At 42.3% G+C, this 57,671-nt stretch carries 48 protein-coding genes (1 of these 48 cut by a window edge); 43 read left to right on the forward strand and 5 right to left on the reverse strand.

Features of this window, described 5'->3' with window-relative positions; translation table 11 throughout:
- The 3 genes from ACUN27_RS04430 to ACUN27_RS04440 all read left to right on the forward strand — a co-directional run.
- Positions 1–1,496 carry the 3' portion of a 2-isopropylmalate synthase gene (locus tag ACUN27_RS04430; RefSeq protein WP_157317788.1) on the forward strand. The gene continues 73 nt to the left of window position 1, outside the view, so the window shows 1,496 of its 1,569 coding nt (coding positions 74–1,569); its start codon lies beyond the left edge, outside the window; it ends in the stop codon at positions 1,494–1,496.
- Positions 1,497–1,658: 162 nt separating this feature from the next.
- A complete protein-coding gene (locus ACUN27_RS04435; protein ID WP_445558442.1) occupies positions 1,659–1,901 on the forward strand; it encodes a hypothetical protein in 243 nt (80 codons plus the stop codon).
- Positions 1,862–4,234 (forward strand): hypothetical protein, encoded by a 2,373-nt coding sequence (locus ACUN27_RS04440; RefSeq protein WP_445558443.1) that lies wholly within the window; start codon positions 1,862–1,864, stop codon positions 4,232–4,234. Before ACUN27_RS04435 ends, ACUN27_RS04440 begins: the two co-directional genes overlap by 40 nt.
- A 27-nt stretch (positions 4,235–4,261) precedes the next feature.
- Here the strand turns inward: ACUN27_RS04440 and ACUN27_RS04445 are convergent, their stop codons facing one another.
- Complete coding sequence (locus tag ACUN27_RS04445; RefSeq protein WP_315953772.1) at positions 4,262–6,205, reverse strand: ABC-F family ATP-binding cassette domain-containing protein; 1,944 nt, start codon at positions 6,203–6,205, stop codon at positions 4,262–4,264.
- Between the two features lie 145 nt (positions 6,206–6,350).
- Between ACUN27_RS04445 and ACUN27_RS04450 the strand changes: the two genes are divergently transcribed.
- The 9 genes from ACUN27_RS04450 (at position 6,351) to groL (ending at position 13,627) form a co-directional block, all read left to right on the forward strand.
- Positions 6,351–7,184 carry an endonuclease/exonuclease/phosphatase family protein gene (locus tag ACUN27_RS04450; RefSeq protein ID WP_445558444.1) on the forward strand — a complete coding sequence of 278 codons (834 nt, stop codon included), beginning with the start codon at positions 6,351–6,353 and terminating at the stop codon, positions 7,182–7,184.
- 63 nt (positions 7,185–7,247) lie between these two features.
- On the forward strand, positions 7,248–7,877 hold the full coding sequence (locus ACUN27_RS04455) for a 5-formyltetrahydrofolate cyclo-ligase (RefSeq protein ID WP_315953774.1): 630 nt from the start codon (positions 7,248–7,250) through the stop codon (positions 7,875–7,877).
- 16 nt (positions 7,878–7,893) lie between these two features.
- On the forward strand, positions 7,894–8,382 hold the full coding sequence (gene moaC, locus ACUN27_RS04460; RefSeq protein WP_258567637.1) for a cyclic pyranopterin monophosphate synthase MoaC: 489 nt from the start codon (positions 7,894–7,896) through the stop codon (positions 8,380–8,382).
- A 104-nt stretch (positions 8,383–8,486) separates the two neighbouring features.
- Positions 8,487–8,978, forward strand: a complete 492-nt coding sequence (locus ACUN27_RS04465; RefSeq protein WP_029197035.1) for a MogA/MoaB family molybdenum cofactor biosynthesis protein — start codon at positions 8,487–8,489, stop codon at positions 8,976–8,978.
- Between the two features lie 14 nt (positions 8,979–8,992).
- Positions 8,993–9,988, forward strand: coding sequence for a molybdopterin-binding protein (locus tag ACUN27_RS04470; protein WP_445558445.1), 996 nt, complete (start codon positions 8,993–8,995; stop codon positions 9,986–9,988).
- 12 nt (positions 9,989–10,000) lie between these two features.
- Positions 10,001–10,561, forward strand: coding sequence for a twin-arginine translocase TatA/TatE family subunit (locus ACUN27_RS04475; protein ID WP_445558446.1), 561 nt, complete (start codon positions 10,001–10,003; stop codon positions 10,559–10,561).
- A gap of 72 nt (positions 10,562–10,633) precedes the next feature.
- On the forward strand, positions 10,634–11,392 hold the full coding sequence (gene tatC, locus ACUN27_RS04480; protein WP_157317797.1) for a twin-arginine translocase subunit TatC: 759 nt from the start codon (positions 10,634–10,636) through the stop codon (positions 11,390–11,392).
- Between the two features lie 231 nt (positions 11,393–11,623).
- Entirely contained in the window at positions 11,624–11,905 is a 282-nt protein-coding gene (groES, locus tag ACUN27_RS04485) for a co-chaperone GroES (RefSeq protein ID WP_028553854.1), read from the forward strand.
- A gap of 93 nt (positions 11,906–11,998) precedes the next feature.
- Entirely contained in the window at positions 11,999–13,627 is a 1,629-nt protein-coding gene (gene groL / locus ACUN27_RS04490; protein WP_127457281.1) for a chaperonin GroEL, read from the forward strand.
- A gap of 269 nt (positions 13,628–13,896) precedes the next feature.
- Here the strand turns inward: groL and ACUN27_RS04495 are convergent, their stop codons facing one another.
- Together ACUN27_RS04495 and ACUN27_RS04500 are read right to left on the reverse strand one after the other, a co-directional pair.
- Complete coding sequence (locus ACUN27_RS04495; RefSeq protein ID WP_445558447.1) at positions 13,897–14,058, reverse strand: hypothetical protein; 162 nt, start codon at positions 14,056–14,058, stop codon at positions 13,897–13,899.
- Between the two features lie 37 nt (positions 14,059–14,095).
- Positions 14,096–18,253, reverse strand: coding sequence for a diguanylate cyclase (locus ACUN27_RS04500; RefSeq protein WP_445558448.1), 4,158 nt, complete (start codon positions 18,251–18,253; stop codon positions 14,096–14,098).
- 358 nt (positions 18,254–18,611) lie between these two features.
- On the opposite strand from ACUN27_RS04500, the gene ACUN27_RS04505 reads away from it, so the two are divergent.
- The 3 genes from ACUN27_RS04505 to ACUN27_RS04515 all read left to right on the forward strand — a co-directional run bounded on the left by ACUN27_RS04505 (position 18,612) and on the right by ACUN27_RS04515 (position 23,191).
- Positions 18,612–18,866, forward strand: a complete 255-nt coding sequence (locus tag ACUN27_RS04505; RefSeq protein WP_127457279.1) for a hypothetical protein — start codon at positions 18,612–18,614, stop codon at positions 18,864–18,866.
- 111 nt (positions 18,867–18,977) lie between these two features.
- A complete protein-coding gene (locus ACUN27_RS04510; protein ID WP_445558449.1) occupies positions 18,978–20,240 on the forward strand; it encodes a hypothetical protein in 1,263 nt (420 codons plus the stop codon).
- Positions 20,237–23,191, forward strand: coding sequence for a DEAD/DEAH box helicase (locus tag ACUN27_RS04515; protein WP_445558450.1), 2,955 nt, complete (start codon positions 20,237–20,239; stop codon positions 23,189–23,191). The genes ACUN27_RS04510 and ACUN27_RS04515 overlap by 4 nt, the downstream gene beginning before the upstream one ends.
- 66 nt (positions 23,192–23,257) lie before the next feature.
- On the opposite strand, the gene ACUN27_RS04520 is transcribed toward ACUN27_RS04515, so the two are convergent.
- Positions 23,258–25,768 (reverse strand): O-antigen ligase family protein, encoded by a 2,511-nt coding sequence (locus ACUN27_RS04520; RefSeq protein WP_445558451.1) that lies wholly within the window; start codon positions 25,766–25,768, stop codon positions 23,258–23,260.
- 152 nt (positions 25,769–25,920) lie between these two features.
- Here ACUN27_RS04520 and ACUN27_RS04525 point away from each other — a divergent pair, with 152 nt between their 5' ends.
- The 22 genes from ACUN27_RS04525 (at position 25,921) to ACUN27_RS04630 (ending at position 49,773) form a co-directional block, all read left to right on the forward strand.
- Positions 25,921–26,745, forward strand: a complete 825-nt coding sequence (locus ACUN27_RS04525; RefSeq protein WP_445558452.1) for an ABC transporter permease — start codon at positions 25,921–25,923, stop codon at positions 26,743–26,745.
- On the forward strand, positions 26,735–27,976 hold the full coding sequence (locus ACUN27_RS04530; RefSeq protein ID WP_445558453.1) for an ABC transporter ATP-binding protein: 1,242 nt from the start codon (positions 26,735–26,737) through the stop codon (positions 27,974–27,976). The genes ACUN27_RS04525 and ACUN27_RS04530 overlap by 11 nt, the downstream gene beginning before the upstream one ends.
- A 5-nt stretch (positions 27,977–27,981) precedes the next feature.
- A complete protein-coding gene (locus ACUN27_RS04535) occupies positions 27,982–28,677 on the forward strand; it encodes a hypothetical protein (protein ID WP_445558454.1) in 696 nt (231 codons plus the stop codon).
- Positions 28,678–28,719: 42 nt separating this feature from the next.
- Positions 28,720–30,072: a protein kinase gene (locus ACUN27_RS04540; RefSeq protein ID WP_445558455.1), complete on the forward strand. Its 1,353-nt coding sequence runs from the start codon at positions 28,720–28,722 to the stop codon at positions 30,070–30,072.
- A 202-nt stretch (positions 30,073–30,274) separates the two neighbouring features.
- Positions 30,275–32,680, forward strand: coding sequence for a glycosyltransferase (locus ACUN27_RS04545; protein ID WP_445558456.1), 2,406 nt, complete (start codon positions 30,275–30,277; stop codon positions 32,678–32,680).
- Between the two features lie 17 nt (positions 32,681–32,697).
- A complete protein-coding gene (gmd, locus tag ACUN27_RS04550) occupies positions 32,698–33,669 on the forward strand; it encodes a GDP-mannose 4,6-dehydratase (protein ID WP_445560595.1) in 972 nt (323 codons plus the stop codon).
- Between the two features lie 10 nt (positions 33,670–33,679).
- A complete protein-coding gene (locus tag ACUN27_RS04555; protein WP_445558457.1) occupies positions 33,680–34,636 on the forward strand; it encodes a GDP-mannose 4,6-dehydratase in 957 nt (318 codons plus the stop codon).
- Between the two features lie 5 nt (positions 34,637–34,641).
- A complete protein-coding gene (locus ACUN27_RS04560) occupies positions 34,642–36,012 on the forward strand; it encodes a sugar phosphate nucleotidyltransferase (RefSeq protein WP_445560596.1) in 1,371 nt (456 codons plus the stop codon).
- 51 nt (positions 36,013–36,063) lie between these two features.
- Positions 36,064–37,491, forward strand: coding sequence for an MBOAT family O-acyltransferase (locus tag ACUN27_RS04565; RefSeq protein WP_157318059.1), 1,428 nt, complete (start codon positions 36,064–36,066; stop codon positions 37,489–37,491).
- 100 nt (positions 37,492–37,591) lie between these two features.
- A complete protein-coding gene (locus tag ACUN27_RS04570; protein WP_445558458.1) occupies positions 37,592–39,313 on the forward strand; it encodes a DHHW family protein in 1,722 nt (573 codons plus the stop codon).
- A 55-nt stretch (positions 39,314–39,368) separates the two neighbouring features.
- The gene (locus ACUN27_RS04575; RefSeq protein WP_445558459.1) at positions 39,369–41,549 is read left to right on the forward strand and encodes a hypothetical protein; all 2,181 of its coding nucleotides are present in this window, start codon (positions 39,369–39,371) and stop codon (positions 41,547–41,549) included.
- Between the two features lie 42 nt (positions 41,550–41,591).
- Positions 41,592–42,302 (forward strand): glycosyltransferase family 2 protein, encoded by a 711-nt coding sequence (locus tag ACUN27_RS04580; protein ID WP_445558460.1) that lies wholly within the window; start codon positions 41,592–41,594, stop codon positions 42,300–42,302.
- A gap of 3 nt (positions 42,303–42,305) precedes the next feature.
- Positions 42,306–42,710: a DUF2304 domain-containing protein gene (locus ACUN27_RS04585; protein WP_157317870.1), complete on the forward strand. Its 405-nt coding sequence runs from the start codon at positions 42,306–42,308 to the stop codon at positions 42,708–42,710.
- Entirely contained in the window at positions 42,703–43,035 is a 333-nt protein-coding gene (locus tag ACUN27_RS04590; protein WP_445558461.1) for a hypothetical protein, read from the forward strand. Before ACUN27_RS04585 ends, ACUN27_RS04590 begins: the two co-directional genes overlap by 8 nt.
- Positions 43,036–43,053: 18 nt before the next feature.
- Positions 43,054–43,797, forward strand: a complete 744-nt coding sequence (locus ACUN27_RS04595; RefSeq protein WP_445558462.1) for a sugar phosphate nucleotidyltransferase — start codon at positions 43,054–43,056, stop codon at positions 43,795–43,797.
- A gap of 14 nt (positions 43,798–43,811) precedes the next feature.
- A complete protein-coding gene (gene rfbC, locus ACUN27_RS04600; RefSeq protein ID WP_445558463.1) occupies positions 43,812–44,357 on the forward strand; it encodes a dTDP-4-dehydrorhamnose 3,5-epimerase in 546 nt (181 codons plus the stop codon).
- 18 nt (positions 44,358–44,375) lie between these two features.
- On the forward strand, positions 44,376–45,392 hold the full coding sequence (gene rfbB, locus ACUN27_RS04605; protein WP_445558464.1) for a dTDP-glucose 4,6-dehydratase: 1,017 nt from the start codon (positions 44,376–44,378) through the stop codon (positions 45,390–45,392).
- Positions 45,393–45,394: 2 nt separating this feature from the next.
- Positions 45,395–46,252: a dTDP-4-dehydrorhamnose reductase gene (rfbD, locus tag ACUN27_RS04610; RefSeq protein ID WP_445558465.1), complete on the forward strand. Its 858-nt coding sequence runs from the start codon at positions 45,395–45,397 to the stop codon at positions 46,250–46,252.
- Complete coding sequence (locus ACUN27_RS04615) at positions 46,239–47,189, forward strand: glycosyltransferase family 2 protein (protein ID WP_445558466.1); 951 nt, start codon at positions 46,239–46,241, stop codon at positions 47,187–47,189. The genes rfbD and ACUN27_RS04615 overlap by 14 nt, the downstream gene beginning before the upstream one ends.
- A gap of 93 nt (positions 47,190–47,282) precedes the next feature.
- Positions 47,283–48,149, forward strand: a complete 867-nt coding sequence (locus ACUN27_RS04620; RefSeq protein WP_445558467.1) for a glycosyltransferase family 2 protein — start codon at positions 47,283–47,285, stop codon at positions 48,147–48,149.
- A gap of 6 nt (positions 48,150–48,155) precedes the next feature.
- On the forward strand, positions 48,156–49,562 hold the full coding sequence (locus ACUN27_RS04625; protein ID WP_326059151.1) for an undecaprenyl-phosphate glucose phosphotransferase: 1,407 nt from the start codon (positions 48,156–48,158) through the stop codon (positions 49,560–49,562).
- Between the two features lie 85 nt (positions 49,563–49,647).
- The gene (locus tag ACUN27_RS04630) at positions 49,648–49,773 is read left to right on the forward strand and encodes a hypothetical protein (RefSeq protein WP_258567639.1); all 126 of its coding nucleotides are present in this window, start codon (positions 49,648–49,650) and stop codon (positions 49,771–49,773) included.
- 55 nt (positions 49,774–49,828) lie between these two features.
- Here the strand turns inward: ACUN27_RS04630 and ACUN27_RS04635 are convergent, their stop codons facing one another.
- Positions 49,829–50,908 carry an acyltransferase family protein gene (locus ACUN27_RS04635; protein ID WP_315953803.1) on the reverse strand — a complete coding sequence of 360 codons (1,080 nt, stop codon included), beginning with the start codon at positions 50,906–50,908 and terminating at the stop codon, positions 49,829–49,831.
- A 200-nt stretch (positions 50,909–51,108) separates the two neighbouring features.
- On the opposite strand from ACUN27_RS04635, the gene ACUN27_RS04640 reads away from it, so the two are divergent.
- The 6 genes from ACUN27_RS04640 (at position 51,109) to ACUN27_RS04665 (ending at position 57,607) form a co-directional block, all read left to right on the forward strand.
- Positions 51,109–51,456 (forward strand): hypothetical protein, encoded by a 348-nt coding sequence (locus ACUN27_RS04640; RefSeq protein ID WP_326059154.1) that lies wholly within the window; start codon positions 51,109–51,111, stop codon positions 51,454–51,456.
- A 144-nt stretch (positions 51,457–51,600) separates the two neighbouring features.
- Positions 51,601–52,758: an outer membrane lipoprotein-sorting protein gene (locus ACUN27_RS04645; protein WP_315953805.1), complete on the forward strand. Its 1,158-nt coding sequence runs from the start codon at positions 51,601–51,603 to the stop codon at positions 52,756–52,758.
- 404 nt (positions 52,759–53,162) lie between these two features.
- Positions 53,163–54,335: an alanine racemase gene (gene alr / locus ACUN27_RS04650; protein WP_445558468.1), complete on the forward strand. Its 1,173-nt coding sequence runs from the start codon at positions 53,163–53,165 to the stop codon at positions 54,333–54,335.
- 216 nt (positions 54,336–54,551) lie between these two features.
- Positions 54,552–54,833: a CopG family ribbon-helix-helix protein gene (locus tag ACUN27_RS04655; RefSeq protein WP_028553892.1), complete on the forward strand. Its 282-nt coding sequence runs from the start codon at positions 54,552–54,554 to the stop codon at positions 54,831–54,833.
- A gap of 3 nt (positions 54,834–54,836) precedes the next feature.
- The gene (locus tag ACUN27_RS04660; protein WP_028553893.1) at positions 54,837–55,187 is read left to right on the forward strand and encodes a type II toxin-antitoxin system PemK/MazF family toxin; all 351 of its coding nucleotides are present in this window, start codon (positions 54,837–54,839) and stop codon (positions 55,185–55,187) included.
- 83 nt (positions 55,188–55,270) lie between these two features.
- On the forward strand, positions 55,271–57,607 hold the full coding sequence (locus ACUN27_RS04665) for a Tex family protein (RefSeq protein ID WP_445558469.1): 2,337 nt from the start codon (positions 55,271–55,273) through the stop codon (positions 57,605–57,607).
- The last annotated feature ends 64 nt before the right edge of the window (positions 57,608–57,671 follow it).

Genomic DNA, 57,671 nt, shown 5'->3' on the forward strand with positions numbered 1-57,671 from the left:
CTTCACTGTATCCGGAAGAAAAAATTCGCATCGCAAGACAGCTGGCGAAAATGGGAGTTGATACAATCGAGCCCGGCTTCCCTATATCGAGCCCTGGTGACTTTCATGCGGTGCAGCAAATTTCGCGCGAACTGCAAGGTGTGGAAATTTGCGGATTTGCCCGTGCGATGAAGGCCGATATTGATTCGGCAATCAAAGCTACTCAAGACGCGGCTTCGCGCCGTATCCACATGTTCTTGTCCTCCTCGGACATCCACCTGGATTTCCAGCTTCGCAAATCCCGTCAGCAGGTCGTCGAGATGGCTCGATCCATGGTCGCATACGCGAAGCAGTTCGTGAACAACATTGAATTCTCGCCGATGGATGCTACACGGACCGGGGACGAATTCCTGTTTGAAGTGCTGGAGGCGGTCATTGCAGAGGGCGCTACGATACTCAACATTCCGGACACAGTCGGCTATGCGCTGCCGGAAGAATACGGGGCAATGTTCCGCAGAGTGCGCCAAAGTGTAAGAGGCGGCGATACGGTCGAGTACAGTGCACATTGCCATAACGATCTTGGGCTTGCTGTAGCGAATAGCCTTGCGGCAATTGCGGCTGGGGTCACACACGTTGAGGTAACGGTGAACGGAGTAGGAGAGCGCGCAGGAAACTGTTCCCTCGAAGAACTCGTGATGGCGATAGAGACGCGCAAGCAAACGATGGGTGTGGAAACTGGGATTGTGTCCAGCGAGATTTTCAACACATCCAAAATGGTCAGCCGCATCATGGGCTTCCCGATTGCTTACAACAAGCCGATTGTTGGAAGAAATGCCTTCCAGCACGAAGCGGGCATTCATCAGGACGGTTTGCTGAAAAACCGCAATACTTACGAAATTATGGACCCGGAAAAGCTGGGTATTCCACGCTCCATGATCATTCTTGGCAAGCATTCCGGAAGACACGCGCTGAAGCATCGCGTAGGCCAATTTGGCATTGAGCTTTCAGGAGAAGAACTGGATACACTGTACACCAAGTTCAAAGAAAAAGCCGATGAACAGAAAATGGTAACCGACGATCAGCTTCTGGAGCTTGTTGGTTCAACGGTCGATGGACAAATGGAGCCATTCACGCTGACGCACATGCAGGTCGTTTCCAGCAGTGATCGCAATCGTGTGGCTTCCGTCTCAGTTCGAAACAATCAGACAGGTGTTGAAAGTGTCTACTCAGGCACTGGCGAAGGCCCAATCGAAGCAATCGTGCAAAGCCTGCGTCAAGCGATTCCGATGGATGTGGACTTCTCCGATCTGGAGCTGCATTCCTTGTCCACAGGTGAAAAAGCAACCGGAGAAGCGGAGGTCACGATCACGGTAGAAGGTCAAACCTATAAGAATACAGGTATCGACCAGGATGTGCTGGTAGCAGTGGCAAAAGCATTTATCTCCGCGTGTAACCAAGCGATTCGCATGCAAGGTCATCCTGCGGCAGATTCCACGGAAGTGACGACAGCTTCTTAATGGGTTCCGGCTACTCGAATTGTGAGAAAACTTAGTTATATACACGACTTGTGAACAAAGTTATGCACATGGCTTGTGGATAATGTGTATAACTTCAAAATTTCCCCATAGATCAAGGATGATAAAGGCGGAATTTGTCGAATAACTTTTTAACAAGTTTTTGTGGATAATGTGGATAAGATTGTGGAAAACAGTAGAAAACCTTTAGGAGGGGCGGATTTCGCCCTTCTTTTTTTTGTGGATAACGCTGTGTATGCAGAAAATAGACGTTTTGAGCCTCATTTTAAATTTTCGGAACAATCAAGCAGTGGATACTTTCGCCTATGGATGAAAATGCTAAATGCTAAAACAGCAGGAGAATGTCCATGGAATTTAGAAAAATGGTCCGAATTGTGGGTATCTTAGGTTTTGTTTTTCAGTTGTCCACAATTTTGGGGACGGTAGAGGCTCGTGAAGACACAACCATCCACAATAGTGCTGACCGAAATGAAAGGGCCGACAGAGCAGAAAGAGCTAAACAAGTGACCGTGGTTTCGATACCGGGCCTTTCTTTTCAGGAGCTTCGACCCGACCAGCTGTCGGACTTGCCTTATTTTAAGAAAATGACAGAGTTAGGCGCAGTAGGCGCTATGAATATTCGCACGGCAAATCGCTCAATGCGGGATGTGTATACCTCTTTGGGAGCAGGTGAACCCGCTGCAGGCCATGTGGAGGCGCTCGCTTTTGAAACGAAAGAGTCCAGACATGGTGTTCGTGTATCAGACCTTATGAACCGGTATACAGGTCAATTGGAAGGTAATCAAGCCAGTCTTCTAAAGGAAGACTCCCTGATCGTTCCTGAGCTGGCCACGCTCAAGCGGCTTAACAATGAGCAAGCCTATGGCGTAGGCGCATTGGGAGATTTGCTGAAAACGTATGGTGTTCATCGTTCTGTACTAGGAAGCAGTGATTTGGGAAGAGGGTTGCACCTGGAACAAAAGCAATTACGTCGTTTTGCTCCTCTTATGCTTATGAATTCTAATGGAATTGTGGATAAGGGGACACTTGGTGAGGATGCGGCGATAGCTTCTGTGGATAGAGCAAGCGGTGTGAGTACCAATTATGCACATCTGTTTTCGTTGTGGAAAAATAGGCAGCAGCCAAGCATTACGCTAATTGAATTAGGTGATTTGTACAGATTGTATAATGAGAAAACGCATTACGATCAGGATCGGTTTAATGAGCTCAAAAAATGGGTGCTGCGTGACATGGACCAATGGTTGGGGCAATTGATGGAGGCGATGCAGCCTGGCATAGACAGCCTATGGTTGTTCTCGCCAGAGGTTAATGCGGAAGCAGCCAAAAGTAAACTGTACTTATCTCCAATTCTTCAATACACAACAGACGGTGTAGCAGGGATGTTTATTTCGGAATCTACCCGTAGGCAGGGGGTTGTTACTTCACAGGATTTCACAAGTACGCTGCTGAGCGAGTTCAAAATCCCGGTTCCTATTGGGTTAATGGGGATCCCTTTGGCTTCCACTGGCGTGAGCCATGCACTAGATCAGCTTGTGAAGGATCAAAGCAGCATGCAGATGGTTTATCGCAGCAGACCCTCGCTGCTGTATCCTTTTGCCACTTTTGAGATGATTGTCCTCTTGATCAGTTTGATCTATATTGTGTGGATAAAAAGGGGAGGAAGAAAAGAGGCCGTTCCTGCTCATGACGTTCTGCGGACGGTGCTGCTGTCACTTTTGACTGCACCTGCCGTTATGTTGTTACTAGGATGGATCGCTGTGCCAGCAGTAACGCAACTCGGGATCGATGGAGCAATCATCGTCCTTGTTTTTAGCTTTATCGTGGTGAGTTTGCTACTGGCCATGATTCTGTCAGCATACAGCGAAATAACAACGATGATTTGGCTAGGTGTAGGAACCGCGTCACTCATCGTGCTGGACGCCTGTACAGGGGCGCACGCGATGAAATATTCCGTGCTCGGCTATGATCCGATGATCGGCGCACGTTACTACGGCATCGGCAACGAGTACATGGGCGTCCTGATCGGCGCCCTCGTTCTCGGCGTAACGGCGGCCTTGCAGCGCCGTTATGCCGCTCGCGGCACGCGAGCTTCGCGCGCGGCGGCGCTCGCCGCATACGCTGCGTTCTTGCTCGTGACGGTGTGCCTGACGGCACCGTCACTTGGCGCGAACGCGGGCGGCGCTCTAAGCGCCGCGGTCGCCTTCGGCGTAGCCGGCGCGCAGTGCTTCGCCGGCGAACGCTGGCGCGAGCTGCGTCTAGGCAGGGCTTCGGCCCTGCTGGCGGCGCTGCTCGCGCTGGGGGTTGGGGCGCTGTGGCTGCTCAACAGCGCCGATTCTCCCGCGGCGTTCGCGCGGGAGAGCCATGTCGGGCGCGCGTTTCACGCGCTGCGCGCCGGGCAGTTCGATCAGATCGGACATCTGATCGTGCGGAAGCTGCGGATGAACGTGCATTTGCTTCGTGCATCCGTCTGGAGCAAAGTGCTCATCACGAGCCTTTTCGTGATGGCTGTGTTGGTGCTTCGCCCCCGCGGCCGCCTGCGCGTGTGGCAGCACAAAAACCCGTACTGGATGTACGGGTTCTCGGCCAATATGATCGGAGCCATCGCAGCGCTGCTGCTGAATGACTCCGGCATTGTTGCTGCCGCGACGATGATCGTTTTCGTCGCCGTTCCTTTGCTGCTGCTTCGCCTGCGGGAGCTTGCGGCTCAGCCGGACGCTTAACGTGCAGCGGATGTCATCCAGCAACAATTAAGCGAGCAAAGTCTCCCACTCTTCATAACAAGCCGCAAGCGCGCTCTTCCGCTTGTCCACCTCAGCCGTCTTCTCCTGAACGAGGACGTAATTGTTGTACACGTCCGGATCGGCGAGCTCAGCCTCCAGGGCCGAGACTTCGTCCTCCAAGCGCGCGATGTCGAGCTCAAGCTGCTCCAGCTTACGCTGGCGGCTGCGTTCTTCACGTTTAGCCAGCTTGTCCGCTTCATACCCGCCGCCGCTGACGGCGGGTTCATTTTTACCTACGCTGCTAGCGGATTTCTTCTCCGCTTCCTTGGCAATTCGCTTCGCTTCCATTTCGGCGAGCTCCGCTTTTTTCTCCAAATAATCGTCGTAGTTGCCAAGATAAGTTGTGAGCCCGTCCTTTTGCAGATCGAGCATGCTCTCGGCCATTTTATTCAGGAAGTAGCGGTCGTGAGAGATGAAAAGGAGGGTACCCTCATAATCCATCAACGCGGATTCCAGCACTTCTTTACTGTATAGATCCAAATGGTTGGTAGGCTCATCGAGGATGAGCACATTTGCTTTTTGCAGCATGAGCTTGGCCAAAGCTACACGGGCTTTTTCGCCGCCGCTTAAGGCAGAGACTTTCTTGAAGACTTCTTCTCCGCTGAACAAGAAATTGCCGAGTACAGTGCGAATCCGGGCTTCCTCCAGATGCGGATAGGTGTTCCACACTTCCTCGAGCACGCTGTTGGAGGGAGTTAGGCCCGTCTGCTCTTGATCGTAATAGCCAATTGTGACGCCCGTTCCCCATTTGAAAGTGCCGGCGTCTTGTTTGTGCTGACCGATTAATGTCTTGAGCAGCGTCGATTTGCCGACCCCGTTGGGGCCGATGAGAGCAGCCGTTTCCGAGCGGCGCAGCTGGAAGGAGACACCGTCGAGCAGACGGTTTTTCCCGTCATAGGAAAGCGCCAAACGATCGACCTGAAGGACTTCTTTACCGGATGTCTGCTCGATTTCAAATGAAAACGAAGCGCGCTTCAAATCGCCCAAAGGCTTATCCAGACGATCCATTTTCTCGAGCTGCTTGCGACGGCTTTGCGCTCTTTTGGTCGTAGAAGCACGCACGATGTTGCGCTGTACAAAGTCCTCCAGCTTAGCAATCTCCTCCTGCTGCTTCTCAAATTGCTTCATTTCAATTTCGTAGTTGGCTTCTTTGATCTCGATAAAACGGGAATAGTTGCCCGTGTACCGCTTGGAAGCATGGCGTTCAATTTCATAAATGGACGTGGCTAAAGCATCCAGGAAAAAGCGGTCATGGGATACGACCAGAATCGCACCCGGATAACCCCGCAGATATCCTTCCAGCCAAGTGAGCGTCTGAATATCCAAATGGTTCGTAGGCTCATCGAGCATGAGCAGATCGGGTTCTTCGAGCAGCATTTTCGCCAATGCCAATCTTGTTTTCTGGCCGCCGCTTAGCGTTTGAACAAGGGTGTCGGGAGAAAACTGGCCGAAGCCCATCCCGTGAAGAATCCCGCGAATTTTGGCTTCGATTTCGTATCCGCCTTGCTCACGAAAATATTCGGAGCGCCCCGCGTAACGATTCATCGTCGTTTCGTACTTTTTCTCATCTTCAATGAGGGAGGGGTCAGCCATCTGGGCTTCCAGCTCGCGCAGCTCTCTCTCTGTTTCCAGCAAGGAGCTGAAAACGCTGAGCAGCTCATTCCAAATGGACTTGTCCGTTTGCAGACCGCTGTTTTGTTTTAAATAACCGATTTTCGTTTCTTTCGCTTTGAAAAGATCGCCGCTGTCATAGGACATTTCGCCGGCAATAATCTGGAGCAGGGTTGACTTCCCGGCACCGTTCACACCAACTAGACCAATCCGTTCCTTGTCCTCGATTTGAAGCGTTATATTGGAGAGTACAGAACGTACCCCGTAGCTTTTGGAAATGTTAGAAACCTGTAATAACATCTTCTGCTGCCTCCTGCTTATTAATGAAAGAATCTGTGCAAGTCGTGAACCAAACTGCCTATAATCCCATCAATTCACTAGTATACACCATGCGTGAGTACGTCGTATGCTTAATTTTGCATAGAGGCTGAAGGGGGATAGAGGGATGGCGTACGTGTCTTTGCGGCTTGCCAGGTATATAGGTTTTTTTGCGCTGCTTGTTGTTGTGCTTACGTCGCCAATCCAGAGCTGGGATAAAGGCTTATTATCCAATATTCCCGTTATGCCTGCAGCTAGTATCGAAGCACCTGCTTCCTTCACTGTTATGTCTTTTAATATGCACCACGGAGAAGGCATGGATGGTAAAGTGGATATCATTCGGATTGCCGATCTTCTGCGGCATGGAAATGCCGATATTATCGCTCTCCAAGAAGTAGACCGTTACCGCGTGCGCAGCGGATTCGTGGACCAGGCCCGAGAGCTTTCCGAAATGCTCGGCATGCATATGGTTTATAGTCCTAGTCTAACCTATAAGGTAGGTCAATATGGCATTGCCCTTTTGAGTCGCTATCCGATTGTCGACAGCAGTTGGGCGCTTCTTCCTGGAAATTTGGAAACGAGAAGCCTGCTAATGGCCACTGTACAGATTGGCTCCGAGCCCGTCCATGTTGCCACGACCCATTTGGGACTTTCCGGGGAGGACCGAAGGCTTCAGCTTACACGTATATCGGAGCTTTTGGCAGATAAACAAGAACAGCTTGTCGTTGCCGGCGATTTTAATATGGAAGAGGATGCATTTCCAGTCAAAATGAACAGGATGTCGCTCTTGGACGTCCCATTAAGCAAAAACTCTCAGAGCACTTTTGCAGGTGGCCAAAGGATCGATTATGTTTTCGCGAATGTGAAAAATACCGGTTCAGCATGGACGGTTCCGACGATATTTTCGGACCATTTACCTGTTATAGCACGGTTTAGAGTGGGCTCTGCAGCACGAGTATAGTTTTTTTCTTTGTTTATGTTAAAATGGGGGAAACCACTCCTTGTTAGGAAGGGCTGAGCCAGTATGAACATTCGTGAACGGAAAATTGAACTACGTAAGGATATGGAAGAACTACGCTCATCCATTACAGCGGAAGAACGAGAAGAGAAGCAGCAGCGCATTCATGAGCGAATGACGAAGCTTTGTTCAGATAGACTTCTTGGTGCTGGGCAGCAGGAGGCGTCCGTTCCCCCTACGATAATGACTTATATGCCATTCCGGTCGGAGCTGGATGTTGCTCCACTAATGGAATGGTGTTGGCAGCAGGGAATTCGTGTGCTGGTGCCGAAAGTTGTAGCAGATACGAAAACAATGAATTTGCATATCATACACGCCTACGACGATCTGGAGAGCGGCGCCTGGGGCATTAGAGAGCCTCATAGCAATGTGCCGATCGAGCAAGATTTATCCACCATTTCGATGATCCTGGTGCCAGGGCTTGCCTTTGACATGGATTTCGGAAGGCTGGGGTATGGCGGAGGTTTTTATGACAGATTCATGCAGCTATTTGCTGCGCGAGGTCTGAAGAGACCTTTTGCGGTTGCTGCTGCTTTTGATAAGCAGTTGATTCCTGCAGTGCCCTCCTCCTGGCATGATTTCCGGGTAGATGGCATTGTCACCGAAAGCAAAATGGTCTTTAAAACAGAAACCTAAAAGGGAGGTAAGTAATTTGCCCGATTCCTCTCCATTAACCCATTTTAACGAACAGGGACGAGCTCGCATGGTTGATATTTCGGACAAACCGGAGACGAAGCGAACCGCGACAGCCCGTTCGACTTTGCTTATGAAAAGCGAGACACTTTCCTTAATTAAACAGGGTAAAATGAAAAAAGGCGACGTCCTCGCTGTCGCACAGGTGGCTGGCATCATGGCCGCGAAAAAAACGTCAGATTGGATTCCTATGTGCCACCCGATTGCTTTATCGGGCATAGATATTCAATTTGCCGATAATGGCAGCAACGAACTCTACATAGAAGCAACTGTTCGGACGACGGGACCGACAGGCGTGGAGATGGAGGCTTTAACAGCCGTATCCGCCGCCGCGTTAACCGTCTATGACATGTGCAAAGCCGCAGAGAAAGATATGATTATTAGCTCCACGATGCTAGTCACGAAAACGGGCGGTAAAAATGGGGATTTTCACAGACAAGATAGTTGATTGAGACGCGACTTAGACCACTAGGGTTTGCGCATAGATGAAGTCGACGATCATTCCGTAGTAGGGGTTATCTCATTCAGTTAACAAGGGAGAGGTGACGAAGGATGCACTGGAAAGTTGCGATTTTGACAGCCAGTGACCGCGGTTACCGAGGAGAACGAGAAGACACCAGCGCTCAGGTAATCCGCGAGCTCATTGAAGAGGAAATTCAAGGTGAGATCATCGAGTACCGTGTTGTACCGGACGAGATGGACGAAATTATGGCTTCATTAATAGAAATGACGGACTATTATCAGGCTGATCTGATTTTAACGACAGGCGGAACGGGGCTGGCGCCTCGCGATGTGACGCCGGAAGCAACGCTGAATGTCATTGACCGGGTTGCTCCGGGCTTTGCTGAAGCTATGCGGATGATTTCCATGCAGAAAACGAGGAAAGCGATGCTTTCCAGAGCGGTATCGGGTATTCGCGGCCGCACGTTGATTATTAATTTGCCAGGCAGTCCCAAAGGCGTGCAGGAGAATCTGATGGCGATCATCGATCAGCTGCCGCATGCGTTGGGGATTCTGACGGGCAAAGAAGGTGATCACGGATGAGCAGACAGGAGTCCATGCTGCGCGAAGTGAAGGTGGAGGATGCCGTTGGGATGATCCTGCCCCATGATCTAACGCAGATTTTGCCGGGCGAGTTCAAAGGTCGCCTGTTCCGCAAAGGCCACCAAGTGACGGAGTCCGACATTCCTGCACTGCTCAGCATTGGCAAAGAGCATATTTACGTGATGGAGCTGCAGCCGGGCTATCTGCATGAGGATGAAGCCGCGCAGCGGATGGCGAGAGCGATAGCCGGCGACGAGCTCATTCTCACGGAGCCGCATGAGGGCAAAGTGAATGTGAAATCGCCGATTCGCGGCTTGGTCCGAATCGATAAAGCTTTCGTCGACAGCGTGAACGCGATCGACGAGGTTGTGATGTCGACCATCCGCAGTGGCGTGGTCGTAGAGGCAGGCGCTTCGTTGGTCGGCACGCGGGTGATCCCGCTGATTGTGGACGAAGCGAAGGTCGTGGAGGTCGAGCGGATTGCCGCCGCTCGCCGTGCGGAGGGCTTCACCTTGCTTGAGGTGAAGCCGTTTCGTAAACTGCGCGTTGGCGTCGTGACGACGGGCAGCGAGGTGTTCAAGGGCCGAATCCAGGATAAATTCGGCCCGGTGGTGAAGGAGAAAGTCGCGCAGCTTGGCTCCGAGGTGGTAGACCAACGCTTCGCGCTCGACGATAGCGAAGCGATTGTTGGTGAGATCCACGCGCTGCTTGCGCAGAACGTGGATCTGGTTTTGGTCACGGGCGGCATGTCCGTGGACCCGGACGACCGCACGCCGGGCGCGATCAAGCAAGCCGGCGCCCGCGTGGTCAGCTACGGCACGCCGATGCTGCCGGGCTCGATGCTGATGATCGCCTATCTGGGCGATGTGCCGATCATGGGCTTGCCGGGTTGCGTGATGCATGACCCGTATACGTCCTTTGATGTGCTGCTACCGCGTATTTGCGCAGGCGAGACGATTGTGCGCAGCGACATTACGGAGATGGGGTATGGCGGGTTTTATCAGTGTTAGGAGATGAAAGACATGTTTCAAAACATCGGTTTTACCGAGTTATTATTGATTGCGGTCGTTGCGTTAGTGTTGTTCGGACCTAACAAGCTGCCTGAGATTGGCCGTGTGCTGGGACGTACGCTCAGGGATTTCAAGAAAGGTGCCTATGAGCTCATGAACGATGAGCCGAAAGCGGCGGCACCTGCGCCAGTGGTGGTTCAGCCGGCTCCGCAGGCTAGCTCTGCTGCCGAGGGCCTAGTAGCCGAGGAGCAAGCGCCGGCTGCTGTTGTCGCTTTCGCGAGCGGCTCGGCTTTGGACGAGGCTGATGCCTCGCCTGCGTCTCCAGCGCCAGCTGTTGTCGCGATCGCGACGAGTGCTCCAGCCTTGGATAAGGCTGATGCACCGTCTTCAGTTCAGGCGGCTCCTGCAGCCGCACAGATTGCCGAGAAAGCAGCTGTGGCGTTCATCTCGAGCACGCCCGGGCCTGAGTTGACTGACTTGGCGGAGGATTCCTCCGCACAGCGTGCGACATCTACGGCAGCAACGCCGGCGGCAGCTGTTCAACCAAGTCATTCGCGCCGCTTACCGGACTAGTTTATTTTTCTTTTTAGCATAACAAGTGGTTCAGTCTTTCAGGCTTGATTCACTAGATCAGGTTGGTGAAATATGTCAACGAACGAAGAAATGTCACTCGTGGAGCACCTTGGTGAGCTGCGTAAACGGATCATGTGGATATTGGTTGTGTTGGTCATCGGGATGGTGGCCGGTTTAATTTCCGCCAAACCCGTTATTCGATACCTCAAAAATATTCCACCGGCCGATACGATTAGCTGGAATGTTTTTTCTCCATGGGATGCTTTGCGATTATATATGAATTTTGGCTTAGCCGTAGGGATCCTCATTACCTTGCCGGTTACGCTTTATCATATATGGGCCTTTGTTAAACCGGGGCTGCGCGAGACGGAGCAGAAAGCTTCGATCATTTATATTCCATATGCATTTGTGCTTTTTCTAGCAGGTCTTTCGTTCGGTTATTGGGTTGTTTTTCCAATGGCTTTTTACTTTACTTCTTCCATTAGCAAAAGTCTCGATATCACCGAGATGTATGGTGCGGCTGAATATTTTGCATTTATGTTCAATATTATTTTGCCATTGGCACTTGTGTTTGAGATGCCGATTGTCGTTATGTTTTTGACGAAAATCAGGCTTCTTAACCCGAAACGGTTACATAAATTCAGACGGTATGCCTACATGCTGCTCGTCATTTTAGCTACAGTCATTACGCCGCCGGATGCCATTTCGGCTATCCTCGTAGCTCTGCCGCTTATCGTTTTATATGAGTTTAGCGTATTTATGTCGCGTTTTATTTACCGTAAACAGCTGCTGCAGGATGCAGAATGGGAACGGGAATTCGGTCCCAAATAAGAAAACAGTCTGTCACTTTTGTGCAGGCTGTTTTTCTTTGCGATAGGGAATATTTGTTTTTCATTTGGGTAGAATGAGGGGGGTGTTCGAAAGTACGAAAAATGTGTAAAAGGACTTGCAAATTACTCCCAGAATGAGTATCATAAGAGTTGTTGTTAGCACTAAACACATTCGAGTGCTAATAACCTTGAAACACACCATTACCAATTTTCTAAAGGAGGCTATTTTTCCATGATCAGACCGTTAGGTGATCGAGTTATCATTGAAGCCGTTGCGAAAGAGGAGACTACAGCAAGTGGTATCGTGCTGCCAGATACAGCGAAAGAAAAACCACAAGAAGGTAAAGTTGTAGCCGTAGGCGCAGGCGCGTTGAAAGATGGCGTTCGTGTTCCGCTTGAAGTAAGCGAAGGCGACCGTATCATTTTCTCCAAATACGCAGGAACTGAAGTGAAATACGAAGGCCGCGAACTGTTGATCTTGCGCGAAAGCGACATTCTCGCTGTATTAGCCTAATTTAGCAGGATATAGATCGGCATTACGTTTTACTTAGGTTTTCCGTTTTATTACTTACTATGTATCGTTTAAATAAGAGGAGGTTTCCTATTCATGGCAAAAGATATTAAGTTCAGTGAAGACGCACGCCGCGCGATGCTTCGCGGGGTAGATGCTTTGGCTAACGCTGTAAAAGTAACCCTAGGTCCTAAAGGCCGTAACGTTGTACTTGAGAAAAAATTCGGTAGCCCGTTGATCACGAATGACGGTGTAACGATCGCGAAAGAAATCGAGCTTGAAGATGCTTTCGAAAACATGGGAGCTCAACTTGTTAAAGAAGTTGCTACCAAAACAAACGATGTTGCCGGTGACGGTACAACAACAGCAACGGTTCTTGCTCAAGCTATGATCCGTGAAGGTCTGAAAAACGTTACTGCAGGCGCTAACCCAATGGTTATCCGCAAAGGTATCGAGAAAGCTGTTAAAGCGGCTGTGGAAGAGCTTCAATCCATCGCTAAGCCTATCGAAGGCAAACAATCCATCGCACAAGTTGCGGCAATCTCTGCTGCTGACGAAGAAGTAGGCGAACTTATCGCTGAAGCTATGGAAAAAGTAGGTAAAGACGGCGTTATAACCGTTGAAGAATCCAAAGGTTTCTTGACTGAGCTTGAAGTTGTAGAAGGTATGCAATTCGACCGTGGCTACACTTCCCCTTACATGATCACTGACACGGATAAAATGGAAGCTGTCCTTGACAACCCATACATCCTGATCACTGACAAAAAAATCTCGAACATCCAAGAAATCTTGCCTGTTCTTGAAAAAGTGGTTCAATCCGGTAAACAACTTCTGATCATCGCTGAAGATGTTGAAGGTGAAGCACAAGCAACGCTTGTTGTGAACAGACTTCGTGGAACATTCACTTGCGTAGCTGTTAAAGCTCCTGGTTTCGGTGACCGTCGTAAAGCTATGCTTGGCGATATCGCTGCTTTGACTGGTGGACAAGTGATCACTGAAGAGCTTGGTTTGGATCTGAAATCCACGCGTCCTGAGCAATTGGGTAGCGCGCGTCAAATCCGCGTAACCAAAGAAAACACAATCATCGTTGACGGTGCTGGCGACGCAAAAGACATCGCTGCACGCGTAACGCAAATTCGTTCCCAACTGGAAGAAACAACTTCCGATTTCGATAAAGAAAAACTGCAAGAGCGTTTGGCTAAGCTTTCCGGCGGTGTAGCGGTAATCAAAGTTGGCGCAGCGACTGAAACAGAACTGAAAGAGCGCAAACTTCGCATCGAAGATGCTTTGAACGCGACTCGCGCAGCTGTTGAAGAAGGTATCGTTTCCGGTGGTGGTACAGCTCTCGTGAACGTATACAACGCAGTAGCGAAAGTAGTAGCTTCCGGCGACGAGCAAACAGGTGTTAACATCATCCTGCGCTCCCTGGAAGAGCCAGTTCGCACAATCGCAGCTAACGCTGGTCAAGAAGGCTCCGTTATCGTTGAGCGCTTGAAAAACGAAAAAGTAGGCATCGGCTACAACGCAGCATCCGGACAATGGGTAAACATGTTCGAAGCTGGTATCGTTGACCCTGCGAAAGTAACGCGTTCCGCACTTCAAAACGCAGCTTCCGTAGCAGCTATGTTCTTGACAACTGAAGCGGTTATCGCTGATAAACCAGAAAAAGACAAACCAGGCATGCCTGATATGGGCGGCATGGGTGGAATGGGCGGTATGATGTAAGAGGGCTTCGCCCTTCTGCATCATAGCTAGCTCGAAGAGGCTCCTCAGATTCATCTGAGGAGTCTCTTTTTTTATGATCGCAGTGTCGATCATTTTTTAACGGACACAGTGGCCGCTATTTTGGTATTTCGGCTGTTTTTCGGGAGCTAACGGACGGGAGAGACGTTATTCGCTAAAAAATGGAGCGGAAATGGGTATTTCAAGTCCAATAGCGGCGCCTCAGTCCGTTAAATGTTAAATTGAGCCAAAAAGTGGCGAATAGCGGCATCTCAGACCGTTAGGCTCGCCGTACTGTACCGCTCCAACTGCATCGCGTCATACCGCTCTTTACTGCAACGAGTTGAACCCCACCGTGCCATACCGCTCCGTATTGCAACGCGTTGCGCCGCCATAATGCCCAGTACCGCAATTCCGGCACTACATTCCCACACTGTAGGGACTGCACAGCAATCCCGCATCACCACCCGCTCACAAATCCCAAGCCGCAATCACCTTGTTCTTCCCCGTCCGCTTCGCCGTAATTTCAGCAGTATCCGCTTGCTCAATAAGCTGCTCAATAGAGCTAGGTTGGCACAGTTCCAAAGAAGAAACACCGACACTAACGGTGATCGTGTATGGACGCCCGTAGGCGAACTCTTTCTCAATTTCGCCACGCAGTTGATGGGCAATCTTGAGGGCTTCTTTGCCGTCCGTTTTCGGTAAAATAAGAATAAGCTCCTCGCCGCCATATCGGCCGGCAATGTCGCTTTTCCTTAAATTGAACCGGAAAATATCGGCGATCTCCCGCAGCACCCGGTCCCCTTCCGGATGACCGAATTCGTTGACTCTCCGGAAATTATCGACATCGATCATGATGACAGAGAGATCCAGCTGATAACGACTGGCAAGCTCAAACTCTTCTCGCAGCTTCTCCATGAAATAACCTCGCAGGTAGAAGCCAGTCAAGTTATCAATGACCATCTCGCGATGCAGAAGTACGTTGATGATATGAGGTTTGATGAAAGACAGGAAGTGCTCCATGTGCTGCTGTTTGGTTTTGGTCATGCCATCGACATGAACTTGCAAGGTGATAGCCTGATCGCCACGCTGAAACAGGGTGAAGACGAGCACGCAGTGATCTTCGCTTCGCGTTTGGTAGGCGATCAATTCGTCGTGATCACGCAATCCCGAGGCGGTGACGAAAACCTTTTGCTTATAATGCAGCAGCTTGTACGTAATTGAAAGTTGAATGACCGGGAAATAGTCGAATAAGGCCTTTGTCAGTCTCTGCATGGTTGTGGACAGATCCAGCGTTTCCGTTACTTGCTCGCTCAGTTCAATAATAATTTGCAAATCCAATGAAAGAAGCAGCCATTGTTCGCGGTCGGCCATCATTTTCTGCACATAATCATCCTGCAAAATAGCCGGAGATGCTGGTGCATATGAAGGGGCAATCGCTTGCTCCATGCAGGCTGTCAGATACGGGCGCCACGTTTCCTTTTGAATCATCTGATAGCCGTTTAATGCGCGCCGCAAATACAGCATGGCGGGTTGAATGTCGCCCTCGGCCATAGACCTCTCCGCTGAAAGCCTGTAATAATCAGGCCAAAAGACATCATAGGCGTATCGTTTCAAGTAGGTTTCAAATTGGTCAAACCAGTGGTCCACTCTTTCCGAATGCAGTTTGAGCAGAAGCGTAATCATTTCCCGATAAGCCCAGCCGGCGTAAAGGCCAGCGTTGTTTTTAGAGATAAACTGCTCAAAAAGCTGGCAAGCACTCAAGGTGTTACCCAATCCTGTTTGATGCAGTGCTTCAAGGAAAACGGAGTGATTCTCATTCTCAAGAGAGTCGGGAACGTGAACCGGTAGATGCTGACGAAAGGCGGCGTAGCCCTGATAAACGGCCAGCAGGGACTGGCCCCAATCAGTAATTTGCTGCTCAATGAGGCTTGTCTCCAACTGATGGAATAACGCCCATTCTTCCCACTCCAGAGCGAATAAAAGTTGATTGGTCAAATAATTTTCGGCCAAATCCTTGCGACGCAGCTTGTCGACCTGCAGAACACGTTCCTTATGGTACAAATAACTGGCGATATCGCCTTGATTCAAAGAAAGCTCCATCGCATTCAGATGGCCAACTTGCTCCTTAATCGTGTATCCTGAGCGCTTGGCGCCTTCAATTCCGCGATAGACATACGTATTGATAATCTTATTGTTGCTTTGATACGAATAAAGATCATAAAGACGCAGCATCAAATCCGTATGCGGTGAGGAATCCAGTAACGGTTCAAGCTTGGCTGTAATCGATAAGGCCCATTCTTCCGTTTCTGGAAAATGGATCAACATATTAATCGTATAGTAATTCGTAATCTCCGCAAAATGCCTCAGGGCAAGCAGATGACGTTGTGGATAAACAACTTCAGTATAGAATTTATGCAAGGTATGCATTTCTTCATCCTGCAGCGGAAAGCAAAGATTACTCGTATTGAGCAAAAATGCTGCCCGTACCCGATCCGTAAGCGGCTGTTTCTCATCGAAAATGAAAGGGAAGAGCTCCTCGCGCAGCTGATAAACGTCCACATTATTTTGAATGATGCGAATAGACAACCAACCAAAGCGATCGGATATAGTTCCTGTTCGTTCATAGACGGTTAAAGCCAACTGTTCGGATAGCGCGAACTGGTTGAGCAGATGATACATGCGGCTGAGCAATCGATCCAGGAAAACAAGGTAAGGCCTTTCCAGTTTTTCATATAAATATTTGATACGCTCTAAGATTTCGACCTTTTGGCTGTAAGAGAGCAAGGTGCGAATCTGTCTGTAATATTTTAAAAGCAAATAATATTCGACCTTGTATTCTCCTGCTTGACATGACAGCGTGATCAACTGAGGCAATGCGAATGGCCGGTACCTGTATAGATATTTCAGTGCTGTTTGGTAATAGGACGCAAGCTTGTCCTCAGGTAGCTGTTGCAGGACCAGCCCGATAATATCATTCGAAATAAAAAGACTGTCATTGCGGCTAACATGCATAAGTCCGAGCTCTGCAAGCCTGGTCACCGAAAGTAGAATATTGCCTGCATCCAGTCGATTTGCGGTAAAGAGGGAAGCAGCATGGACCGGCATAGGCAGACAGCATAGCAGCCTCATAAGCTCTAAGTCCTTCTGATCCAGAACAGCGATACGCTTCGCAATAAGGCGGAGAGGATTCAATTGCTCATAATCCAAATGAAATCGGGTCGTTGGTTTCCAACCGTTTCGAGTGATCTGAATGCTGTGAGACTGCGCAAGCTCTTCCAAAATAATGCGGCAGTGGCTTGCGTTTATTCTATATTCGTATAGCCAGTTTTTTAGCTGGTTGACTAAAGTTTCATCTGCACGTCCAAACTGCGAAGCGAGCAACTGCTCATAGATGGCAGGGTCCGAAAGATGGATGTTAAGGACTTGGAAAGGCACTTCTGTAAACTGGGCAGGAACACGGCTACCGCTGAAAATGAAGTTCAGGCAATTCATCTCATGGCCATGCTCTCTCCAGAAGTTCAGAAGAATAAGCTGGGAATCTTCATCAAAGTGCTCGCAGTTTTCAAAGGTGAACACAAAGTTTTGAATGGGAAATAGCGGAATAACCGACATGAAAAATTGATGCAGCCACTCTGTCAGCAGATAAAGGATGTCGTCGCCTTCATAGTGTTTTTTGAGCAGTTGGTCAAATTTCCGCGCCAAGTTTCGCAGCATCGTAATGGACTCCGGCAGAATATCGTAAGCTCTGTGCAGCGTTCTGGAAACCACTTCACGCAAGGTGGAATAGGGAAGCTCTTGCGAAACGATTTTGAAATAATATCCCTTTTCAATGACTTCATTAATGTGATGGGCGTACAAATCGAAACGAATAGCCTCATCTTCGCAGATGAGACCTAGCAGTCGATCCTCATTTGATTTCAAAAAATCACGAAAACGCTCCTGCTGGTCAAGTGTGATGGGAGAAGCTGCTGGATGCAGCAATTTTGAGCTGATTTGGATAGTTGTATCAGGTTGCGGCTCTGCTGGAAGCTGTAAATAGTCAAGCAAGGCTGCAGCAATCTCATCAGCGAATAGAAAGGATTCAGGCTTAGTATGAAGCCGTTCAGAAAGAGGTTGCAAAGCTGCAGGTACAAGGCCGTTGTACATCGACTCCAGCAGCAGATGGATAGATTCAAAATCAGCAACGCGTGATAAAAGAAACCTTCTCGCATAACGTGGAAACAAGCTGTAAGGATAGTCCGTCAGCAAGTGATTGATAAACTCAATGGCGGAGGGGAATGGTTGGACATCAACTAGAATGGTTAGTGTTTTTGGGTGAAAAAATAGCATGTCCTGCGAGAGAAAGCCCATATAAAACTGTTTATTGTGTAAAATTGAAAGCGCTCTACAAAGGGGGATAAGAAGTTTCGCTTTGGATTCATCGCTTAGCTGCTCATGCTCCAATTGCGAAAAAGGCACAAAGCCATCCGGTAAAGAAGGCAACTGTACAATCAGATCTCCGCCCGTGAGCTTCCAACTTGTGGGTTGACGGAAATAGTCTCCTTGAGCTGCTTCCGCCCAGGAGAGTAGGCGGCTCTCAATTTGTTTATAAGGGAAGTAAGACCATAGCTTATGATTAAAATTCATTTCTGAATAGTCAAAGGTGTGAGAGTAAGTTAGATGTCGAGTTTCCGAGAAATTTCTAAAAGTTGTAGTATTCATCTTACTCCCTCTCCTTCTAAAGTATAGGATTCCTGTATGCACGGGATGGGGATGTTTCCATCGAATAGGACTGATTTCTTAATTGTAACAAAAATAAGCGCCAAATGGGAGAAGGAAATGGTGAAAACGGCAGAGAGCCTGTCATTTTTCGTTCTGATTGGACATCTACCTGCTTGGCCTGCAGAAAATGAGCCTAATTATTGAAAAACTAGGCATTGGTACATTCTTTGGACTAGGCATGGACGTATACTATCTCAAACCTAAAGAGGAGTTGACTTAATCAATGGCGTATCAACCGAATCAAACTAGCCAAGGAAAACAATTTCAGTGTCCCCCAGCTGACCCTATAATGACAAGTCCAGAAAGAATCGTTAGAGATTTCTATCACCCGCAAAAAGTTCAAGTTATTCACCCGATTCAAATCGTAAATAGACATCATTGTGTACCTGTTTATGAGCATGTGTGTACGTATGAAGAGACAGATGAGTATTGCGGTACTCACCCGCATCCGCACCAAGGCATGTTGCGCGACAAATAGTGGTGACTCCCTAGTAGGAATCTGAGAAGATTCCAGCTAGGGTTTTTTTATCGATGGCCCCTTTTCCTGTATAATGAATAGATAGCTTTTTTGAGCGAGGGAGGGTCGGGCATGCAAGAATTAGATGCTAAACCACAATTTGATTTAACGGCCCGGGGTCCGGTAAGCACTCCGAAGGAGACAGGAACGTGCGCGGAATGGATCCTTTACTTCGATAAGCAATATGCGAATGCCAAAGTATATAACGCTTTTAGCGTCGAGGAATTATATATGCGAGCGTGGGGTCAGCTCAATCAGTTTGCGGATGATTGGGAGCTAACGATCAGGGGGATCTATGATATTCAAGTTGTATTGTACTTAACTCAGCTCTGTGATGCTTTGGCGGATGCGAAGTCAGGCATGTATGATTTCTTTTATAATGCAGGTTACTTTTTTTCTAAAATTACGAAGCACAGTCAGGGACAACTGACAACTGTTTTGCGTAATATTGATATGGAGCATGCCCAGGAAAGGTATCAAGAGCATTTGAAGGAGCTTGCGGCCTACGTGGCTGCACAAGTTTCCAAGGAATCAGGGGAATCCAGAGGGAAATGGTTTGAGATCAGTAAACAGCTGTGGTCTGGTTTATTGTATGAAAAAGAGCTTGTAACGGACGAGCTTATAAGATTGCGGAAGCTTGCAGGCGATAGAGGAAGAAGTCAAGCGGAGCGTGAAACTGCGGTTATGGCTTTAGCACATTTCGATATGTTGTCTGGTGAGGACGAAAATGCTTGGGATCGCGTCCTGACGGGAACTGATGTGATCGAGCCAGGGGATTGGTTTGGTTATCTGAGAACTTTTATTAAGGAGGGACAGCGAGATCGATTATTAAAGTGGCTCAGATGGCTAGGTCCAGCAATTCGCAAGGAAGTGACGTATGAGACTGCTGAATATTTTGATTTGTGGGAAGAGGCGGCAGCGGGCACTGGCATAGATGAAGAGTACAGGAGAGCCATGGTAGAGCAGCTTCCTGGCAGTTATCGGCATTACGCTCGCTTCTTACTGGGAAAAGAGGAGTATCGGGCATGGGCAGATTTGATGCTTTGGTTAAGCATATCTCCCTTTGATATTGATGCCAATCATCTGAAAATAGTTGAGAAAGCTGATGTTCGCGCGCTGCTGCCGCTGTATCATTATGCAATTGATGAAATCCTCCAGGTTAAAAATCGCGAATCGTATAAACAAGGGGTCAAGCTCCTCAAAAAGTTGGCCGCTGCCTACAAAAAGCTGAACCAAACGCCTAGATTTGAAGCATATTTGCTGCAGCTTATTAAACAGTATTCGCGATACCGCGCGTTTCAAGAGGAGTTAAGGAAAGGGAAGCTACTGCTATGATCAGCTTGTCACAGATACATATTCGCGTGCAAAAGCTCCCTACAGGGAGTTTTGCCTTCTATGGAGAGACAGAACAGGCCAACGAAGTTCCTGGCTATGCGCTGCGAAAGCTGCTATTTGCTTGGCATGAAGGTTCTTTTTACGGCACGCAGCTTGAATGCATTCGAACGGGGTACGGCGAGGCCCTGGTCTTGACACCTTATATGGCATTGGACTATTTGGCTAATCCGAGTACATTATTGCATGGGAAATTATCCTGGGATGCGGATGTGCTTTTGATGAAAAAAGGGGCTGCCCTATTTAGTGAGGCGCTAGCTGCCGGGTGGTACATGCCGTCTTTCCGGCATTGGCTTCAAGGCGGTATGGGGTGGAAGCCGCAGCTGCCAGGTGCGAAGCTGGGAGAACTTGAGCAGCTATATAAGGGGGCGCAGGATGAGGGATTCTGGATTGACTGGTTCCATGCTGCATCCTTGGAAATGATGAAAGAATCGCCTGATTCGGAGATCGGCATGGCGTGGAGGCGGTTATCGGAGGGGAATGCACTATTGAGAGAGGGTCCATCCTCCGAAGTAGGCTGGATGCAAGAGGATGATTGGCTGCTGGCCATTGGTTGGAAACAGGACGGTAAACCTTACCGAATCTGTGTACAGCTCGTAGAACCCTATGCGGAAACGTATGTAGACGGGACAACGACTGCCAAAGATAACGGAGCCGATTGGCGGCTAAGATTCATAGCGCAGGATCGTCAGGATACTAATCATTTCGTGGAATTCAGCACGGCGGGGACTATTTTGGTGGGAAGAGTTCCTGCGGCATGGCAGGATGGCATGGATGCCAACATCCAGGATCAAACGAATCGGGTGCTGCGTATTTTGCCACAGCTTGAAAGTGAGTTTCAGAAGGGGAAAATCGTAGAGCAGTTATCAGACGATCAGGCCTGGGAGTTTCTTACGGAATCAAGCTTGCTGCTCGCTGCTGCCGGCATCTCGGTTTTCCTACCTTCGTGGTGGGGAGAGCTCAGCCGTACGCGGCCCCAGCTGCGAGCGAAAGTGCGCAGCTCTGTCGGCACTTCGCGCAGGCCGATGTTTGGCATGGACCACATTATCCAGTTCGACTGGCGAGTGGCTTTGGGCGGTGTCGATCTGTCTGAGGAAGAATTCCATCAGATTGCCGAGCAGAAAAAAAGGCTGATTTATATTCGCGGAAGATGGGTGCAGCTGAATCCTGCCGACTTAGAGCAGATGAAAGCGGCGATGCGGCAGAGAGAGAAACGAAAGGGATTCTCCTTTCGAGACGTTCTGGAGATGCAGCTTACGGACGAGCCTTCGCAGCCTGCTTCTTCCACCATGGAACCGAAGGAAGAATTTAAGATCAATATTGAACTAAACGGGTCTTTAAAAACCTTGCTAAGGAAGCTTAATCAGCGTGTATCGCTGCCTTTTGTTCAGATTGAAGGCTTGGAGGCTGATCTTAGGCCCTATCAGGAGGAAGGGGTGTCATGGCTCCTTTTTCTGCGAGGAATTGGACTGGGCGGGTGCTTGGCGGATGATATGGGGCTTGGGAAAACGGTGCAGTTTATTGCTTATTTGCTGGCTGTGAAGGGTGAGTTACAACCTATTTCGAATACGGCTCCGTCCCTGCTGATTTGTCCAACCTCCGTGCTCGGCAATTGGCAAAAGGAACTTGAGCGTTTCGGGCCGTCTCTCAACATTCATCTCCACTACGGTGCGCAGCGCGCAAAGGGTGATGCATTTGAGGCTTCTATAGCAGGGGCGGACCTTGTCATAACCTCTTACAATATCGCTCTGTTGGATGAAGAAGAATTAGCGAGCATCACTTGGAACACGCTTTGTTTGGACGAAGCCCAAAATATCAAAAACGCCTATACCAAGCAATCCCAAGCCATTCGCGGTCTGGATGTCCGCCACCGAATAGCGTTGACAGGTACGCCGCTTGAGAATCGATTGACCGAGCTTTGGTCGATTTTTGATTTTATTAATCCAGGGTATCTTGGTACATTACGCCATTTCAATCATCATTACGTGGGACCTATTGAAAAAAGCACCGACGGAGCGCCGGGGCTGACTTCACGCGTTCAGCGCTTGATCCGCCCGTTCATACTAAGGCGAGTCAAAAAGGACCCGGCCATTCAGTTGAGTTTGCCCGAGAAAGTGGAGTCCAAAGCTTATGTGGCTTTGACTCCCGAGCAGGGTGCACTCTACGAGAATGTCGTGCAAACATTGATGGAGAGAATCGATAGTCTCTCCGTAATGGAAAAGAAAGGGCTTATTCTGGCTTCATTGACGAAGCTGAAACAGATTTGTGATCATCCTTCCTTGTTTTTGAAGGAAGGAGATCGTGCGGGGGCTTTTGACGCCCCCGCGAGGGCGGTGCGCTCAGCGAAGCTGGAGCGCCTGCTTGAAATGATCGACGAACTAAGAAGCGAAGGAGGCGGCTGCCTCATCTTCACCCAGTTCGTCGAGATGGGCCACCTCCTGCAGCGCTTGATCGCGCAGGAGCGGGGGGAACCCGTGCAGTTTTTGCACGGGGCCGTGGCGAAGGCGAAGCGCGATGAGATGATCGCGCGCTTCCAGGACGACGCGCTCCCGGAGGCGGAGCGCTGCAGGATCTTCATCCTCTCGCTGAAAGCAGGAGGAACCGGTTTAAACCTCACCGCGGCGAACCATGTTTTCCACTACGATCGTTGGTGGAATCCCGCCGTGGAAAACCAGGCCACGGACCGCGCCTTTCGCATCGGCCAGAGCCGCGATGTACAGGTGCACAAGTTCATCACGCTGGGCACGCTCGAAGAGCGTATCGATGAGATGATCGAACGTAAAAAAGGCCTCAGCGATCAAATCGTCGGCACCGGCGAGAGCTGGGTCACCGAGATGACGACGAGTGAGCTGCGGGAGCTGTTTGCGCTTCGGCGGGAGTGGGTGGAGAAATAGATTGATACAAAAAAAGGCTATCTCTCAGGTCAGTTCAGACCTTTTGAGATAGCCTCTTTCTTTTTATTATTTTGGAAAGCTTGCAGTAACAATCGCATCAATGTTTTGCTTCTCAGCAGGATCTTTTGCAATTAATTTATCCTGAAGGGCTTGATCGTTTTTGCCTTGTTTCTGTAAAGCAGCCAGATACCATCGGATCAAAGTGCGATTCGGTTGATCATCGAGATTATCTGTTATATACGGTTGTATCGTTGAAGCAGAACCGGCGTAATCTCCACGCATATAGCTGATTTGACCGACATTCAAAGCCATATTTGGTGTAACGGCAAAAGGACGACCTTGCGCCTGCTCTTTAGGCAGGTTTTTCAGGGAATCAACGCGAGCTAGAACTTCTTTGTAAGTAGCAAGAGCATCATCAAGTCTTTTATTGTATTCCTGCGTATTGTTCTTTGCACTTGCTTGATTCGCAAGATCGATATTTAGCGTTATACTTTTTTCGTACATCTCCGTGTACCAAGGGTAATTTATAATCTGAGAATTTGACCAGTTTAGTGCCTCTTCGTGCTTGCCTTTTATCAGAAGCATATTAAGCTGCTGCATGGCCACCGCGCGGTTATGCGGTTCTTTTTTCAACAGCTGATTCATTAGATCTTGGGCTTGATTGAAAAAAGGCTCCGCTTTTGTTGGATCTTCTTTCTGCACTTGATTATAGACCTGAAGCAGAATTCCGATTCTGCTGACTTGGCCCGTTAGCAAATAATCCGGATGCGCAGGGTGTAGAGAGATTGCTTTGTCTAATGGCTTAATAATTTGATTGTAGTCTTGGCTGGTTTTGATAACCGCAAGCGTTTCTTTATAAGAACCATTTGCCGAGAGGAGCTGAACCGAGATGTAGAACATCACTAGCGACAAGATAGCCAGCAGCGCTGGGAATGATTTGTGAATCACTGCAGAATCGTTTTTAAAACGAAGCGGTGCTGATGAAGTGTTACTAAGCAGTCCGCCAAGAGCAAGGAACAGAATAGCGCCCAAGTACACATAACTCAAATCGAAGTCAATCATACTGTGGACCAAGAGTGAAATCGTTACAATGAAAAACAGGAAGTGGAGATCTCGTTTCTCCTGTGAACTTTTGATGTAGCTTCGTATGTAGAACACCATGACTGCTATTACGAAACCTACGAATGCAAGGAATCCGAGCGCTCCGGTCTCAACCAGATATTGAAGAGCGAAGTTATGAGCCTGTCGGCTTGTGTATGGATTGTTTTGATACTTCTCATATAAAGAAGCCCAAGCTCCACCGCCGGCACCTATGATCGGATAATCCGTCCAAAGTTTGATTGCGTCTTTGTAGAACGTTCCACGTTCTAGAACGCTGTGCTGTTGGAAGTTAATATTTTCAATCCGAGTTTTTACATTGTCAGGAAGAATGTTTTTGAAGCCAGTATCACTTAGGATTAGAATGGCAGCTAGAACACCAACAACGATAGCCGCTACCGGAAGAATGAAAGTAGCATATTTTTTTGCATCAAAACGAGCGGTAATTCGCTCTAACCATGGAGCAATGAAGAGCTGTATAACGACAGCAACCACAGTGAAAACTACAGAAGCAATGAGCAGAATTGACCAGCCGTGCCATGATTCAGAAGCACTAGGCTGCTTTTGTAAGCCGATTCCGATATCCGTTACTTTTTGAAGAATCAAGATAGACGTTAGGAAAGCTAGTCCGAACTGAAGGAGAGCAAGAATCTGTCTGCTGATTGAAAAGAAGAACAACATAATTAAGAAAACAATCGGAATAACCACAATCGCACCGCGGGAAAGCGTCAACCAGAAAGAAACAAGGATTGGCACCAACAAGAATGCATGTGGGAGAACCGTTTGCCACTTGCGAGACTTCACTATGAAGAACAACGCTCCAAGTGACAAAGTAATTAGGAAAGCCGCGTATGTATTCGCGTATTGAAAAACAGAAGTCAGACGCAAACCGTTCGAGTCTGTCATGATCGCATCGCGGTATAAATTCGGTGAATCCATAAAGGCAAACCAACTAACCAGGTGAGCTGCAAAGCTTCCATTACCCAGCCAGTACAAAAGTCCGAATAAAACAATGAAATATCCCGATATCATCAATAAACTTGCAACTATCGACACACCAAGCTTGTTTTTTGTCAGAAATACACCTAAAATGAAGAAGGTTGCATACAGCATTTGGATATAGACCATATTGGTTGCCAAATAGTGTGAGGCCGAGTTCGACAAAGAAATGACATAAGTAAGAGGCATAATGAGTACTAGAATCGTTAATACGTCTTTCCGATCCTTAAGCTTGAAAACAAAGAAAGCCAGGACTGCAATCAGCAGCATAATGATGGAGGACCACACCGAAGCCGAGTAGATCGAGCGCTCGAAATCATACGTCCCTCCGTTAAACAACGCCCGCTGAAACGGCGCCCAGAACATGAATAAGCCCGTAAACACAATTAAAATCCAAAAGATAACAGAGCTCTTCTCTGTCGTTATCGTACCATTCGCTTTTGCACGCGACGCCGCGTAGGCATTCTTACTTGCACTCATGAGAAAATAGTCTCCTTCTTCGCTAAAGTTCGACTTCATTTTAGCATAGATGGAAGCGAGTTTCCAAATGGAGAGCCATTTTTTTATTAAATTATTAGCGAGTCTTTATAAAAAATATGAATTAGAACTTTTATACACTAGGTGGTTAACAAATGCAGCAGAAAAAATACAAGTTTGATATATTTGGTGTTTTTAGTACATTGTGGACACATTATGAATTAATAAAACAATTTACCAAAAGAGAGATAGCTTCACGATATAAGGGTTCCTTATTAGGTATAGTTTGGTCACTAATTACACCTATAATAATGCTATTTATTTATACATTTGTATTTAGTGAAATATTTAAATCGCGCTGGACAGTAGATAATGATAATAAGCTACAATTCGCACTAATTGTATATTGTGGACTTATAATATTCAATATATTTGCAGAGGTAACAACTAGGGCTCCATCACTTATATTAAATAATCCAAACTACGTAAAGAAAGTAATATTTCCGTTAGAAATCCTACCTGTTGTAAGCATGCTTTCTGCATTATTTCAAGGAAGTATTAGTTACATAATTTTAATAATAGGAATATTAATTAATCAAGGAACAATTAGTATTTCCCTGATATTGTTACCAATCTTAATAATACCTTTTTTACTATTTTTGGTAGGCATTACTTGGATATTAGCTGCTTTTGGAGTTTATTTTCGTGACATTGGTCAAATTATTGGATTGGCTGTTCAAGGAATTATGCTTCTTACTCCTATTTTTTATCCAATATCTGTAGTTCCAGATAAGTACTTGATGATTTATCATTTGAACCCTTTAGTATACATAGTTGAGGATACTCGAAAAGTTTTAATTTGGGGACAGTTTCCAAGTTGGTATTCTCTTAGTTTAAGCTTTTTAATTGGATTTGTTTTTTTTGTAATTGGTTATAATTTCTTTAAAAGAACCAAGGGAGGGTTCTCTGATGTTATCTAATGGGAATGTAATCACAATTGATGACGTGAGTAAAACTTATAAAGTATATAATTCTCCCAAAGATCGATTTATGCAAAATATATTCCGAAAAAATAAGTATTATAATGAGTTTCATGCCTTGAAAAACATTTCATTTTCTGTTGAAAAAGGTGAGATGTTAGGAATAATTGGCCGGAATGGATCTGGGAAGAGCACTTTACTTCAACTCATTGCTGGTACATTGTTACCAACAGAAGGGTCTATTAATGTTAATGGTCGTATAGCTGCATTATTGGAACTAGGTAGCGGCTTTAATCCCGAATTTACTGGGAAAGAAAATGTGATCTTAAACGCATCTATTTTAGGTTTAACTAAAGATGAAATTTCTGAGAAATATGACGATATTGTAGCTTTTTCAGAAATTGGTGATTTTATTGAACAGCCTGTTAAAACATATTCAAGTGGAATGTTCGTTCGTTTAGCTTTTTCAGTAGCTATTCATATTAAGCCTGAGATACTAATAGTTGATGAAGCTTTAACAGTTGGTGATGTGTTTTTTCAGAGAAAGTGCTTTTCCAAAATCAGTGAGTTGAATGAAGATGGATGTACCTTGATTTATGTTACCCATGAATTGGCAACACTTAAACAAGTAGTGAACAGGGTTATTTTGCTAGAAAATGGAGAACTTAAATTTGATGGGGAACCCGTAAGCGCAGTAAACAAATTTTATAAAAGCGTTTATGGTGCGAGTAGTGTTGAAAAAAAAATATTAGAACCGAGCGTTGAAAAGGCAAATGAGTTTCTCCCAATGAATGATCGTGAAAGATATGGAAATCAGGACGTAATTATAGAAGGAGTAAAAGTTGCGAATTACAAAGCATTTATTTGGTCAGGAGACCCATTTGAGGTTACTGTAAGTATTAATTGTATAAGATCAGTATCACAACCAGTATTCGGGTTTAGAGTAAAAACGATTTCAGGATTAGATGTATTTGCTTTTAATACCAGGGATGATGGTATACAGATTCAGGACTTAGATGAAGAACAAAAATATTTGCTTAAGATTTCAGTTAATAATTTAAATTTAGTTGCAGGTGAATATTTTATGTCTTTTGCAATAGGCATCCAAGATAGGGACGAGTACATCCCAGTTGATCACCGTATAGATGCAATAAATATAAAGGTTATTCAAAATAATAAAGCTACTGGAATTATAAGCTTAAATCCGGAAATTTCAGTGACAAAGGAATAATAATTATGAGCTATCAGCCATTGGATTGGGATATAATTTCGTTGTTGCAGATGAAAAAAGATAAAATAGATACGATTAGTTTATTTAATTCGATGAATTTATCAAGCGTTGAAAGATTTACCTTTGATAGATCAATTGTTATTTCACAATTTCTTTTGGACAAGGGCCTGAAGAGACCAAGCGTTCTGGATTTAGGTTCGAGTGGTGGTGTTTTCGCTCTTACTTTTAAAATAATACTAGATGCTCATGTTACGGCTATCGATGACGATAGATATATATTAATTCAAGGAGAAACAGAAAGCTCTAGTATTAAAATGATGAAGAATAGACTAAAAAGACTAAATATACAAGGGATTATCCCTATTAATACCTCAATTGAGGAGTATATTGGTAATTTGCCGCCAATACCACTGTATGATTCAGTATTGTTATTAAATATATTGCATCATTTTTATACTGGATATGGTCAAGGAAGTAGCTATGGTCAAATGGATTTCGAGGAAACAAGCCAACTACTCCGTAAAATTGGAGCAATTACGTCAAAATATTTATTCTTTGAAATTAATTCGTCCGTTATTAAAGATTACGAACAATACTTAACAGATATTATGTATATATGTAATTTCAGAAAACTTGAATATGTAACAAGATCTGTGGCTACTGATGGAAGTCTAAGAGCCATTTGGTGCTTCATAAAGTAAGTTAGGATGGTGTTCATAAGAATGAATTTTAATCTACCGATGATGATAAACAATAAGCTTGAGTATAATGTTAATTCCGAAAGAGTCTATTGTTCAGATACTTGTCTTTATAAAACAAAAGAATATTTAGCCTTTCATTTGTCTGGATTAGGTGGAAGTAGTAATCATCTAGATTTGCCACTAATTACAGTGCAAAATACATTTGTAAAGAAAAAAAATAATTCAAAAAGAAAATGTAATCATCTTACATATAACTATGAAATACTTCCCAATACTCAGTTTGAGATATTTGAAAATTTAAGATCCGATCCAATTCCTGGTCTTTTATATATTCAAGACCAATGTTCTTGTTCTTATGAAACAGAATATTTTAGCGGAGACCTTGCTTACTGTGAATCTTTACCTATAACTGAATACTATCTTAGAAATTTTCATTGTAAAGAAGATTGGAATAATGAATCTCTTATAGAATTTGTTTGTCAAACTTCTAGAGTATTGGTAGAGCTTCAAAAAAGAAGTCTAATTCACGGAGATGTTGCTGCACATAATTTTTTGATTAATGATAGAAATGAAATAAAGCTTATTGATTTGGACAATTTTTATTTCGGCAATGACGAAATGATAGTTCAAGAAATTTGCGCTTATGTGTTATATACTGTTTTCCCAATTATGTTATCTTTCAAAGAATTCTCAAGTGCTGAAATTGTTGTTTCAAATTTCTTTGATGCATTGTTTAATAATAGTAACGTAAGAAACAACTGGCCAGAGGTATTGATATCGTTTATTGATAAAAATGATGGTGATAATATTTCTGATTTTAATAAATATTCAATTATAATGCGAGCATATTTATATAATTTAAAAATCCTTAAAGAGAATTACCAAAATAATGTTTCACTTTCAAATAGAACACAGCAATTACAAACAGAATTGTTAGAAGCAATCCGTGTGAAAAATAATTATAGTCAGGAGTTAACAGAAACTCACAACAAGCAATTAAATGAAATAAATATTTACGTCAATTCACTTGAGACTCAATATAGAGAAAGTTCAACATATGCTATGACTTTAGAAAAACAAGTGACAGAGATGAAAGAATATATATTATCATTAGAAGCAAATTTAACTGAGACAAGATTCCATGCAAAGAATATAGAAGAACGAAATAGCGTTCTAGATCTTGAACTATTAGAAAATATCAACATGAAAGCTGAACAAAAGAAAGCATTAGATGAATTGAATAACAAAGTAACTGATCAAAAAGTAAACATAGATGAATTGAATAAAATAATAATTGAACAAAAAGCAAGCATAGATGAATTGAAAAAAACAGTTGAGGTTGAACAAGCAAAAATAGAAGAGTTAAACAAAAGAAAAAGAAAGTTCCTTTTTTAACGTAACAAAATAAATCTGCAAAGGGTGTATTTTTATCAAAACGGCAGTTTTTACAATAGTATCAAAAAATTATATTGCATTTGCAAGAACATTAATAGAATCTGTAAAAAAACATCATCCAGAATGGGAGCCATTTGTTTTACTAGTTGATGAGATAGATAATAAAATTAACCCGGAATTTGAACAATTTAGTCTCATATCTATGAATGAAATAAATTTACCTGACTTTAATAAATTTATATTTAGATACACAATATTAGAGTTAAATACTGCTGTTAAACCATGGATGTTCTATTGGTTATTTAATGAAAAAAATTATGATCACGTTTTTTATATTGACCCAGATATTTATTTGTATGACAGGTTAGCAGAGGTAGAGGAGGCGCTAATTGAAGGGAACCTGATGGTATTAACGCCTCACTTAACTGGCTTCTTAAATGATGATAAAAAGCCAAGTGAACAAAATATATTACAAGCAGGAACATATAATCTAGGTTTTTTAGCCGTATCGAAACAAAAGGAAACTAATGTTTTTCTGAATTGGTGGAAGAGTAAATTAGAATTCGATTGTACAGTTGATATTGCAAATGGTTTATTCGTTGATCAAAAATGGATGGATCTTGTTCCTGGCTTTTTTCCAAGAGTTAAAATATTGCATCACCCCGGGTATAATGTTGCATATTGGAACTTAAATCATAGAAATGTTAAGTATATTAATGATTCATATCATGTTAACGAAGAAAGACTCGTTTTTTTTCATTTTAGTGGTGTAAATCCATCCAATCCTTCTTCTTTATCAAAACATCAGGATCGACTTACTTTAAAAAATATAGGTGATGCCGCGGCACTAGTTAAAAGATATGCCGATGATGTACTTAAGAACGATCATGAAAATACAAAGATGATGAAATATTATTATGCAAATTTTAGTGATGGAATATCCATTAATGATTTTGTTAGAATTTCATATAGGAACAATGAAGAAATTCAAAAACACTGTGGCCAAAACCCATTCATACAATCAGGGTATTTTTTAACAACTCAAGCTAGGTTTGAAGATAGATCCAGCAAGTTACCTCTAATTACACATATCATGTATTCTTTGTGGCTTTCTAGAAAAGATTTACAAAGTGTATTTTCAGATATATGGAATAAAGATCGAATGATGTTTTGTCAATGGTTCGTAGATAGCGCACAAAGAGAGTATAATTTTACGGAAGCTTATACAGAACCTGTTCTAAAATCTCTTGTCCAATCAGACAGTAGAACAGTAATAACAGAAAAAGAAGTTCAGCCAATTATTACAAATAATACTAAGGCATATGTTTCTCGTAAATTATATCATACGGCTCTTAGATTAAAGCCTCTAATTTTAAAAGTTGCACCAAAATCAAGCAAAAATAAGCTTAAGATGATAAAAGAAAAATTACAAAAAAACGCTTATTCTGCATCCACAATTGTAAGTACTGAATCGGCTCCTGCTAAGGTTGAAAGCCCGCAATTTACACAGGGGATTAATTTGATAGGATATTCGCGTTCTCAAACAGGTGTGGGTGAATCATGTCGCTTGGCCGCGCGGGCTCTAGATAATTATGGTTTACCTTTTGGAGTTCTGAATTATAATGTTGGAAATCCTGCTAGCAATACTGATATAACTTGGATTAATAAAGAAATCGAAAAGCCCATTTATAATGTCAATATCCTACATATTAACGCCGACCAGATCCCAATAGCTTTTGACTATTTAGGCAATGAAGTTTTCTCAGGGAAATATAATATTGGTTATTGGCACTGGGAGTTACCAGACTTCCCTGATGAATGGAAAAGTAGTTTTCAATATTTAAATGAAATTTGGGTTCCTTCTCGATTTATTATGGATTCAGTGTCAAAAAAATCACCAATTCCTGTAGTTAGAATCCCTCATGGTATTCAAGTTACAATACAAGAGCAGATTAGCAGAGAAGAATTTAACTTACCTTCTAATACATTCTTATTTTTAACAATGTACGATGTATATTCTTTTCAGGAACGAAAAAATCCGAATGCAGTTATTGAAGCATTTAAAAAGAGTTTCAGCGGTGATAATATTTCTGTAGGTTTAGTTATTAAAGTAAATCATTCTTCAAATAACCAAGATGAAGTTCAACAGTTACAAGAGTTGATTAAAGGGTACGATAATATTTATTTGGTTGCTGAAACAATGTCACGAGACAAAGTAAACTCGCTCATAAATTGTTGTGACTGTTTCATATCGTTACATCGTTCCGAAGGTTTTGGACTGGGCTTAGCAGAAGCAATGTATCTAGGCAAAGCTGTTATTGGAACAAATTGGTCGGCGAATACTGATTTTATGACTGAAAAAAATTCATGTGTAGTTGATTATAAATTAGTTCAACTAGGGCAGGATTATGGGCCATATAAATCATATCAGCACTGGGCAGATCCTGATATTGATCATGCTTCATATTTTATGAAAAAGTTGGTTGGAGACGAGAACTTCTATCGTGATATTTCTAAAAAAGGAGAATTTACAATAAAAACGGAGTTCTCTCCAAAAGCGGTTGGTACACAAGTAAAAGAAAGATTACAGCATTTAGGATTATATTAAAAGATGGGGTGTCATTTTTGAAAAGCGCATTAATTACAGGTATAACAGGCCAAGATGGTGCATATTTAGCTCAGCTCTTGCTAAACAAAGGATATAAAGTGTATGGTTTTATTGCAAGAAGAAGTACAGATACACAATGGAGATTGCAATATTTAAGGATTCAAAACGAAGTTCAATTAATTGAAGGAGATCTCACTGATCTCTCCTCGATAATGAGAGCCATTCAAATTGCGAAGCCACAAGAAGTATATAACTTAGCAGCACAAAGTTTTGTTGGTACTTCATGGGAACAACCAATCACAACAGCTCAAATAACAGGAGTAGGGGTTCTAAATGTACTTGAAGCTATTAGGTTAATTGATTCATCTATTAAATTTTATCAAGCTTCGACCAGTGAGATGTTTGGTTTGATTCAAGAACCTATGCAATCTGAAAAAACTCCCTTTTATCCAAGAAGCCCATATGGAGTAGCCAAACTTTATGGTCATTGGATTACTGTTAATTACCGCGAGAGTTTTAATATTTTTGGATGTAGTGGTATTTTATTTAATCATGAATCGCCATTACGCGGTATCGAATTTGTAACTAGAAAAGTAACTGATGCAGTGGCAAGAATTAAATTAGGAAAACAAAAGGAACTCCGCCTAGGGAATATTGACGCACAGAGGGATTGGGGTTTTGCAGGTGATTATGTTGATGCTATGTGGAGAATGCTTCAACAAGAACTACCTGATGATTATGTCATTGCAACAGGCAAAACAACAACTGTAAGAGATATGTGCAAAATCGCTTTTACATTTGTAGGTCTTAATTACGAAAATCATGTAGTGATTGATCCGAAATTTTACCGGCCCGCCGAAGTTGATATATTATTAGGTAATCCTGAGAAGGCTAAAAAGCACTTGAATTGGGAGCCTGAAACAAACCTGGAAGATTTAATTCATATGATGGTTGAGGCCGATTTAATTCGAGTAAGAAAAGAAAGCTAAGGAGTTTTCAATGAGAGTACTAATAACGGGATCAGGTGGTTTTGTTGGGTCTCATTTAACACAAAAATTGTTAGATGAGGGACATGAGGTTATAGCAGGATCAACCGTTTTGACTGAAAAAAATTCAAAATATAATTTGAAGAAAGTATACCTGAATGTAAATGATAAAGAATCAATAGAAGAAGTATTGAGAAAATATAATCCAGAAGGAATCATTAATCTAGCAGCGCAGTCTTCAGTGGCAAAAAGTTGGGAAATTCCAGAAGAAACTCTTTTAGTGAATGTACTTGGGACCCTAAACATAATAAATTCAATGTGTAAGAATACACCATATGCAAAGTTTATTAATATTGGTTCCAGTGAAGAGTATGGATTAACAGCAAAAAATGGTGAATATTTAACTGAAATTATGCCATGTTTACCACAAAATCCATATGCTACTAGTAAGTTGTCAGCAGGCCAACTTGCTTTACAGAGTGCAAAAAAACATGGATTAAATATTGTACATGTTAGAGCCTTTAATCATTTTGGACCTGGACAAAGATTGGGATTTGTTGTAAGTGATTTCGCTTCCCAAATTGTGAATATTGAAAAAGGTAAGTCCCCTTCAGTAATAAATGTTGGGGATTTAAGTGCTCAAAGAGATTTTCTTTATATAAAAGATCTAGTGAATGCGTATACTCTGCTTCTTGAATCTAAGAAATTAGATCTGGGTATAGTTAACGTCTGTTCAGGAGTACCCCGAAAGATTGAGGACATACTCAAGTATATGATTACTCAATCAAAACGAGAAATTACTGTTAACTTGGATTCTACTAAACTTAGACCTTCAGATGTACCATTTTTCGTTGGCTCAAATGGAAAAATTAAGGAGACGCTCGAATGGGAATCGACAGTTGAGTTTAATGATGGACTTGAATTAACGATTGAATGGTGGCGTCAAAATCTTCTGTACGAAAAAGGATGATGAATTTGAAGTTAATATTATTATCAGGGGGATCTGGCAAAAGATTATGGCCTTTATCAAATGACTCACGTTCCAAACAATTTCTTAAGTTGCTAAAAAATGAGCGGAATATGGAAGAATCAATGATTCAGCGAGTTTGGAAGCAATTAAAGAAAGTTGATTTAGATAAAAGAACAATAATCACAACCAATAAATCTCAATATGATATGATTTTAAATCAGTTAGATGAAGAGATTAACATTGTAATAGAACCTAATAGAAGAGATACTTTTCCAGCTATTGCGTTAGCTGCGACATATCTATTCTCAGAACAAAATTCTGATTTGAATGAAGTAGTCTGTGTGCTACCAGTAGATCCATTTGTGGAGGATCACTTTTTCGATAAGATTAAAGATTTCGAACAAGTACTAACCACATCAGGTGCTGATATAGCTTTAATTGGGGTTCAACCAACAAATCCTTCTGAAAGTTATGGTTATATTGTCCCAGCAAGAAATGAAAGTGTTAATAGTAATTATGTGCGTGTTAGTCATTTTAAGGAAAAACCAACAACTGAAGAAGCAAAGAATTTAATCTCAATGCAGCAAGCTTTTTGGAATTGCGGTGTTTTTGGTTTCAAACTAGGCTATTTGATAAATGTCCTTAGAAATAATGATCTACCTACAAACTATATGGAATTATTGGAGAGTTATAGCGAATTACCGAAAATAAGTTTTGACTATAAAGTTGTTGAAAATGCAACGAAAATAGTAATGGTACCATATAAAGGTTACTGGAAAGATTTGGGTACTTGGGATACATTAACTGGAGAAATGTCGACTGATGTACTTGGGAAGGGGATTATTAGCGAAGATTCCAAAAATTCTAATATTATTAGCGAACTAGATATCCCAGTTGCAATCTTAGGAGTATCAAATATTGTGGTTGCTGTTAGTCCTGATGGAATTTTGGTTAGTGATAAGAATAAAAGTCCAATGATAAAAAGTTTAGTAACTTCAATTGAAAATAGACCTATGTATGAAGAAAGAAGATGGGGGTGGTATAGAGTACTTGATTATACAAAACAAGATAATAAAGAATCAGAAATATTGACAAGAAGAATATGCATCAAAGAAGGAAAAAACCTTAGTTATCAATATCATTTAAGACGATCTGAAACTTGGAATTTTATTAGTGGCAAAGGCGAGATCGTTTTAGATGGAAAACGTTTATTTGTTAATTCGGGGGATGTAATTAAAATAAATAGTGGAATGAAACATGCCTTAAAAGCAATTACAGAATTAGAGTTTATAGAAGTTCAAATAGGCACTGAATTAATTAACGAGGATATAATTAGAATACACAATAACTGGGAAGATATTTTGTCAGAAATTTAAAGAATTAAAAATAAGGGATTTTTTATCTAATTTAAAATTAGGGTGACAATAATGGTATTTAGTAGTCCGATTTTTATTTTTCTATTTTTACCTTTAGTTCTATTGTTATATTTTCTTATAAGAGTTCAGCTGCGGAACATTTTACTGTTGTTAGTTAGTTTGTTTTTTTATGCATGGGGTGAACCAAGAGCCGTAATTTTAATGGTTTTTTCAATATTACTGAATTATTGTTTTGCAATATTAATTGAACAAAATAATAAAAAAATAAAGCTAAGTAAAATATTATTAGCTGTTGCAATCGTTATTAATTTATCATTTTTAGTATATTATAAGTATATTAATTTTATCTTAGATAATCTTAATAATTTATTAGCAATTTTTAATACACAGCCAATTGTAGTAAATGAAATATCTTTACCTATTGGAATCTCATTTTTCACCTTTCATGTAATCTCTTACATTGTTGATGCGTATAAAGGAAAAATTCCAGTTCAGAAAAATCCTCTTTTACTTGGATTATATGTATCTTTCTTTCCACAACTTGTTGCTGGCCCGATAGTACGTTATCATGATATTGCAAATCAACTTACTGATAGGACCATTGATATAAATGGAGTTGCTTACGGTTCGAAGAGATTTATAATAGGACTAGGGAAAAAGGTATTAATTTCTAATCCTCTCGCATTAGTCGCTGATCAAATCTTTGCGTTAAATAATGGTGAACTATCGACACCAATTGCCTGGTTAGGTATTATTTGTTATACACTTCAAATTTATTTCGATTTCTCAGGATATTCTGATATGGCTATAGGACTAGGAAGAATCTTTGGATTTAAATTCTTAGAGAATTTTAATTATCCATATATTTCATCTTCTATTCAAGAATTTTGGAGAAGGTGGCATATTTCTCTTTCCACATGGTTCAGGGATTATTTATATATTCCTTTAGGTGGAAACAGGGTAGGGAAAATTAGGTTTTATGCTAATTTATTGATTGTATGGCTTGCTACAGGTATTTGGCATGGTGCTAGTTGGAATTTTATTGTTTGGGGTTTATTTCACGGTTTCTTTATAATTATTGAGCGTTTACCCAGAATAAAAAGAATTCTTGACTTACTATGGAGGCCATTTAAACATTCATATACACTTCTAATCGTGATTATAGGTTGGGTTTTCTTTAGATCTGAAAATCTAAGCTTTGCATTACAATATCTTAAAATGATGTTTATTGGGCATTCCTCGGGAAAAATACACTTAAGTGTAATAACATACCTAAATAACGAAGTTTTCTTAGCTTTATTTATTGGAATAACAGCTTCTACTCCGATTATATTAAAACTTAATAATTTTACAAAATCCAAAGCGACTAACTATGGAATTTATGTAATTAAGTTAGTTGGTTTGGTTTCAATATTCATATTAACGGTTATGTCATTAGCTAGTAATACTTATAACCCTTTTATTTATTTCAGATTTTAAAACTAAATATTGTAATTCGAGTAAAGTTTTATTAGCTAAATTCATTTTGTTCATATTCTGCTGATTAACCCGTTAACTTAAAAAAGTTAGGATTGAGAGAATGTCTAAACGACTTATATTAATTTTATGTTCACTTTTTCTCGTGTTTTTTTTCTTCATTAGCTTAAATATAAGTGGAAAGATTACATCAAATGAAAAAATAAATTTACTGGCTGAAATTAAGACCTCAACCGATGATACATACCAGTTATTCTACGATACTGGCAAAGGTTATAATGAGTCTGATTCAATTCCATATTTTGTTTCAGGATCTTCTGAGTTTCAACAGATTAAATTTATGCTACCTGTAGCTGATATTGTAAATTTAAGATTGGATTTTGGTTCTAAAATTTCTGAAATTCAGATTAAAGCAATATACCTTCAAAATGCTAGGAATAAAACAAATATTACTGATGAATTTGATTTGAAACATGATATTGGTTCTTATTCTACTAATAATGGATTAATTACATTTACTTCAATTGGTACAGATCCATTTATTAATACTAAAGATATTTCTAAAAGTTTTTATAGTTTAAAAAATAAAAGTAGTATATATATATTAAATATAGTGATATCCCTCTTTTTTACAATTGTATTTTTTTTCCTTCTGAAAACTAATTCTATTCATATTGCTAATCTTATTAATTTTTTGAAAAATAACCTCCAATCAACCATATTAATTGTTACATTCATTTTGTTGATATTTATTCCTCTTTTTAGCAATATTCTGCCAAAGAAACAATTAGTTTCTAATAATGAAAATAGAGTCCTTGCATCTAAGCCCGAGCTCACATTTAAAAATATTAATACATTTCCAAAAGAATTTGAAAAATATTTTAATGATAATTTTGCAATGCGTAATCAATTATTAACACTTAATAATTATATTAAAGTAAAAACACTTCAAATTTCCCCGAATCCTTTAGTTGTTCTTGGTAAAAATGATTGGTTATTTTATACAGGAGATAATGCGCCAGAATCTATGGATGATTATCGAGGAATTGTTCGTTTTACAGACAGTGAATTAAACACAATTAAGAGTAATCTTGAAACGAGAAAAAAATGGTTAAATCAAAAAGGTATTACTTACTTATTGTGTATTGCACCAAATAAGCAGACGATATATCCAGAATATTTACCAAATAATATTAGAAAAATTAATGATGAAACAAGAATGGATCAGCTCATTAATTATTTGAAAAAAAATTCAAATATTGATGTGTTAGATTTAAGAAAAACTTTATTTGAAAATAAGTCAGGAGATATGCTTTACTATAAAACTGACACTCATTGGAATGAATATGGAGCTTATTATGGTTATCAGGAAATAATGAAAAGTTTAAATTCTATTTATCCCAATTTGAAGCCTATACCTATATCAAGCTTCACAATAGATAAGAGTTTTGGTTTAGGAGGAGATATTTCAAATATGTTAGGTATGAAATCTGAGTATGTGGATAGTTATATTCATTTACAACCTAAATTTAATACTCATGTAACCGATTTAAAAGTTGATAATAATATGTACCCAAATCCAGAGCAACTAGTCACAAAACAAATAAATGATGAAAAACTACCCAAATTGATAATGTTCAGAGATTCTTTTTCTACTTCCATGATTCCGTTGCTATCGTTGCATTTTAATAAGAGTATATATATATGGGATCATAAGTTTAATGGCAATATTATTGAAAGGGAAAAACCGAATATTGTAATTGATGAAACAGTAGAAAGATTACTTCCAACCTTATTACTTCCAAATTCAATTGAAGTAAAATAACTTTGGAAATAAATTTTCAAAACAATCAATTGAAAAAATTGAGGGAGAACAATAGATGATAAGAGATCTGAATAACCGCATTAATTTTTTTATAATAGTAGGGATATTTTTAGTGAGTGTGATTATCAGATTTTATTTAAGTCAATTAACCGCAGCTCCCATTGTTTTTGGTGACGAATTACTTTGGAGTAAATTAGCTGAATCCTTTCATAATCAATTGAATACAGATTTCAGAGGAAACTATTTCATTACTCAAAATATACTATACCCAATAATAATATCAGTTGCATACTTTTTTAATGATTCTTCTATGATTTACTTAACTATTAAGTTGATAAATTGCTTTTTAATGTCTGCGGTTGTTTTTCCCATTTTTTTACTTTCAAGACGTATATTTGATAATAGATGGTTAGTTTTCTTTTTAGTAATTATTTCAGTTTCTATACCGGAGATGTTTCAAACAGCACTTATTATGCAAGAATCCCTTTTTTATCTTATTATTGTTGTAACAATTTACTTTATTTTCATTGAATTTGAAAACCCATCTAATTTCTCAACAATCACTTGGAATCTATTCATATCATTTTTATTGTTTTTATGTTATTTTACCAAGGCAATAGGTCTAGCATTATTTTTAAGTTATTTACTTTATACAATACTAAGTTATTTTATATTTAAGCGTAATAAATTAAAGGAAGTTGCCTTAAAGGTTTTGTATATTTCTATTAGCTTTGCTTCTTATTACTATTTGACTAAGCTTTCAATTGAATTTGTTAATGGATTTCCAGATATAAGTGATCTATATATGCAAAAGTTTCATTTTCAGTTCAATATTGATTTTTTAATGAAAGCTGCAACTGGATTAGTACTAATCTCCTTTTACACCATTATAGCGTTTATGATTCTGCCAGTGATTGTCTCAATTTCTAGTATATCAAAACAACACTCGGCCATTAACCAATTAAGTATTTTTATATTATTGAGTACTATAATATCAATTGTCATTATAGATTTTATGATATTTGTGCTTGAAACATCGAGTATTTATGAGATAAGAGTTCATATTCGATATTTGTTTGTTTATTTTATCTTCTACTTAATCGCTTGTGCCTACCAGTTATATAATAAAAATGAAAATTTAGTGAACCTATTTTTTATTGTACTAAGTGTACTTTTTGCAGCATTATCATCTTTTATTCTAGAGAAATATAAGCTTGTAAATGCTATGCTATATGTTGATGCTATGATGCTCTCTTATTTTAATCTTTATTATAAATATGACGTTTTCAAATTACTGTTTAACATTGGAATCATAATAAGCCTTACTATATTTGTTTATTGGCAGATAAAAAGGAAATTTCGACAAACTTTAATTTTTACTCTTGCATCCGTTTTTATTATTTCATTAATAGGTAATTTTACTATGTATTCGTTATATTCTTCGAATTATAAAAACATTGGGAGTGGTTTTGGTAGTAATGAGCTCAGAAAAGAAATTAATTCTATCTCTAATTTCTTAAATGAAAAGAATAAGGAAAAGAGTGTTAAAGTATTACTCATGCCACGTACTGAAGCAAAAATGGATGGTGGGGATGGTTTTCGAATTGATAGTCTAGAAAGCATGCTTAATGTGAATTACAGCTTTCTGCCTTTTTTAGAGGGGCTCAATGCTCCGTTTACAGACGGGGTGTTCAATCTTGAAAATTTTTATCCGTTCGGCTACAAATATACTAACTCTCCTAAAGTTCCAATTGGGAAAATTGACTACGTAATTACAACTGTAGAAAATGTGATCTTTGAACACTTAAATCTTGTATCCATTGATGGTGTTGGTAAATTTTACAGAGTTTATAAAGTCGATAACGAGAATGGGACATTCGCAGTTGCTCAAATGATAATAAATAGACACGTGGATTTATGGAATGACGGTATTGTTAAAATTCGGATTTATTCAAATAAGCAACATATTAATGTAGATCTTAATTTAAATGCAACAGATAATCCGACTAACCCAACAATTAAAATTAGTGATAGTACTGGTCATTTAGAATCTACAATAGTAAAAAAAACGGGTAGCATTTATAGTTTTGAAGCAAATAAGAACCAACAGGATCAGTTTTTTGAAATTTCAATTGAAAGTAATGATTCATTCGTGCCCAAAACGATAATACCTAATTCGGTCGATACAAGAGAACTTTCATTCAGATTACTCGATGTTAAAATAAAGAAGGATTAAGATATAATAGTCAAATTTTGCAGAATTGGAGGGAGATATATTTTGAGGACACTAATTATAATTCCTGCTTATAATGAAGAGAAAAACATTGGAGATTTACTTCACAAAATTTTAGAAACTGAATTAGATAATTTCGATATTCTTGTAGTAAACGATAAGTCTTTGGATAGTACTTCAGAGATATGTTCACATTTCAATGTTAAAGTGATAGACCTTCCATGTAATTTAGGTATTGGTGGGGCAGTTCAGACTGGATATAAATATGCACGAAAATATGGTTATCAAATTGCGATACAAGTTGACGGTGATGGACAACATGACCCAAACTATTTGAAAACAATTATTGAGTTATTGCAAAGTAAAAAGGCAGACATGATTATTGGGTCAAGGTATATAGAAAAGCAAGGATTTCAATCGAGTGTTTTAAGAAGGGTGGGTATAAGATACTTCAGTAAATTAATTAAGTTGTTAATTAAGGAGAAAATTACAGACCCAACTTCAGGTTATAGGGGGTGTAATTCGAATGTAATTGAAATATTGTCACAGTATTATCCATCCGATTACCCAGAACCTGAGTCAATTGTCTATTTAAAGAGAAATGGATTCAAGATTATGGAGATTCCAGTTAAAATGAATGAAAGATTAGGCGGAGTCTCCTCAATTCGATCTTTCAGAACATTATATTATATGATTAAGGTTTCATTGGCTATAATTATTGATGTTTTAAGAAAATCTCCTCAAAAGGAGTTCTAAGAAATGATTTCATTTAAGCTTCAGCTATTTTTAATAGTATTTTGTTTTATATGTTTCATGATGTTTTTAAATCTGATAATCAAATTTAAATTAGATCTAAAGTATTCATTATTATGGTTTTTACTTATAATAATCACAATTAGTTTGGCAGTCTTTCCAAATTTGGCAGAACAGGTTGCTCATTTTATAGGTATTGAAACTCCAGTTAATGCTATCTTCCTCTTTGGGATACTTCTAACACTTATCATTATGTTTAGCCTTACTCGTACCTTATCAAATCATCAGAGTAAAATAAAAGAGATTTCTCAAGAACTTGGTGTTTTAAAACTTGAGGTACTTGAATTAAAAAATCAACAACTTAAAACTAATTATCATCTTAATAATGAAAAGGTTAATGAAAATGAATAATATGTTACTTCTTGCTCTTAATATAATTTTTCTAGTGTCAGGACAAACTTTGTGGAAAATGGCATCCTTAGGGATCAGTGGGAGTTTCTTGAGAATATTTTATACACCATATTTTTTAGCAGGTGGTATTTTGTATGTATTAGCTACGGGGATTTGGGTATATCTTTTGTCTAAATTGCCATTGAGTTATTTATATCCTTTGCAAAGTTTGGCATATGTATTAGGAACAATTATTGCTTGTGTAATTTTCAAAGAAGTTATTCCAGTAACAAGGTGGCTTGGCGTTTGTGTTATTATATTTGGAGCTTACTTAATTGCAAAATGATTATTTGGAGGAATAAAAATGAAAGGTATCATTCTGGCTGGAGGAACAGGCTCACGTCTGTTTCCATTAACAAAAGTTACAAACAAACACTTACTTCCTGTCGGTAAGTACCCGATGATTTTCCATTCAGTAGCTAAGCTCAAACAAGCAGACATCAACGACATTCTAATCGTTACTGGTAAAGATCATATGGGTGACGTAGTGAATCTTCTTGGCAGTGGGCGCGAAATGGGAGTAACCTTCACTTACAAAGTTCAGGATGAGGCTGGTGGTATTGCTCAAGCTCTAGATCTAGCTGAACATTTCGTTGGGGATGACCAAATGGTCGTGATTCTCGGAGATAATGTATTTGAAGAGAGCATCGTTCCATTTGTTAATAATTTTAGGGCTCAACGTAAGGGCGCTAAAATTCTTATTCAAGAAGTTCAAGATCCTCAAAGATATGGGGTTCCTGAGCTAAATGGAGATAAAATTGTCTCAATTGAGGAAAAGCCAAAACGCCCAAAAAGTAATTTTGCAGTAACAGGAATTTATATGTACGATAGTTCCGTGTTTGGTATTGTTAAGACACTTAAGCCATCAGGCCGCGGTGAACTTGAAATTACTGATGTTAATAACGCGTATATTGAAAGAAATGAATTGACTTATGATATCCTTCAAAGCTGGTGGACGGATGCTGGGACACATGCTTCTTTAGCTAAAGCAAATGAATTGGCTAAAGATATGCTGTTTGGCGAAGAATTTGGGAAACTTAAATTATAAGAGGTGTTCATATCATGCAAGTCATAACTACTAAACTTGAAGGATTATACATTGTCGAGCCCGATGTCCATGGAGATAATCGTGGCTTTTTTATGGAAAGCTATAGCAGTCGAAAATTTGCTGAGCATGGAATTGATTTTCCCTTTGTTCAGGATAACCATTCACTGTCCGTGGAAACTGGCGTTGTACGTGGACTTCACTATCAATTAAATCCCAAGGCGCAAACAAAGCTTGTTCGAGTAACGTCTGGAGCAATTTATGACGTTGCGGTGGATATTCGTAAAAACTCATCTACTTTCGGGCAGTGGGTTGGGGTCATTCTAAGCGAAGACAACAAGCGACAACTACTTGTCCCACAAGGATTTGCACACGGTTTTTGTACGATTGTTCCAAATACACAAGTGCTTTACAAAGTGGACGAGTATTACTCACCGGAGCACGATAGAGGAATTCTTTGGAGCGATCCAGCGCTTGGCATTGATTGGCCTACATCTAAACCAATCCTTTCTGATAAAGATCAAAAGCATCCGCTGCTTAGAGATGCGGAAATTAATTTTTAAGATAGGAGCCTTTCACAGATGAAAATACTCGTAACCGGCGGAGCAGGGTTCATCGGCAGCAACTTCGTTCATTATATGCTGGAACGTTATCCTAGCTATCAAATCATTAACTTGGATGCATTAACTTACGCAGGAAATCTGGAGAATCTTAGATCAATTCAAGAGAACGACAATTATACATTCGTAAAAGGCGATATCACTGACTCGACGCTTGTGAATAGTCTATTCGAACAAGGAGTAGATACTGTCGTTCATTTCGCCGCGGAATCACATGTGGATCGGAGTATCTTAGAGCCAGATGTTTTCGTGAAAACGAATGTCCTCGGTACACAAGTGTTGCTTGAGGCTGCACGGAAATATGATGTTAAAAAATTCGTCCATGTTTCCACAGATGAAGTTTACGGTACTCTTGGAGAAACAGGTCTTTTCACTGAAGAAACCCCTCTTTCTCCAAACAGTCCATACTCAGCTAGTAAAGCAGGTTCGGATCTTCTAGTTAGATCTTATCATGAGACTTTTGGTCTTCCTGTGAACATCACCCGTTGTTCTAATAACTATGGGCCGTATCAATTCCCGGAAAAGTTAATCCCATTAATGATTGCTAACGCATTAAATGATAAATCTCTTCCTGTATATGGAGACGGACTTAACATCCGTGACTGGTTGTATGTCGAGGATCACTGCAGCGCGATTGATTTAGTTTTACATAAAGGAATTAATGGCGAGGTTTATAATATTGGCGGAAATAATGAGAGAACGAATATTCAAATCGTGCAAGCGATTCTTCGTGAACTGGGGAAACCAGAGTCATTAATTCAGTACGTTAAAGATCGTCCTGGACATGATCGCCGATACGGTATAGATGCAACTAAGATTACAAAAGAGCTAGGCTGGGAGCCTAAACATAATTTTGAGACTGGCATTCATGAAACGATTCGTTGGTACTTGGATTATCAGGAATGGTGGAAAAGAATTCAGACTGGTGAATACCAACAATATTTCGCCCAGCAATACGGCGAGCGACTAGGAGTCTAGAGATGAAGATCTTAGTGACAGGGGCGAATGGACAACTAGGGCAGGATATCGTTAAAATTTTGGGCAGTAACCATGAAATATATGGTTTTGGAAGAGAGCAGCTTGATATTACGAACGAACATCAATGTCTTGAAGTGTTAGAATCCCTTAAGCCGGATGTTGTCATCCATAGCGCTGCTTACACAGCTGTTGATCTAGCTGAGACGGAAGAAGATAAGGCTTACGAAATTAATGCATTCGGAACTAGGAATCTCTCCGTTGCTGCTGAAAAAGTAGGAGCGAAACTTTGCTATATAAGCACAGATTATGTTTTTGATGGGACTGGTATAACGCCATATCGAGAATATGACAATACGAATCCTCAAAGTATTTATGGGAAATCCAAAAGAGCTGGGGAACTCCTCGTTCAAACGCTTTCTACGAAATACTTTATCGTCAGGACATCGTGGGTCTATGGTTTGTATGGAGCGAATTTTGTGAAAACCATGCTTAAACTAGCTCAGGATCGCGACAGTTTGAAGGTTGTAAATGATCAGTTCGGATCACCAACGTACACGGTTGATCTTGCAAGTTTTTTGGAGCAGCTTGTTCGAACTGAACGTTATGGCATTTACCATGCTTCAAACACTGGAGTTTGTTCGTGGTTTGATTTTGCTAGCGCGATTTTTGAGGAAAGCGGGAATCAGATAAATGTAATACCATGCTCTACAGAAGAGTTTCCGCGACCTGCACCAAGACCACGCTTCTCAGCGATGGACCATATGGCAATTCGGACGAATGGATTTGAAGATTTAAGACCATGGCGTGAGGGGCTTCAAGCTTTCTTAGAGGAACTTGGAGTGAGTAATGTACACAGTTAGTATCCATATAGTGACCTACAATAGCTCTGAACACATTGACGACTGCTTAAATGCAGTCATCATGCAATCCTACCCCATAAATCAAATCGTTATTATTGATAATGCTTCAAAAGACAACACACTTGAGAAGTTACAAAAGTGGTCGGACAGGATTCTTCTAGTTAAGAATACTAAAAACAACGGCTTCGCCGGCGGACACAATCAAGCACTAAGAATGACAGACACGGACTTTTGCTTGATTTTGAATCCAGATGTAGTCCTCGATGAAGACTACGTGCTTAAAACAATAGAAGCAATAGAGAACACACCAAGTGCAGGCAGTTCCACAGGGAAACTGCTTTTCAAAGCCGATCCAAAGCACATTGACAGCACGGGGCTTATCATCAACAAGGCACGTAGGGCATTTGACCGCGGAGCTCATCAGTCTAGCGAGGGTTTCCAGCTACCTGAGGAAGTGTTCGGCGCCTCAGGCGCCGCGGCCATGTACTCTCGCAAGATGATCAATGACATTAGTTTAGATGGCGAGTTTTTCGACGAAGACTTCTTTGCATACAAAGAAGATGTAGATGTCGCTTGGCGAGCACAGCTGCTCGGTTGGAAGGCTCAGTACGAGCCATCTGCAATCGCGTATCACGAACGAGGCTGGAAAGAAGGCGGCAGGAGTAGTAAGCCGCTTTTTGTCAGGAGACTGTCCTACATTAACCGTTACAAAATGATGGTAAAAAACGATACGGTTCCAGCAATGCTCAAGCACATTGTTCCACTTTTAATATACGAATGCCTCAGCTTGGCTTACTCTCTTTTAAGAGAACCAAAGCTGCTAGGAGCATGGGCTGACTTCTTTCGCAACTATTCGGATCTCCGTAAGAAGAGACAATCAATACGCAGTAAGCAAAAAGTATCAGCAAACGAACTAATTAAGTGGTTCAGATCATAAGATTAGCACAAGCTAGTCTTATTTTTTTAGGCTAATTTTAATATTCGCATGTTATAATAGGGGTAATGAAATTAAGACAAGTGAGGTTTCCCCTTGGATTTATCAATTATTATCGTTAATTACAAAACACATGACCTAACCTTAGCCTGTATAAAGTCAGTATTTTCGTCAGCTACAGCTTACACTTATGAGATTATCTTAATCGACAATGCCTCGAATGATGGCATCATAAAGTCCGTTAATGAAAAGTATCCCCAAGTCACCAGTATCGCAAATAAAGACAATGTAGGCTTCTCAAGAGCCAACAATCAAGGCATTCGCAAATCAAAAGGGAGATACGTGCTGCTCCTGAACTCTGATACCGTTGTCCAACAAGACACTTTAGAAACGATGCTTCATTTCATGGACGAGAACCCCATCGTAGGAGCCAGTGGCTGCAAAATCGTACTGCCAGACGGTTCGCTCGACAAAGCTTGCAAAAGGGGCTTCCCAACGCCGTCAGCGTCCTTTTACTATGCCTTCGGCTTTTCGAAGCTATTCCCGAAAATTCCACGCTTCAATCAATACCAGCTGGGATACTTGAATCCAGACGAGGAATACGGTATCGATTCACTGGTAGGTGCTTTCATGTTAATCCGCCGCGAGGCGATTGATCAGGTCGGAATGCTGGATGAGGAATTTTTTATGTATGGTGAGGATATAGATTGGTGTTATAGAATTAAAGAGGCGGGCTGGGTCAATTATTATTATCCTAGGACGCAAATCATTCATTACAAAGGTGCGAGCAGCAGAAGGAAGCCTTATAAAATTATCTATGAATTCCATCGTGCGATGATTTTGTTTCATAACAAACATTACCGTCAGAAGTATTCCTGGCTGACCAATTTGGCGGTTTACATAGGAGTAGGCTTGAAGTTCGGGCTATCTTTGGCAAGAAATAAACTAAAACCAACGAGGTGATTTACATTGATTCGACAGAGTCAAGGTTTTTTGACCCAACTTTACGCGCTGGCCGACTTCATTTGTATTCAGCTCGTATTTTTACTTTCCTGGTGGCTGAAATTTAAAAGTGGCTGGATTCATTTTGATTCTCCACTGCCAATTAAGCATTACTTGATGTGGAGCGTCAGCTACGCATTAATCGCGATCTTCATCAGTTATATGACTAATTTTTATACGCCAAAAAGAAAAAAGCAGTTTTCATTTGAGGTATTTAAAATTATTCAAGTGCATGTATTCAGCTTGCTGCTGCTCTTAAGCCTTTTGTTTATTCTAAAAGAAGTAGACGTTTCGCGTTCTTATCTCTTGCTTTTCCTAGTGAACAATATCTTAGCCATAAGTTTTTATCGCTATATGATTAAAATTTCACTGAAGCGAGTTCGACAAAAAGGCTATAATAAGCAATTTATCCTTATTCTTGGGGCAGGGTCGCTTGGTAGACAATTTTACACAAAGCTCAGGCAGCATCCAGAGTTAGGGTATGAGGTTGTCGGATTCCTTGATGATTATCAAGAAAAACACGAGATTCCTTACCAGAATTATAAGCCAATTATTGGCAAAATTGATGATCTTGAATCCATATTAAATGATACCATCGTTGATGAGGTCATTATTGCACTCCCATTGGATGCTCATCGTAAATTCGGTCATATCATCAATGTCTGCGAGAAAATTGGCGTCAAAACGCTAATCATTCCGGACTTCTATGACTTCTTGCCGTCACGACCTTATTTCGATAATTTTGCGGAGATGCCGCTCATTAATGTTCGGGATATTCCTCTAGACGAATTCAGAAATCGGCTGTTCAAGCGGGCTTTTGATATCATATTTGCTAGCGTAGCTATTATTATTACAGCACCGGTTATGGTCGCATCGGTTATCGCGATTAAATTAACTTCTCCAGGCCCAATTATTTTCAAGCAAGAACGTGTTGGGCTGAACCGTAGGAATTTTATGATGTATAAGTTTCGCAGCATGAATGTGTTGCCCGAAAGTGCTTCTAATACGGAGTGGACGGTTGAAAATGACCCGCGGCGCACAAAGGTTGGAACTTTCCTGCGCAAAACGAGTTTGGATGAGCTGCCACAGTTTTTCAATGTGCTTTTTGGGCACATGAGTGTTGTTGGTCCAAGACCGGAACGCCCTTATTTCGTGGAACAATTCAAGGAAGAGGTTCCGAAGTATATGGTGAAGCATCATATTCGACCTGGCATTACGGGATGGGCGCAAAGCAATGGTTTGCGTGGAGACACATCGATTGAGGAACGTATCAAGCACGACATTTTTTATATTGAAAATTGGACTTTTTTATTCGATATTAAAATTATTTGGCGAACGATTATTAATGGCTTTATCAACAAAAATGCGTATTAATTAATTTTTTTCACCCCAACCGCATGATTCGTCAACATCTTCCCCATACTAAGCATATACTGAAGTAGTGCGGGGAGGTTTTTTTATGATCGATCATGATGACGCTTACCAAGATGAACGCGTTTCAATTGGCAAAGGTTTGATTGTTGGCGTGGTGTTCGGTTCCCTGATCTGGGCAGGTATTATTGCCGGTATTGTGTATATTTGGTGAAAGCAAATAAACAAAGACTGCTTGGGCTTATATAGCCGTAGGCAGTCTTTTTGTTTTAGGAGACAGGTTTTGAAGACCGGGAAGGGCTTACCTTTATGACGTCGCGAAGTCCAGCGACAAGCGGTTTCTCAGCCAACCTGTATGCCATGTGACATAGCGGCACGACACATATAACAATTATTACATTTGTGAGCAGAGGGCCCAAAAAATCGACGAGATGAGTAGCCACACTTAATTTCATTAATATGGAGATAAATATCAGATGGGTTAGTAAAATCGTGTAAGACGCATCCCCAAGTTTGCTGAGGGCCAGAACCCACTTTGGCAGCTGAATTCGCTCAGGTACGGAGGAAGCGCCTAGCAGTACAAATATAGCCGGAATAACGTATAGCAAGTAACTGTGAAAAGGAGCAAATTGATATTTGTTATTGATCCATATCAGTAAAAATCCAAACACCCCGATAGAAATTAACCATTTGTAATGTTTACTTCTATGTTGCTCCACCCATTTGGCCATTAAACAACCAGCCATGAATTCCAAGTTCACATCGCTAAAGAGAAAGTTTAGATAGAAATGACGATCGATATCTGCACTTATCAATGGCACTCGCAAAAAATGGCATAAAGTTAAGGTAATCCAAATGGAAGCTAAAATAAATGCTGGCTTTTTCCCAAGAGCAAGGAGAAGGCTGAAAGCCAAGTAAAATAGTACAAAATAGCTTAACGACCAAGCCACTGGCAGCACGGGACCATGTGCTTGAGGGAGCAGCAGCAATGATTTAATAATGGTATCCTTATGGGTCTCAAAGCCGTATCCAAAACTCGGAACAAAAAAGTAGACAGGCAGAACAACGAGTGTGATTAACCAGTAAAAGGGATAGATACGAATCAGACGGTTAGTCAAGTAGGGGAGAACGGTCATTTGAGTTCCTATTTTATGGCCATAGGTATGAAAGAGCAGGAACCCGGTTAAAAGGAAAAAGAAGTCTACCCCGCCTGATCTGCCGATCGAGCTGATCCCTAGTAAGTCGTATTGATAATACTTGAAAGACATGGCTGACGTATGGAAAAGCAGCACAAAAAATGCTGCCGCTCCTCTTGAGGCTTGAAGCGTGATTTTTTGGTTGTTATTCAAAGGTAATTCCTCCGGTTCATGAATGAATCTTCAATAGATCATTATGCCAGATGACTGTGAAAAAAATATGTCTGGAACCTGAAGGGTTGCTGAATTTTGTTGAGTCAAATAGGGGATTTCATATTTTTAAGGGATTCTTTTTACTTCTCACGTAGGTTATAATATAAGGACTAAGGCTTATAGGTTGGAGGACATGGAAAATGGCTGAGATGACAGATCGTGAGTTTTTAAGTGCCATGCTCGGTAGAATTAATGAAATTGGCGCGGATGTTAAGGCCATTAAAGACAGAGTTGACAGTATGGACAGACGTATGGGTAATTTAGAAGACCGCATGGGTAATCTAGAGGACCGTATGGGTAATCTAGAGGACCGAATGGGTGGTATGGAAGACCGCATGGGGAGTTTGGAGAACAGAATGTCAAAAGTAGAAGACACGCTGCAAGAAATCAAACAAGTTCAAGTACAGCAAGGTGAGCAAATTGCAGGAATTGCTGTGACGATGATGGAACATGCAGCTAGTATTCGTACGCTAAAATTAGTGAGATAAATGAGTAAGATTAGACGAATCCAGAGCTAGTCTTATTTTTTTTGCTTAAATCTGTCCAAGCCGGTAGCTTGGCTGCATAATCGGCCAAGTCCCCTCATATGCATGTACTATGTTGATGTTAATCATGAGTGAGGGGATGATCGAATGCGCCGGGTCACATGGATGGTAGCAGTGGTGATGTGCTTAGCATTGGTTCTCGCGGGATGCGGGATAGGCAAGAAAGATGCAGGATCTATCGTAAAGGATTTGGATCATGTGATCAGCAAAGCGGATAGCTATCAGGCTTCAGGCAGCATGATTTTGCACACAGGGTCACAGCCGCAGGAGTACCAGGTGGAGGTGGCGTTCTCGCCGGAACATTTCTACCGGATTTCACTGACGAATGCATCGAAAGATGTGACGCAAATTGTGCTGCGTAATGAAGAGGGCGTGTTTGTTTTAACGCCGCATCTGAAGAAAAGCTTCCGTTTCCAAAGCGATTGGCCGGAGAATCAAGGACAGGTTTACTTGTTCCAATCTCTAGCTAGAAGTATTATTGCGGACAAGGATCGCCAGTTTACAACGGACAATGATGCCTATGTGTTCGATGTGGCGGCGAATTATCAGAATGAGCAGCTGTCCCGCCAGAAAATTTGGCTGAATAAAAAGACGCTGGCACCTACGCAAGTTCAAGTGTCGGATGCGAACCAAAATGTGATGGTGCAGGTGAATTTCACGAAGTTCGAATTCGATGCGAAGTTTGATAAGGATTTCTTCCAAATGGAGCGGAACATGACGAGCTGGAACATGCAGACATTGCCGACAATGTCCGATGTTAAGGTGACGGATGCCAATCATCCGGCAGCAGGTGTAACGGACAAAAACTTGACCGCAACAGGCGGCCAATCCGATCAATCCCAACCAACAACCTCTACAGGAACAAAAACGGATGCAACGAAATCAAATGCCGCGGCAAGCAAACCGCAAAGTATTGGTATCATTGAGCCTAGCTATCTGCCTAAGGATGTCGTGAAGCAGGACATTACGGATATGAAACTGGGTGAAGACGCGGCAGTCCTTTTGAGATACAAAGGGAAGTACAACTTCAGTATGGTTGAGGTTAGACCTCAGGCGAAGTCGGTATCTTTGCAGCCAGGTGATATTGTGGATCTTGGCTTCACGATCGGTGTTCTCACAGGGGAAGATAAGAAGACTCTCACTTGGACGAATGACGGCGTAGAGTTCAGATTAACGACGGGAGATTTGCCGACGAATGAAATGATTAAAGTGGCGATGGCGACAGAAGGCCAATCTGGTAAGTAACTAACCAAAGATCTGCTCTTAAGAGCAGGTCTTTTTGGCCTCTAAGGCGATTATCAGAGAAAATTAATGTGGGAAATTGTGCCAATGGAGGATTGAATACGATGGAAGATCATACTTTTTAGAAAAGAACTGAATGGGCTGCAAGTGTACGAGGGGAGTAGCATTGAGCCGATTTCCTTTCGGAGATGGCCATGCGAACAGACATGCTCATAAAAAGAGTCGTTTGGATATGACGCGATTTCGCCTTATTTAAGGCCAAAGGACGGTTGACAGTGTTTCGTGACTCGGTTTAACATAGGTTTATCGGTCCTAACGGGTTCGGAATTATTGGAGGGGGAGTCCTGCTGCTCGCATGGAGCGGGCCTTCCCTTGTCCTTTGCATTTGGAAAAAGAGGTGAACGCTGGTGGATGCTTTTTATCGTCCCACGTGGGTTGAAATTTCGTTAGATGCACTGCGAAGCAACATTGAAGGTTTTCAGAAGATACTGCCGGCAGGAATGAAGCAGATGGCAGTCGTTAAAGCGGATGCGTACGGACACGGGGCTGTAGAAGTATCCAAAGAGGCTATAGCCGCAGGTGTGGATTACTTGGGTGTAGCGTTTTTTGATGAAGCGCTGGAGCTAAGGAATGCAGGAATAACCGCACCTATTCTGGTGCTTGGCTATACGCCCCCAGAGGGAGTCGAGCGGGCACGAGAGCTTGATGTTACGATAGCGGTCTATAGTCATGATGTCCTCAAGGAGCTGCAAGCACAGCAGCATAAGAAGAAGCTGAAAATCCACATCAAGCTCGATACCGGCATGGGTCGTCTTGGTTTGCATACGGAAGCGGATGCAATTCCTTTCATCGAGGAAGCGTTGACGCTGCCGAATGTGGAAGTTGAAGGATTGTTCACGCATTACGCGAATGCAGATGAAGTGGATAAAAGCTATACGCTGGAGCAGTACCGCCGTTTTGAGCGGATTGTGAGCTATTTTACGGATAAAGGTGTAACGTTTCCATATATACACGCAGGCAACAGTGCAGCAGCTATTGATTTGCCTGGTCTCACATATTCCATGGTACGTTTGGGTATCTCGATGTATGGGCTATATCCTTCCGGAGATGTGGATCAAACCAAAATTGCGTTAAAACCGGTGCTTAGTCTCAAAACAGGTATCGTCCATCTCAAAACATTGCCGCCAAACTCAGGGATCAGCTATGGAACGATCTATCACACTACAGGTGAAGAGCAGATCGGAACGCTGCCAATCGGGTATGCGGATGGGTATTCACGGATGCTTTCGGGTAAGGCAGAGGTTCTGGTTCGCGGCAAAAGGGTGCAAGTAGTCGGTCGAATTTGTATGGACCAATGCATGATCAACGTGTCTGAAGTCGAAGGTGTGCAGTCTCTCGATGAGGTTGTGTTGATCGGGGAGCAGGATGGAGAACGAATTACGGCTGAAGATATTGCCGATCAGCTAGGCACAGTGAATTATGAAGTGATTTGTATGATTTCACATCGGGTCGCACGTGTGTATGTACGCGGCGGCGAGCGGGTGGATGCCATTAATCCGCTGATGCGTCATCGATACTAGATCTGGGTTCATTTTAACTTAGATGAAATTACCATTTAAAAATGTTCCTTCCTTTGGAGGAATTTAGAGTAGGCTATCGAATAGGTAGTGTAGAATCTTATATCCATAGGTGTAACATATTTGATATACTGGTTGCATATATCTATTGTATAATTTGGTTTTCAATTTGACATACTGGTAATATTGTCTTTGTATCGTTTCTGGGGGTGCGAGAGTGTGAGTAATGCGCATAATACGAAAAGGATCATGATTAGCTTGCCTGACAATCTGTTGCAAGAAGTGGACGGCATTGTCGAGAAGGAGAACTCCAATCGCAGCGAATTTATTCGCCAGGCAATGAAGCTGTATTTAATTGAACGCAAAAAGCGCAGTCTACGCGAATCCATGCAGCGTGGGTATATGGAGATGGCGAAAATTAATCTCAGCATGGCATCTGAAGCTTTTCAAGCGGAGGAAGAAGCGGACGGTACGCTTGATCGCTTAGTAAGCGGGGTGTAAGAAGTGATTGTGAAACGTGGCGATGTTTTTTTCGCAGATCTTTCGCCGGTAGTAGGGTCGGAGCAGGGAGGAGTTCGTCCTGTTCTAGTGATCCAAAATGATATCGGCAACCGCTTTAGCCCAACCGTGATTGTTGCAGCGATTACCGCTCAAATCCAGAAGGCGAAGCTGCCCACGCATGTGGAAATCGACGCGGAGACGCATGGTTTCGATCGAGATTCGGTCATTCTGCTTGAGCAGATCAGAACGATTGACAAGCAACGGCTTACGGACAAAATTACGCATTTGGATGAAGAAACGATGCGAAAGGTTGACGACGCTTTGCAAATTAGCGTGGGACTGATAGAATTTTGAATAGGATCAGGAACGGACGGGGGGAAGTGGTTCCCTCGTTTTTTGGTTTGCATACATACTTGAATCTAAAGTAGAAGTGGGGAATGACTGTGACGATATTGGAAACGATGATGAACAAATGGTTTCACGCAGCCGGCGAAACATCCGGAATTACCGGTGTGACAAGCGCAGCGGTAGAAGAGCAGGCCGACAGCAAAGGAGCAAAGAACAAATACGAGGAAGAGCCAAAGGAAAAAGTCGTTCTTTCTGATGAGAAGAAAGCGGAGATCCAAGAGCGAATCTTGAAGCAGATCTCCGCTGAGCTCCAGCTGCCCGCAGGGAAAGTAAAAACGACGATGGGACTGCTGGATGAGGGGAACACGATTCCTTTTATCGCTCGGTACCGAAAAGAAATGACGGGCGAGCTGGATGAAAACCAGCTGCGAGACATCGAGGAGCGTTTGCAGTATTTGCGCAACCTCGAGGATCGCAAGCTGGAGGTCGTGCGTTTGATCGACGAGCAGGGGAAGCTGACGGATGAGCTGCGCAAATCGATTGAAGGCGCTGCAAAGCTGCAAGAAATCGAAGATCTGTACAGGCCGTACCGTCAAAAGCGGAAGACGAGAGCCAGCGTAGCCAAGGAGCGTGGCTTAGAGCCGCTAGCGGATTGGATCTGGAAGCAGCCTAGAAACGGATCGCTCGAACAAGAAGCGGAGCGTTACGTAAACGCGGACAAGCAGGTTGCAAGCGCGGCTGACGCGATCCAAGGGGCGATGGACATCTTGGCGGAGAACATTGCAGACGATGCCAAGATCAGAGCCTGGGTACGCAGATACACGCAGGATCAAGGTGTCTTACATACGGAGGCAAAAGATGCAAAGGCTGAGTCTGTCTATGAGATGTACTACGCCTATCAGGAGCCGGTGAAGCGTCTCCCGCCACACCGTATTCTTGCTATTAATCGTGGAGAACGTGAGGAAATTCTCAAGGTTAATTTGGTTGTTACAGTAGACAAAATTCATGATTATATCGCTAGGCAGATTATCAAAGGGCAATCCGTCGTACAAGATGTGCTTCGTGCGATTGTCGAAGATGCTTACAAGCGTCTAATCGCACCGTCTATCGAACGCGAAGTGCGCGGAGAGATGACAGAGATGGGCGAGGAGCAAGCGATTAAGATTTTCGCAGAAAATCTACGTAATCTGCTGCTCCAAGCGCCCGTCAAAGGGCACGTTGTGCTCGGTGTCGATCCCGCTTACCGGACAGGCTGCAAGCTGGCCGTCATCGACGACACCGGGAAAATGCTTGAAATCGCCGTGACGTACCCAACACCTCCGAATAATAAGGTGGCGGAAGCGAAGGCGAAGTTCAAGCAATTGATCAGCAAGCACGGCGTCGAGCTGATCGTTATTGGGAATGGAACGGCTTCCCGTGAAACGGAGCAGTTTGTTGCGGAGCTGATTGGCGAGATCAAGGAGCAGAAGCTCAAGTACTTGATCGTCAGCGAAGCGGGGGCGAGCGTATACTCCGCGTCGAAGCTGGCGCAGACGGAGTTCCCTGACCTCGACGTCGCCGAGCGCAGCGCGATCTCGATCGCGCGGAGGCTGCAGGACCCGCTCGCGGAGCTTGTAAAGATCGAGCCGAAAGCTATCGGCGTCGGGCAGTACCAGCATGACGTTTCGCAGAAACGTCTGGATGAGAACTTGAAGGCCGTCGTGGAGTCGGCCGTTAACCATGTCGGCGTGGACTTGAACACGGCGTCCCCGTCTTTGCTCTCGTACGTGTCGGGCGTGAACGCGACGTTGGCCAAGAACATCGTCAAGTATCGCGAGGAGAACGGCAAGTTCGGCTCCCGACAGGAGCTGTCGAAGGTTCCGCGCCTTGGCGCGAAAACCTTCGAGCAGTGTGTCGGGTTCATGCGGATTCCCGGCGGCGGGAACCCGCTGGACAACACCCCGATCCATCCGGAGTCTTATGACGTCGTGGATCGGCTGTTCAAGGAGCTGCGCCTGGAACTGGCGCAGCTGGGCTCGCAGCAGCTTCTGTCGCTGCTGCAAACGCTGGAGCCTGAGGAGATGGCTCCGAAGCTGGGCGTGGGTGTCCCGACGCTGCGGGACATCTTAGACAGCCTGCAGCGTCCAGGGAGGGATCCGCGGGAAGAAGTTCCCGCGCCGATCTTCCGCACGGACGTGCTGCAGCTGGAGGACCTTGTGCCGGGCATGGAATTGACCGGCACGGTGCGCAATGTCATCGACTTCGGCGCTTTCGTCGATATCGGCATTAAGAACGATGGGCTGGTGCACATCTCCCAGCTCAAGAACGGCTTCGTGAAACATCCGATGGATGTTGTTTCCGTTGGAGACATTGTTCAAGTGTGGGTGCTGAACGTAGACCAGAAAAAAGGCCGCGTCGGCTTGACCATGAAAAAACCGCAGCAATAAGCAAATAGATAGCAGTTGGCGGCGATGAGCTGCCGGCTGCTTTTTTGCATCATCCTTTCTCTTT

The organism is Paenibacillus sp. WC2504, from assembly GCF_052682475.1.

Bases quoted from the DNA above. Each gene is read 5' to 3' on its own strand.
- ACUN27_RS04510 (WP_445558449.1), top strand. From the start codon at position 18,978: ATGCAAGAATTAGATGCTAAACCACAATTTGATTTAACGGCCCGGGGT.
- ACUN27_RS04585 (WP_157317870.1), top strand. From the start codon at position 42,306: ATGATTTCATTTAAGCTTCAGCTATTTTTAATAGTATTTTGTTTTATA.
- ACUN27_RS04665 (WP_445558469.1), top strand. From the start codon at position 55,271: ATGACTGTGACGATATTGGAAACGATGATGAACAAATGGTTTCACGCA.
- ACUN27_RS04440 (WP_445558443.1), top strand. From the start codon at position 1,862: ATGGAATTTAGAAAAATGGTCCGAATTGTGGGTATCTTAGGTTTTGTT.
- ACUN27_RS04445 (WP_315953772.1), bottom strand. From the start codon at position 6,205: ATGTTATTACAGGTTTCTAACATTTCCAAAAGCTACGGGGTACGTTCT.
- groL (WP_127457281.1), top strand. From the start codon at position 11,999: ATGGCAAAAGATATTAAGTTCAGTGAAGACGCACGCCGCGCGATGCTT.
- ACUN27_RS04475 (WP_445558446.1), top strand. From the start codon at position 10,001: ATGTTTCAAAACATCGGTTTTACCGAGTTATTATTGATTGCGGTCGTT.
- ACUN27_RS04530 (WP_445558453.1), top strand. From the start codon at position 26,735: ATGTTATCTAATGGGAATGTAATCACAATTGATGACGTGAGTAAAACT.
- ACUN27_RS04615 (WP_445558466.1), top strand. From the start codon at position 46,239: ATGTACACAGTTAGTATCCATATAGTGACCTACAATAGCTCTGAACAC.
- ACUN27_RS04545 (WP_445558456.1), top strand. From the start codon at position 30,275: ATGAATGAAATAAATTTACCTGACTTTAATAAATTTATATTTAGATAC.
- ACUN27_RS04640 (WP_326059154.1), top strand. From the start codon at position 51,109: ATGGCTGAGATGACAGATCGTGAGTTTTTAAGTGCCATGCTCGGTAGA.
- ACUN27_RS04500 (WP_445558448.1), bottom strand. From the start codon at position 18,253: ATGAATTTTAATCATAAGCTATGGTCTTACTTCCCTTATAAACAAATT.
- ACUN27_RS04515 (WP_445558450.1), top strand. From the start codon at position 20,237: ATGATCAGCTTGTCACAGATACATATTCGCGTGCAAAAGCTCCCTACA.
- ACUN27_RS04555 (WP_445558457.1), top strand. From the start codon at position 33,680: ATGAGAGTACTAATAACGGGATCAGGTGGTTTTGTTGGGTCTCATTTA.
- ACUN27_RS04520 (WP_445558451.1), bottom strand. From the start codon at position 25,768: ATGAGTGCAAGTAAGAATGCCTACGCGGCGTCGCGTGCAAAAGCGAAT.
- groES (WP_028553854.1), top strand. From the start codon at position 11,624: ATGATCAGACCGTTAGGTGATCGAGTTATCATTGAAGCCGTTGCGAAA.
- ACUN27_RS04645 (WP_315953805.1), top strand. From the start codon at position 51,601: ATGCGCCGGGTCACATGGATGGTAGCAGTGGTGATGTGCTTAGCATTG.
- ACUN27_RS04595 (WP_445558462.1), top strand. From the start codon at position 43,054: ATGAAAGGTATCATTCTGGCTGGAGGAACAGGCTCACGTCTGTTTCCA.
- ACUN27_RS04505 (WP_127457279.1), top strand. From the start codon at position 18,612: ATGGCGTATCAACCGAATCAAACTAGCCAAGGAAAACAATTTCAGTGT.
- tatC (WP_157317797.1), top strand. From the start codon at position 10,634: ATGTCAACGAACGAAGAAATGTCACTCGTGGAGCACCTTGGTGAGCTG.
- rfbB (WP_445558464.1), top strand. From the start codon at position 44,376: ATGAAAATACTCGTAACCGGCGGAGCAGGGTTCATCGGCAGCAACTTC.
- ACUN27_RS04525 (WP_445558452.1), top strand. From the start codon at position 25,921: ATGCAGCAGAAAAAATACAAGTTTGATATATTTGGTGTTTTTAGTACA.
- ACUN27_RS04575 (WP_445558459.1), top strand. From the start codon at position 39,369: ATGATAAGAGATCTGAATAACCGCATTAATTTTTTTATAATAGTAGGG.
- ACUN27_RS04450 (WP_445558444.1), top strand. From the start codon at position 6,351: ATGGCGTACGTGTCTTTGCGGCTTGCCAGGTATATAGGTTTTTTTGCG.
- ACUN27_RS04590 (WP_445558461.1), top strand. From the start codon at position 42,703: ATGAATAATATGTTACTTCTTGCTCTTAATATAATTTTTCTAGTGTCA.
- rfbD (WP_445558465.1), top strand. From the start codon at position 45,395: ATGAAGATCTTAGTGACAGGGGCGAATGGACAACTAGGGCAGGATATC.
- ACUN27_RS04540 (WP_445558455.1), top strand. From the start codon at position 28,720: ATGATAAACAATAAGCTTGAGTATAATGTTAATTCCGAAAGAGTCTAT.
- ACUN27_RS04535 (WP_445558454.1), top strand. From the start codon at position 27,982: ATGAGCTATCAGCCATTGGATTGGGATATAATTTCGTTGTTGCAGATG.
- rfbC (WP_445558463.1), top strand. From the start codon at position 43,812: ATGCAAGTCATAACTACTAAACTTGAAGGATTATACATTGTCGAGCCC.
- ACUN27_RS04630 (WP_258567639.1), top strand. From the start codon at position 49,648: ATGATCGATCATGATGACGCTTACCAAGATGAACGCGTTTCAATTGGC.
- ACUN27_RS04470 (WP_445558445.1), top strand. From the start codon at position 8,993: ATGCTGCGCGAAGTGAAGGTGGAGGATGCCGTTGGGATGATCCTGCCC.
- ACUN27_RS04570 (WP_445558458.1), top strand. From the start codon at position 37,592: ATGTCTAAACGACTTATATTAATTTTATGTTCACTTTTTCTCGTGTTT.
- ACUN27_RS04455 (WP_315953774.1), top strand. From the start codon at position 7,248: ATGAACATTCGTGAACGGAAAATTGAACTACGTAAGGATATGGAAGAA.
- ACUN27_RS04465 (WP_029197035.1), top strand. From the start codon at position 8,487: ATGCACTGGAAAGTTGCGATTTTGACAGCCAGTGACCGCGGTTACCGA.
- ACUN27_RS04565 (WP_157318059.1), top strand. From the start codon at position 36,064: ATGGTATTTAGTAGTCCGATTTTTATTTTTCTATTTTTACCTTTAGTT.